The sequence below is a fragment of the Actinoplanes sp. NBC_00393 genome (assembly GCF_036053395.1).
Lineage (GTDB): Bacteria > Actinomycetota > Actinomycetes > Mycobacteriales > Micromonosporaceae > Actinoplanes.
This window is the reverse complement of sequence record NZ_CP107942.1, coordinates 9,362,016-9,416,983: the sequence shown is the minus strand read 5'-3', so window position 1 is coordinate 9,416,983 and position 54,968 is coordinate 9,362,016. Positions and strand designations below refer to the sequence as shown.

60 protein-coding genes, 1 other RNA gene and 1 pseudogene (2 of these 62 cut by a window edge) are annotated in these 54,968 nt (G+C 69.9%); 16 read left to right on the top strand and 46 right to left on the bottom strand.

Annotated elements, in window-relative coordinates; genetic code table 11:
* The 14 genes from OHA21_RS43685 to OHA21_RS43620 form a co-directional block, all read right to left on the bottom strand.
* Nucleotides 1-551, bottom strand: partial view of a crossover junction endodeoxyribonuclease RuvC gene (locus tag OHA21_RS43685; RefSeq protein WP_328465479.1) — the 5' portion only. It extends 16 nt beyond the left edge of the window; the window shows 551 of its 567 coding nt (coding positions 1-551); it begins with the start codon at nt 549-551; the stop codon falls past the left edge of the window.
* Entirely contained in the window at nt 548-874 is a 327-nt protein-coding gene (locus tag OHA21_RS43680; RefSeq protein WP_328465477.1) for an ArsR/SmtB family transcription factor, read from the bottom strand. Before OHA21_RS43680 ends, OHA21_RS43685 begins: the two co-directional genes overlap by 4 nt.
* Nucleotides 871-1,650: an ERF family protein gene (locus OHA21_RS43675; protein WP_328465475.1), complete on the bottom strand. Its 780-nt coding sequence runs from the start codon at nt 1,648-1,650 to the stop codon at nt 871-873. Before OHA21_RS43675 ends, OHA21_RS43680 begins: the two co-directional genes overlap by 4 nt.
* Nucleotides 1,647-2,657, bottom strand: a complete 1,011-nt coding sequence (locus OHA21_RS43670; RefSeq protein ID WP_328465474.1) for a YqaJ viral recombinase family nuclease — start codon at nt 2,655-2,657, stop codon at nt 1,647-1,649. The genes OHA21_RS43675 and OHA21_RS43670 overlap by 4 nt, the downstream gene beginning before the upstream one ends.
* The gene (locus OHA21_RS43665; protein WP_328465472.1) at nt 2,650-3,081 is read right to left on the bottom strand and encodes a hypothetical protein; all 432 of its coding nucleotides are present in this window, start codon (nt 3,079-3,081) and stop codon (nt 2,650-2,652) included. The genes OHA21_RS43670 and OHA21_RS43665 overlap by 8 nt, the downstream gene beginning before the upstream one ends.
* Nucleotides 3,078-3,392 (bottom strand): hypothetical protein, encoded by a 315-nt coding sequence (locus tag OHA21_RS43660; RefSeq protein WP_328465470.1) that lies wholly within the window; start codon nt 3,390-3,392, stop codon nt 3,078-3,080. The genes OHA21_RS43665 and OHA21_RS43660 overlap by 4 nt, the downstream gene beginning before the upstream one ends.
* A complete protein-coding gene (locus tag OHA21_RS43655) occupies nt 3,392-3,730 on the bottom strand; it encodes a hypothetical protein (protein WP_328465468.1) in 339 nt (112 codons plus the stop codon). The genes OHA21_RS43660 and OHA21_RS43655 overlap by 1 nt, the downstream gene beginning before the upstream one ends.
* Nucleotides 3,730-4,158 (bottom strand): hypothetical protein, encoded by a 429-nt coding sequence (locus tag OHA21_RS43650; protein WP_328465466.1) that lies wholly within the window; start codon nt 4,156-4,158, stop codon nt 3,730-3,732. The genes OHA21_RS43655 and OHA21_RS43650 overlap by 1 nt, the downstream gene beginning before the upstream one ends.
* Entirely contained in the window at nt 4,155-4,706 is a 552-nt protein-coding gene (locus OHA21_RS43645; protein WP_328465464.1) for a hypothetical protein, read from the bottom strand. Before OHA21_RS43645 ends, OHA21_RS43650 begins: the two co-directional genes overlap by 4 nt.
* On the bottom strand, nt 4,706-4,999 hold the full coding sequence (locus OHA21_RS43640) for a hypothetical protein (RefSeq protein ID WP_328465462.1): 294 nt from the start codon (nt 4,997-4,999) through the stop codon (nt 4,706-4,708). The genes OHA21_RS43645 and OHA21_RS43640 overlap by 1 nt, the downstream gene beginning before the upstream one ends.
* A 147-nt stretch (nt 5,000-5,146) precedes the next feature.
* Nucleotides 5,147-5,401, bottom strand: a complete 255-nt coding sequence (locus OHA21_RS43635) for a hypothetical protein (RefSeq protein ID WP_328465460.1) — start codon at nt 5,399-5,401, stop codon at nt 5,147-5,149.
* A complete protein-coding gene (locus OHA21_RS43630) occupies nt 5,401-6,648 on the bottom strand; it encodes a hypothetical protein (RefSeq protein ID WP_328465458.1) in 1,248 nt (415 codons plus the stop codon). The genes OHA21_RS43635 and OHA21_RS43630 overlap by 1 nt, the downstream gene beginning before the upstream one ends.
* A 224-nt stretch (nt 6,649-6,872) precedes the next feature.
* Nucleotides 6,873-7,172, bottom strand: a complete 300-nt coding sequence (locus OHA21_RS43625; RefSeq protein WP_328465456.1) for a hypothetical protein — start codon at nt 7,170-7,172, stop codon at nt 6,873-6,875.
* Nucleotides 7,169-7,378, bottom strand: coding sequence for a helix-turn-helix domain-containing protein (locus OHA21_RS43620; RefSeq protein ID WP_328465454.1), 210 nt, complete (start codon nt 7,376-7,378; stop codon nt 7,169-7,171). The genes OHA21_RS43625 and OHA21_RS43620 overlap by 4 nt, the downstream gene beginning before the upstream one ends.
* A 114-nt stretch (nt 7,379-7,492) precedes the next feature.
* On the opposite strand from OHA21_RS43620, the gene OHA21_RS43615 reads away from it, so the two are divergent.
* The gene (locus OHA21_RS43615) at nt 7,493-7,822 is read left to right on the top strand and encodes a helix-turn-helix domain-containing protein (RefSeq protein ID WP_328465452.1); all 330 of its coding nucleotides are present in this window, start codon (nt 7,493-7,495) and stop codon (nt 7,820-7,822) included.
* A gap of 32 nt (nt 7,823-7,854) precedes the next feature.
* On the top strand, nt 7,855-8,661 hold the full coding sequence (locus tag OHA21_RS43610; protein ID WP_328465450.1) for an S-methyl-5'-thioadenosine phosphorylase: 807 nt from the start codon (nt 7,855-7,857) through the stop codon (nt 8,659-8,661).
* Here OHA21_RS43610 and OHA21_RS43605 read toward each other — a convergent pair.
* From OHA21_RS43605 to OHA21_RS43595, 3 genes are read right to left on the bottom strand one after another with little or no spacing between them, the layout of a single operon-like run.
* Nucleotides 8,636-9,301 (bottom strand): tetratricopeptide repeat protein, encoded by a 666-nt coding sequence (locus tag OHA21_RS43605; protein WP_328465448.1) that lies wholly within the window; start codon nt 9,299-9,301, stop codon nt 8,636-8,638. The genes OHA21_RS43610 and OHA21_RS43605 overlap by 26 nt on opposite strands.
* A complete protein-coding gene (locus OHA21_RS43600; RefSeq protein WP_328465446.1) occupies nt 9,235-10,047 on the bottom strand; it encodes a tetratricopeptide repeat protein in 813 nt (270 codons plus the stop codon). The genes OHA21_RS43605 and OHA21_RS43600 overlap by 67 nt, the downstream gene beginning before the upstream one ends.
* Entirely contained in the window at nt 10,007-10,948 is a 942-nt protein-coding gene (locus OHA21_RS43595; RefSeq protein ID WP_328465444.1) for an NB-ARC domain-containing protein, read from the bottom strand. The genes OHA21_RS43600 and OHA21_RS43595 overlap by 41 nt, the downstream gene beginning before the upstream one ends.
* 91 nt (nt 10,949-11,039) lie before the next feature.
* Here OHA21_RS43595 and OHA21_RS43590 point away from each other — a divergent pair, with 91 nt between their 5' ends.
* A complete protein-coding gene (locus tag OHA21_RS43590; RefSeq protein WP_328465442.1) occupies nt 11,040-11,753 on the top strand; it encodes a hypothetical protein in 714 nt (237 codons plus the stop codon).
* Nucleotides 11,754-11,799: 46 nt separating this feature from the next.
* Here the strand turns inward: OHA21_RS43590 and ssrA are convergent.
* From ssrA to pruA, 9 genes are all read right to left on the bottom strand, one after another.
* Nucleotides 11,800-12,177, bottom strand: a transfer-messenger RNA (tmRNA) gene (ssrA, locus tag OHA21_RS43585).
* A 26-nt stretch (nt 12,178-12,203) separates the two neighbouring features.
* On the bottom strand, nt 12,204-12,878 hold the full coding sequence (locus OHA21_RS43580) for a cellulose binding domain-containing protein (protein ID WP_328465440.1): 675 nt from the start codon (nt 12,876-12,878) through the stop codon (nt 12,204-12,206).
* Nucleotides 12,879-12,987: 109 nt separating this feature from the next.
* Nucleotides 12,988-13,464, bottom strand: a complete 477-nt coding sequence (gene smpB / locus OHA21_RS43575) for an SsrA-binding protein SmpB (protein ID WP_328465438.1) — start codon at nt 13,462-13,464, stop codon at nt 12,988-12,990.
* Nucleotides 13,465-13,486: 22 nt separating this feature from the next.
* Nucleotides 13,487-14,728 carry a M23 family metallopeptidase gene (locus OHA21_RS43570; RefSeq protein ID WP_328465436.1) on the bottom strand — a complete coding sequence of 414 codons (1,242 nt, stop codon included), beginning with the start codon at nt 14,726-14,728 and terminating at the stop codon, nt 13,487-13,489.
* A 103-nt stretch (nt 14,729-14,831) separates the two neighbouring features.
* Complete coding sequence (ftsX, locus tag OHA21_RS43565) at nt 14,832-15,707, bottom strand: permease-like cell division protein FtsX (protein WP_328465434.1); 876 nt, start codon at nt 15,705-15,707, stop codon at nt 14,832-14,834.
* Nucleotides 15,708-15,773: 66 nt separating this feature from the next.
* Nucleotides 15,774-16,454, bottom strand: coding sequence for a cell division ATP-binding protein FtsE (gene ftsE / locus OHA21_RS43560; RefSeq protein WP_196414913.1), 681 nt, complete (start codon nt 16,452-16,454; stop codon nt 15,774-15,776).
* A 140-nt stretch (nt 16,455-16,594) separates the two neighbouring features.
* Entirely contained in the window at nt 16,595-17,707 is a 1,113-nt protein-coding gene (gene prfB / locus OHA21_RS43555) for a peptide chain release factor 2 (protein ID WP_328465431.1), read from the bottom strand.
* Between the two features lie 54 nt (nt 17,708-17,761).
* Entirely contained in the window at nt 17,762-18,277 is a 516-nt protein-coding gene (locus OHA21_RS43550) for a PadR family transcriptional regulator (RefSeq protein ID WP_328465429.1), read from the bottom strand.
* A gap of 236 nt (nt 18,278-18,513) precedes the next feature.
* Nucleotides 18,514-20,142, bottom strand: coding sequence for an L-glutamate gamma-semialdehyde dehydrogenase (pruA, locus tag OHA21_RS43545; RefSeq protein WP_328465427.1), 1,629 nt, complete (start codon nt 20,140-20,142; stop codon nt 18,514-18,516).
* A 95-nt stretch (nt 20,143-20,237) separates the two neighbouring features.
* Between pruA and OHA21_RS43540 the strand changes: the two genes are divergently transcribed.
* Complete coding sequence (locus tag OHA21_RS43540; protein WP_328465425.1) at nt 20,238-21,188, top strand: hypothetical protein; 951 nt, start codon at nt 20,238-20,240, stop codon at nt 21,186-21,188.
* Here OHA21_RS43540 and OHA21_RS43535 read toward each other — a convergent pair.
* On the bottom strand, nt 21,140-21,685 hold the full coding sequence (locus OHA21_RS43535) for a DUF6912 family protein (RefSeq protein WP_328465423.1): 546 nt from the start codon (nt 21,683-21,685) through the stop codon (nt 21,140-21,142). The genes OHA21_RS43540 and OHA21_RS43535 overlap by 49 nt on opposite strands.
* A 117-nt stretch (nt 21,686-21,802) precedes the next feature.
* Here OHA21_RS43535 and OHA21_RS43530 point away from each other — a divergent pair, with 117 nt between their 5' ends.
* Entirely contained in the window at nt 21,803-22,030 is a 228-nt protein-coding gene (locus tag OHA21_RS43530) for a helix-turn-helix transcriptional regulator (RefSeq protein WP_328465421.1), read from the top strand.
* A gap of 113 nt (nt 22,031-22,143) precedes the next feature.
* Nucleotides 22,144-22,737, top strand: a complete 594-nt coding sequence (locus tag OHA21_RS43525; RefSeq protein WP_328465419.1) for an Rv3235 family protein — start codon at nt 22,144-22,146, stop codon at nt 22,735-22,737.
* 585 nt (nt 22,738-23,322) lie between these two features.
* On the opposite strand, the gene secA is transcribed toward OHA21_RS43525, so the two are convergent.
* A complete protein-coding gene (secA, locus tag OHA21_RS43520; RefSeq protein WP_328465417.1) occupies nt 23,323-26,226 on the bottom strand; it encodes a preprotein translocase subunit SecA in 2,904 nt (967 codons plus the stop codon).
* 184 nt (nt 26,227-26,410) lie between these two features.
* Between secA and OHA21_RS43515 the strand changes: the two genes are divergently transcribed.
* Complete coding sequence (locus OHA21_RS43515) at nt 26,411-27,499, top strand: GNAT family N-acetyltransferase (protein WP_328465415.1); 1,089 nt, start codon at nt 26,411-26,413, stop codon at nt 27,497-27,499.
* Here OHA21_RS43515 and hpf read toward each other — a convergent pair.
* The 13 genes and pseudogenes from hpf to nfi form a co-directional block, all read right to left on the bottom strand.
* On the bottom strand, nt 27,482-28,099 hold the full coding sequence (hpf, locus tag OHA21_RS43510) for a ribosome hibernation-promoting factor, HPF/YfiA family (RefSeq protein ID WP_328465413.1): 618 nt from the start codon (nt 28,097-28,099) through the stop codon (nt 27,482-27,484). The genes OHA21_RS43515 and hpf overlap by 18 nt on opposite strands.
* A 281-nt stretch (nt 28,100-28,380) precedes the next feature.
* Nucleotides 28,381-29,100, bottom strand: coding sequence for a ComF family protein (locus OHA21_RS43505; RefSeq protein WP_328465411.1), 720 nt, complete (start codon nt 29,098-29,100; stop codon nt 28,381-28,383).
* 1 nt (nt 29,101) lies between these two features.
* Nucleotides 29,102-30,898 carry an LpqB family beta-propeller domain-containing protein gene (locus OHA21_RS43500; RefSeq protein WP_328465409.1) on the bottom strand — a complete coding sequence of 599 codons (1,797 nt, stop codon included), beginning with the start codon at nt 30,896-30,898 and terminating at the stop codon, nt 29,102-29,104.
* Nucleotides 30,898-32,541, bottom strand: a complete 1,644-nt coding sequence (gene mtrB, locus OHA21_RS43495) for an MtrAB system histidine kinase MtrB (RefSeq protein ID WP_328465407.1) — start codon at nt 32,539-32,541, stop codon at nt 30,898-30,900. The genes OHA21_RS43500 and mtrB overlap by 1 nt, the downstream gene beginning before the upstream one ends.
* Before the next feature lie 53 nt (nt 32,542-32,594).
* Entirely contained in the window at nt 32,595-33,284 is a 690-nt protein-coding gene (gene mtrA, locus OHA21_RS43490) for an MtrAB system response regulator MtrA (RefSeq protein WP_014688036.1), read from the bottom strand.
* Between the two features lie 143 nt (nt 33,285-33,427).
* Nucleotides 33,428-33,631, bottom strand: a complete 204-nt coding sequence (locus OHA21_RS43485; protein WP_328465399.1) for a DUF397 domain-containing protein — start codon at nt 33,629-33,631, stop codon at nt 33,428-33,430.
* A 50-nt stretch (nt 33,632-33,681) separates the two neighbouring features.
* A complete protein-coding gene (locus OHA21_RS43480) occupies nt 33,682-34,530 on the bottom strand; it encodes a helix-turn-helix domain-containing protein (RefSeq protein WP_328465397.1) in 849 nt (282 codons plus the stop codon).
* A 169-nt stretch (nt 34,531-34,699) separates the two neighbouring features.
* Nucleotides 34,700-36,151, bottom strand: coding sequence for an adenosylhomocysteinase (gene ahcY, locus OHA21_RS43475; RefSeq protein WP_328465395.1), 1,452 nt, complete (start codon nt 36,149-36,151; stop codon nt 34,700-34,702).
* Nucleotides 36,152-37,051: 900 nt separating this feature from the next.
* A complete protein-coding gene (gene manA / locus OHA21_RS43470; protein WP_442875007.1) occupies nt 37,052-38,236 on the bottom strand; it encodes a mannose-6-phosphate isomerase, class I in 1,185 nt (394 codons plus the stop codon).
* 34 nt (nt 38,237-38,270) lie between these two features.
* Nucleotides 38,271-39,494, bottom strand: coding sequence for an SIS domain-containing protein (locus OHA21_RS43465; RefSeq protein WP_328465393.1), 1,224 nt, complete (start codon nt 39,492-39,494; stop codon nt 38,271-38,273).
* Nucleotides 39,495-39,637: 143 nt separating this feature from the next.
* A pseudogene (locus OHA21_RS43460) lies at nt 39,638-39,799 on the bottom strand (Trm112 family protein); the annotation flags it as partial.
* Nucleotides 39,800-39,841: 42 nt separating this feature from the next.
* Nucleotides 39,842-41,221, bottom strand: coding sequence for a phosphomannomutase/phosphoglucomutase (locus OHA21_RS43455; protein ID WP_328465391.1), 1,380 nt, complete (start codon nt 41,219-41,221; stop codon nt 39,842-39,844).
* A gap of 48 nt (nt 41,222-41,269) precedes the next feature.
* Nucleotides 41,270-41,929 (bottom strand): deoxyribonuclease V, encoded by a 660-nt coding sequence (gene nfi / locus OHA21_RS43450; protein WP_328465389.1) that lies wholly within the window; start codon nt 41,927-41,929, stop codon nt 41,270-41,272.
* 57 nt (nt 41,930-41,986) lie between these two features.
* Here nfi and OHA21_RS43445 point away from each other — a divergent pair, with 57 nt between their 5' ends.
* The 4 genes from OHA21_RS43445 to OHA21_RS43430 all read left to right on the top strand — a co-directional run bounded on the left by OHA21_RS43445 (nt 41,987) and on the right by OHA21_RS43430 (nt 46,216).
* Nucleotides 41,987-43,231: a transcriptional regulator gene (locus tag OHA21_RS43445; RefSeq protein WP_328478908.1), complete on the top strand. Its 1,245-nt coding sequence runs from the start codon at nt 41,987-41,989 to the stop codon at nt 43,229-43,231.
* A 60-nt stretch (nt 43,232-43,291) separates the two neighbouring features.
* On the top strand, nt 43,292-44,815 hold the full coding sequence (gene exaC, locus OHA21_RS43440; RefSeq protein WP_328465387.1) for an acetaldehyde dehydrogenase ExaC: 1,524 nt from the start codon (nt 43,292-43,294) through the stop codon (nt 44,813-44,815).
* A gap of 3 nt (nt 44,816-44,818) precedes the next feature.
* Nucleotides 44,819-45,193 (top strand): DUF779 domain-containing protein, encoded by a 375-nt coding sequence (locus OHA21_RS43435; RefSeq protein ID WP_328465385.1) that lies wholly within the window; start codon nt 44,819-44,821, stop codon nt 45,191-45,193.
* 165 nt (nt 45,194-45,358) lie between these two features.
* Nucleotides 45,359-46,216 carry a polysaccharide deacetylase family protein gene (locus OHA21_RS43430; protein ID WP_328465383.1) on the top strand — a complete coding sequence of 286 codons (858 nt, stop codon included), beginning with the start codon at nt 45,359-45,361 and terminating at the stop codon, nt 46,214-46,216.
* Nucleotides 46,217-46,228: 12 nt separating this feature from the next.
* On the opposite strand, the gene OHA21_RS43425 is transcribed toward OHA21_RS43430, so the two are convergent.
* Nucleotides 46,229-46,591 carry a DUF3499 domain-containing protein gene (locus OHA21_RS43425; protein ID WP_328465381.1) on the bottom strand — a complete coding sequence of 121 codons (363 nt, stop codon included), beginning with the start codon at nt 46,589-46,591 and terminating at the stop codon, nt 46,229-46,231.
* 186 nt (nt 46,592-46,777) lie between these two features.
* Here OHA21_RS43425 and OHA21_RS43420 point away from each other — a divergent pair, with 186 nt between their 5' ends.
* Nucleotides 46,778-47,254, top strand: coding sequence for a metallopeptidase family protein (locus tag OHA21_RS43420; protein WP_442875006.1), 477 nt, complete (start codon nt 46,778-46,780; stop codon nt 47,252-47,254).
* Between the two features lie 6 nt (nt 47,255-47,260).
* On the opposite strand, the gene OHA21_RS43415 is transcribed toward OHA21_RS43420, so the two are convergent.
* The 3 genes from OHA21_RS43415 to OHA21_RS43405 all read right to left on the bottom strand — a co-directional run bounded on the left by OHA21_RS43415 (nt 47,261) and on the right by OHA21_RS43405 (nt 51,316).
* On the bottom strand, nt 47,261-47,518 hold the full coding sequence (locus OHA21_RS43415) for a WhiB family transcriptional regulator (RefSeq protein WP_083971190.1): 258 nt from the start codon (nt 47,516-47,518) through the stop codon (nt 47,261-47,263).
* 331 nt (nt 47,519-47,849) lie between these two features.
* A complete protein-coding gene (locus OHA21_RS43410; protein ID WP_328465375.1) occupies nt 47,850-50,351 on the bottom strand; it encodes a bifunctional FO biosynthesis protein CofGH in 2,502 nt (833 codons plus the stop codon).
* 101 nt (nt 50,352-50,452) lie between these two features.
* A complete protein-coding gene (locus OHA21_RS43405; protein ID WP_328465373.1) occupies nt 50,453-51,316 on the bottom strand; it encodes a hypothetical protein in 864 nt (287 codons plus the stop codon).
* A 90-nt stretch (nt 51,317-51,406) separates the two neighbouring features.
* Here OHA21_RS43405 and cofD point away from each other — a divergent pair, with 90 nt between their 5' ends.
* Genes cofD through OHA21_RS43385 form a run of 4 tightly spaced genes read left to right on the top strand, consistent with a single transcriptional unit; the run spans nt 51,407 to nt 54,484 of the window.
* Nucleotides 51,407-52,363 (top strand): 2-phospho-L-lactate transferase, encoded by a 957-nt coding sequence (gene cofD, locus OHA21_RS43400; RefSeq protein WP_328465371.1) that lies wholly within the window; start codon nt 51,407-51,409, stop codon nt 52,361-52,363.
* Entirely contained in the window at nt 52,360-53,370 is a 1,011-nt protein-coding gene (locus tag OHA21_RS43395) for a coenzyme F420-0:L-glutamate ligase (protein ID WP_328465369.1), read from the top strand. The genes cofD and OHA21_RS43395 overlap by 4 nt, the downstream gene beginning before the upstream one ends.
* Nucleotides 53,367-53,927 (top strand): NUDIX hydrolase, encoded by a 561-nt coding sequence (locus OHA21_RS43390; protein ID WP_328465367.1) that lies wholly within the window; start codon nt 53,367-53,369, stop codon nt 53,925-53,927. The genes OHA21_RS43395 and OHA21_RS43390 overlap by 4 nt, the downstream gene beginning before the upstream one ends.
* Nucleotides 53,924-54,484, top strand: a complete 561-nt coding sequence (locus OHA21_RS43385) for a DUF4232 domain-containing protein (RefSeq protein ID WP_328465365.1) — start codon at nt 53,924-53,926, stop codon at nt 54,482-54,484. Before OHA21_RS43390 ends, OHA21_RS43385 begins: the two co-directional genes overlap by 4 nt.
* 39 nt (nt 54,485-54,523) lie before the next feature.
* On the opposite strand, the gene OHA21_RS43380 is transcribed toward OHA21_RS43385, so the two are convergent.
* On the bottom strand, nt 54,524-54,968 hold the end of the coding sequence (locus OHA21_RS43380) for a mannose-1-phosphate guanylyltransferase (protein WP_442875004.1). The gene runs 677 nt beyond the window's last position; only the last 445 of its 1,122 coding nucleotides appear in the window; its start codon lies off the right edge, out of view; the stop codon is at nt 54,524-54,526.

Here is a 54,968-nt window from a genome sequence, read left to right as displayed (position 1 = left end):
AGATCCGGCCACTGGATCCCGCGCAACGCCCGTCGATGCGAATCCGGCACCTCGACCAGCGGCTGACCGAACTGATCGAGCGTCATCGCCAGCAGCGACAAGGCGTCCGCCTCGTCGTCGGTGCCGACGTGCACCATGCGGCCGTACGTCGATATGACCGAGGACAGAACCGCGTCCTTCTTCGCGCCGCCGTTCCCGGTCGCGTACGTCTTGACCTTCGAGTTGTGCACGTCGACGTACGGGATCGACCGCGACCACAGCCAGTGCTTGATCGCTCCGTGCAGCTCGGCGAGCCGGATCGATGTGTCACCCTTCGCGAGCAGCAGGGGTTCCTCGATGGCGACGATGTCCGGCCGGTGCTGGCAGGCGTGCATGACGAGGCTGATCGCTTCGTGCAGCCGGGCGTGATCGATCCTGGTCAGCGTCGGCCGTCGCCGCGGTGTGACCGTGGTGCACCACAGCCGCGGCTCGCCGGTGTGGGCGGTGTGCGTGGCCGCGAGACCGAACGCCTTCAGCGACGGGTCGAGCCCGATCACCCGGAGCGCCTTCACCGTCGGCTCCCGTACGGGCTGAGCAGTCCGGCCAGCCGCTCGATCGCAAGGGCGTTCAGCGTCCGCTCGATCTCGCTGCCGGTCTTCCGGGCCTGGATCAGGTCGGCCGTGTGGAGCGCGCGCAGGTGGTGCGAGACGGTCGCCTGAGCGAGACCCAGCAGCGGCACCAGCGCGGTGACGGTCAGCGCCCCGTGTTCGGCGAGCAGGGCGAGGATCCGCAGCCGGGCTGGGTCGGCGACGACCCTGAGCGCGGCGGCGAGTTGCTCGGCGTCGGCCGGGGTAAAGCGGTGGGCCGCAGCGAACGGCGAGTGCAGGGCGCTCACTGGCCGGCCTCCGTACGCTGCCGGCCGATCCGCTCGCACATCGCCAGCACCGCTTCGTCGTCGCCGACCTCGTTGACCACGATCGCGCCGCCCAGCTGGTGTTGCCGCAGCTCGGTCCGGATCTGCCGGAGCCGCACCATCGAGGTACGCGGGTCGGCGATCTCGTCGCGGTACTCGTTCGGTGTGGGCCCGGGCCGCTCACCCCGCTCGTGGCCGCGGTCGATGTCCGGATCCTGCGTCGGGATGTGCAGCGCCGTCAGGAACAGCACCCGCTGTGCCACCGACGTCGCTTTCGAGGTGGCCTTGTCCTGCGTGTCGGTGGCCTGCCCGGCGGACTCCAGCGGCGATGGCAGGGTGTCCCCAGCCGGGCCGACGACCAGCCACCGCACCTTCAGCGTGCAGTCCTGCATCGTGTTGCCCTTGGCGGTCCGGGCCTCGCGGTACTCGATGTCGTAGACCTGGATCGGCAGCAGTGCCACGCCGTGGCGGCGCAGCGCCGGGCCTACCGCGTTGACGACCCGGTCGACGCCGCGGAAGCTGTACCGGCCGCCGACGTCGTTGCGCTGGTCGCCCTTGCTGATCGACTGGACGTCGGCCATCACCCGGGCCCACGCGACGTGGACCGGCACCTTCTCCGCGTCGGTGATCTTGTTGCCGTCGTAGGAGATGTCCTCCAGCGGCTCGGCGATGATGGTCGGCCGGACCGGGCCGGTCGGCCCGCCTTCCTGCCACTCCTCGCCGACGGCCGCCGCCTGGGCGCGCTCACGCAGGCTCAATTGGTTCCTCCAGGGGTCTGCCGGAACTCGCTCGCGAGCCGGATCTGGTAGTGGCTTTTCTCGGAGACGACCGCCGCGTATGCCTCGGGCCAGCGCAGCTTCAGCTGGTCAAGGTCGACGTTTTTCTTGGTCACCAGGCCGTACTCGTAGGCCAGCTCGTCGGCGAACTTGACCGTCAGCGCGCCCTTCGCTAGCCGCCGCAGGGTGGCCGACGACTCCTTCAGCGCCTTCTCGGCCGCCGACTTCGCCGCGGACCGCTTGGCGTACTCGATGACCTCGCCGATCTCGGTCAGGTCGAGCTCGCCAACCCGGTCCTGATGCATCAGCGAGTCCATGTCGATCAGCGACTGCGCCTTCGACAGGTCCCAGTCAGGTTCGACGCCGGCCAGCAGATGCTCCTCACGGAACCGGCGGACCTCGCCGAGCACGTAGTCCTCCATCGCCTGCTCGCGCTCGACGACGGCCATCTTCAGCTCGTTGCCGCCGATGAGCACGGCGACGTGGATGTGGTCGTAGCCGGTGATCGCGAGCTGCCACGTGACCTGCGCCAGGACGTCGTCGGGGACATTCGCGTTGGCCCACCGCTTCGCTTTGAACGCGCTGCGGCACTTCACCTCGAGGGCGCAGCGGGTCTTGACGTCGCGGTCCATCGGGCACTCCAGGACCTGCCGGTCGAGGGTCGCCATGCGCCACGGCTCGTCGACGTGCGCGATCAGGCCGACGCGCTGCACGACTGAGCGCTGCCGGCGCGACCACTCCCGGGCGACCGGGTCTTCGAGCAGGTGGCCCCACAGCGCGGCTTCGCCGGCGTCGTCGACGAGCTCGCCGCGCTTGTCGCGGTAGACGTGGACGGCGGTGTTGCGGTCGGCGACGCCGAGGATCGCGGCGACATCTGAGGAGCCGATGCCCTGCCGTCGGGCGGTGAGCCAGGTGTCGCGGTCGGCGTCGGCCGACAGGATGCGCACGGCGGTCGGGGTGACGCGGCGGGCGGTGGTTTGCTCAGGCATTGGCCACCTCGGCGACGTGTCCGGTGCCGGCCATCCAGGCGTGCTGGTCGACGTGCACCCACCGGGCCTGCCACATGCCGTGGCCGGGCGCCCACGTGACGGTCCGGCCGCACACCGTGCAGCGTGCGTACCGTTCGTCGCGGACCTGGGCGAGGTCGGCGGGGATGAGGTCCAGGGCGGCGAGGACGCGCAGGCTCTCGGCGGCGTCGAGGTCGCTCATGTCGACCTGGCCGCCGTGCGCAAGGTTGACGATGAGGTCGAGCTGGTCGCCGCCGGTCGCGGTGAGCACGGCGAAGGCACCGCCTCGCCGCCAGCTCGTTTCCTCGAAGCGGGCGCCCTCGGTGATGAGCGTGAAGATGGCGCGTTCTCGCCGGGCCCACCGCATCGCGCGGCCAACCGCACGCCAGCCAGGGAACGTCTTCATCGGGCGTCACCGACCCGCTCGGCGTGCAGCTTGACGGCCTGGCCCACCACGTGCTGCAACCACTGCGGCGCGACCGACCCGGTCCGGTCATGCGGCTGGATCACACCGTCCGCAATCCGGTAAAAGAACGCCGTCGACGTGTTGTTCCGGACCCGCCAGCCGTGAACCCGCAGGGACCAGAACCCGCGGTCGGTGCGGTGCGAGACGATCGCGGTTTCCGGGTCGAACTGTTCGCGCGTGGTGGTGCCGAGGACGGGCTTGCCGGTGACGTCGAAGACGTACTTCGTGGTGACGTGCAGCAGCTCGGCCATCAGACGACACCGCCATCCGTGTCGTGCTCAATCTCGGCCAGCGTGCAACCGGGGAAGTGACAGGAGAGGCCGTGCTTGTTGAACTCCTGCCAGGGGTGCGGTGCAACCGGCTCGTGCAGGAAGTCCGGGCCGCCGTGCGCGGCGAGCAGCTGGAGCGCCGCCCGGCCGCCGTTGTGGTTCCGGACCTGGCGCAGCACCTTCGCGCCGAGGTCGACCTGCTCGCAGTTGCCGGACTTCAGTAGCGCCACCAGCCGGGACACGTCGTGCGTACCGGTGGCGACCAGGACCACGACCGGGTTGCCGTGCTTGTTGTCGTAGGCGCGAGTCTCGTAGCTCATCAGGCGACACCCGCCCAACGCACCGGCGCATCCGTCCGATCCAGCACCAGACGCAACGTGTGCGCCTCCTGCCGCGGCGTCAGCGCCAACGCCGGCCACAACACCACCGGCGCACCCTCCGGCCCGTCGACCCGCACCGTCACCGGCACGTCATCACGCTGCAAACGCTCGGTCAGCGCGTACGCCGCCATCCGGCCCAGCGGCCGCAGCACCGGCCGGTCGCAGCGGCACACACCAGCGACGCAGACGCAACGCTCCGCGATCCGCTCGATCGCCCGGCGCGCGCCGCGTTCGGTCAGCGTGTGCCCGGTAGCGAGGACCGGGCCGGTCATGCCGTCGCGGACGGTCCACTTCCAGCGGCCGAACCGGGTGCGGGTGTAGCTGGGGGATTCAAAGTTGGTGAGATAGATCGGCTGGCGGCGCTTCACGATGCGCTCCCGGCGTTCGGCGGGACATCATCGATGCGGCACGGCCCGTCACAGATGGCGCAGCCGATGCCGAGCCCGGCGTGCCTGCGGTCGACGCCGTGCGCCGGGCATTCGCGCTCGTGCTCGACGGCCGAGGCGTAGTCGGCGCGGTGGCCGCACTCACGCCAGGAACGGTCAGCCTCATCCGCTCGGCCCGAGGTGAGCAGCAGTTCCAGCAGCAGCGGACCGATTTTGTTGTCCGACGACGACCCGTGCTCGGCGAGCCAGCAGTCCGAGTGCTTGGTCATCGTGTAGTCGCCGCCCTTGTAACCCTCGAACGTCGCGCCCAGAGCCGACCGGGCGGCCGCGAGGACCTCGGCGATCGTGATGTCCTTGACCGGCTCGAACGCCAGATCGGCGTAGTCGCCGCGATAGGAGTGGGGGTTGGCGAAGCCAAGCGGCAGCACCCGTGCCGGGTCTTCCTGCTCCAGTCGGGCGATGATCCCGCCCAGCTCGATGTACGGCAGGACCATCGCGGGCTCATGGGTCTGCTCGTAGTAGATGCTCATCAGAGACCGCCGTCCCACGTCGCCGCGACCAGCAGCAGCCGCGACCGCGTCGCCCGATACCGGCCCCGGTAGAACACCGGCCGGCGCGGCTCCGGCACCTCGATCGGGGTCCCGTACGTCACCGGGAGCGCGATCCGCTGGGTCTTCTCCGGGTCGGTCCGCGCGAGCAGGTCGATCAGCGGCTGCTCGCCGGACGGGCCCACGGTGGCGAAGGAGGCGCGCTGCTGGGTGGACGGGTCGAGTTCGATCTCGCTGGTCGTGTTGATGAAGGTGTCCCTGAGGAGGGTGCTCATCGCTATGTCCTTCGTGCAGGTCGAATCAGGTCTGGGTGGCCCGGGGAGCGGGTCTCCGCCGCTCCCCGGGCCGAGGTGTCCGAGCCCGACCGCACAACCGGGCTCGAACTGCGGCGCGGCCGGGGGCAAACCACCGCGCCGCACGCATCACGTCGAGACGAGATCGCGCACCAGGTGCGCGCCCAGGCGCTCCCGGGCGACCAGCGAGTGCCACAGGCAGACATCCGCCTGGGTGGCCAGGCCGACCGTCACCCGCCGGATCGCCGTCACGAAGCACGGCTCGATCGGCCGGTGCTGGCGCATCCGGAGCGGGATGACCTCGACGACCAGCTCGGGGAACTGGCACCGGCTGACCGGCGGGGTGAGCGGCAGCGGCGGTTCGAGCGCCACGGTCGGCGGCATCAGCAGGACTCGCTGACCGACTCGTGGAAGGCCTTGTGCGTGGTGCACAGGCCGTCCGGGTCGAGGTAGCACCGGCCGCCGATCGGAGCGGTCGTCGACGGCGGCGACAAGTGCCCGGAGTCGCTGGCGGTCACGGTGATCCGCTCCAGCTCGGTCCACTGCGGCGAGTACTCCTGCCAGACCTCGCTGTCCGGCCCGTACTCGGCGCAGAACCCGTTGCCGAAGCGGCTGGCGAACATCGTCGACGCGCAGGCGTCGAGCGTCGGTGCGGTCACGGTGACGTAGAAGCCGTACAGGTCCTGGCCGGTCACCGGGTCGGTCTGGCCGGATCCGAAGGAGTAGTAGCGGACCACCGGCTCGGCCGGCTTCTCGGCGTTCGCGGCCTCGATGTGCCGCTCCAACTCGGCCACCGCCTCGGCGAGCGTGGAGAAGTTGTCGTAGGTGGTGCCGCACGCGCACTCCACACCGGCCGTGCCGAACTCGTCGTCCTTCCAGCCGCGCACCTGGTGGTGCTCCGGCGCGGCCAGGGCCTCGTCGACCAGCTCGGCCGCGTCGATCGCGACGCCCGGGTTGCGGCCGTCCTCCAGGTGCGGCGGCCGCCGCCGGCCAGCGACCGGCAGCTCATCCGCCGGGTCGGCCTCACGCTGGAAGTCCAGGCCCTCCGGCTCGGCCGGCTTCGCACCCGGACGACCCTCGTCGCGGTGCCACGCGATCACCTTGTACTCGACCGGGCCGAACATGCGGGACACCTGCGTACGGTCATCGAGCCGCTCGTCGGCCTTCTCGCCCAGGGCGTCAGCCACACGGTGCACCTCGGCGTATCCTTCCGGCCCCGAGTTCCACACATCGCCGGTCGGGTTCGGGCTCGTCTGCATGGCCATAGTCGGCATCGGCGCCCACGAGTTCCGGTCGAGGAAGTCGACGAACGCGCGCAGCCCAGCGATCTGCTCAGCCCGCTCGGCGATCAACTTGGCCCGTTCGGCCTGCTCCCGCACCTCGTCCAGATCGGTCTGCGTGGCCAGCTCGTACGGCGCGTGGGCGTCGGCCGGGATGCTGCGCGGCACCCCGTCCTGAGCGCGCCAGACCAGCAGGACAGCCGGGCCCTGGTCGTCGGTGTACGGGAAGGTGTTGAGCACCTCGGACGGCTGGTCGCCGTCGTCGGCGATCTGCATGGCGGCGAGCCAGTCGCCGGGCTTCAGCTCGTCGGCTCGCTTGGTCTCGCGGTCGGGTACGTTCGGTGCAGTCATCGGATGGCCTTCCTTGGTCGGTGGGTTGATCCGGTGATCCGCGCGCCGCCCGGGATGCAGACCTGGGTGGCGCGCTCTATGTCAGGAGGAGGTCGGGCCGGCCGGATTCAGGCCCGGCCACCACCACGGCCTGCGCCGCGACGGCGGACCAGTCGGGGCGGGATGCGTCGGGGCCTGCGGCTTCGGGCCAGGGCCAGGCCGCGGCGGAGGCTTCGGCGGCTTACTCACGCAGTGCTTCCGGTCCCGGCACACGGTGAGGCGGCGTGCGGAAGAACCCGGTAGAAGACCGGGCGGGGGACACGGCTAACAGGAGTGATTCGCTCAACCCAGCCGAGAGCCATGTACGAGCGCACGACCTGCTTGAACGCCCGGCCATGCCCGCGGAGTCGGGGACCGTCGATGACGTCGCAAACCGTCTGAACCGAGAACGGCTCCAGGCCGACCTCGTCCAGGTGCTCGCAGACGCGCTCGATCTCCCCCCAGGTCCTGCGCCAGGCTGTGGGGAACAGGTCGATGACGGTCACGCCGCAGCTCCGCCGGCGAGGATCGCGTCGACGACCTCGCGCCGGAAGCGGCGCTGACCGGACGGCAGTGTGATGCAGGGGATCTTGTCGGCGCGAGCCCAGGCCAGGACGGTCTCCGAACTCACTTCGAGTGCCTCGGCGACCTGGCTCGCGGTGAGCAGGCGAGGCGCTTCCTCATCTGCTCTTTGCTCGGGAACCTGTGTCATGGACAGGAACCTACGCTTGACCGAGAACCTGTGTCAAGCACAGGTTCATGGCCTCTGTGTCAGATTTCTGTGCTATCCCTTGTGATCTGCGCTGTGCCCCGTAAGCTGTCCCTCATGACAGCCCCGCACGGGCACTCCTCGCCCGCGAACGAGGAACCCACAAGCATCGGCTGGACCATGGATGACAGCGAGTTCGGAGCCAGGCTCGCCCTCGTCCGGCAGCGGATGCGGTGGAACATCAAGGAAGCCGCCAAGGAATGCGGCGTACCAGCGGCCTCGTGGGCCAGCTGGGAAGCCGGCGCAATGCCGCGCCGGTACACCGAGGTGTGCGAGAAGATCGCCCAGCGCACCGGTGCCGACTACCTCTGGCTGATGGCCGGGTCGTCGCGGCCGGCCCCCCGGAAGCCACACGGGGAGACCGGGCCGCAAGCTAACGCACATTAGCTTGCGTTTCCGGCCACGGATAAGGTCTGGACATGAACCCGCCACCTACGGCAGCAGAGATCGGCGTCATCGGCGGCTCGGGGCTGTATGCGCTTCTCGACCATGCCACGGAAGTCGAGGTAAGCACCCCCTACGGCGCCCCCTCGGACAAGATCACCGTCGCGGACGTGGGTGGCCGCCGGGTGGCGTTCCTCCCCCGGCACGGGCGCGATCACCGCTTTCCGCCGCACAGGATCCCCTACCGTGCCAACCTGTGGGCGTTGCGCTCGCTGGGAGTACGCCAGATCCTCGCCCCCTGCGCCGTCGGCGGCCTGCGCCCCGAGCTCGGCCCCGGCACGTTCGTGGTCCCCGACCAGCTGATCGACCGGACCAGCGGCCGCGAGCAGACCTATTACGACTCCGGCGCCGTCCACGTCTCGTTCGCCGACCCCTACTGCCCGGTCGGCCGGAGGACGGTGCTGAATTCCGCCGCCCAGGTGAACCCGGTGGACGGCGGCACGATGGTCGTTGTGGAGGGTCCGCGGTTCTCGACCCGGGCCGAGTCGCGCTGGTTCACCAGCATCGGCGGCGCGATCGTCAACATGACCGGCCATCCCGAGGCTGTCCTGGCCCGCGAGCTCGCTCTCTGCTACACCGCGATCGCCCTGGTGACCGACCTCGACGCCGGTGTGGAAGGCGACCACGGCGTCACCCAGGAGGAGGTCTTCAAGGTCTTCGCCGACAACACCGAACGGCTCCGGGGCGTCCTGCTGGACGCGGTGGCGAAGCTTCCCACCGACCGTTCGTGCGCCTGCAAGGACGCCCTGGCAGGCATCAAGCTCCCGCTGGACCTTCCCTGATCTCGCGGAGGATCCCGAGAGCCTGCTCCCGGCACTGCCGGGCGGTCGTCTCGTCGCCGTTGTGCGCCGCGATGCGCCCCGATCCGGTCAGCGCGGCGGCCTCGTCGCGACGGTTGCCGGTCTGCGACGCCAAAGTGTGCGCTGCGGCGTACTCCTCGGTTGCCTCCGCCCACCGGTCCAGTGCGCAGAGCGCCTGGCCGGCGGCGAGGCGGGCCATGGTCGCCAGGTCCGGCTCGCCGACCTCCTCGGCGATTGTCCGGGCCTCTTGGTACAACTGCAGCGCCTCTTCGGGCCGGTCCTGAGCCGACCGGAGTTCACCCAGGTGGTGGAGGGTCAGTCCGGCCGCGGCCCGGTTGTGGACATCGGGGTCCCGATGGATGGTCAGCGCCGCTTGGAGTTGTTCCTCCGCCGCCTCGAGGTCACCCGTCCGGACCAGTAGCGCGCCCAGCGTGTCCAGGATGTCTGCCGTGATGCCGAGGGATCCGTTGGCGTCGTTCACCTCTCGGGCGGCGAGGACGTCCCGGTGTGCTTCGTCGTACCGGCTCAGGCGCTGGAGCACGAGGCTGCGGTTGTTCAGCGCGATGGCCAGCGTCGCCGCGTTCCCGGACTGCTCGGCCATCGCGATCGCGCGATCCAGCATCGGCAGTGCCTGTTCACCGCGTTGCCGGCGCCGATCGCATCGTCCACCTCGTCGGCGATCGCCACCGCGGTCTCCAGATTCTTGACCGCCGCCGAGTAGTTGCCACGCCGCGCCTCCAGCGCGCCGAGATGGCTCCACGTGCGGCCCTCCGCCTGCCGGTCGCGCTCCGCCCGGTGCAGGTCAAGCGCCTCGGTCAGGCACCGCAGCCCACTCGGATAGTCGCCGACGAGCTGATATGCGATACCGAGATGGTCCAGCGCAACCGAACGTTCCAACCGATCATCGGTACGCCCGGCGACGTCAGCCGCGTGACGATGCACCACGGTCGCGGCCAGGAAGTGACCGCCTTCATGGAGGTAGAGCCAGAGAGCGTCAGCGAGCGCGCACGCGTGCGCCGCGTCACCGATCCGAGCGGCCTCGGCGACGGCCGCCACCAGGTTGACCCGCTCGTGGTCGAGCCAGTCGCGGGCTGCCTGCGCATCGGTGAACGCCGGCGGCCCACCCGGGTCGCCGCCCCGGCCCGGGTACCGGACCGATCGGGCCGCCCGGACCCGGTCCAGGTAGTGATCCAGCAGCCGGTTGAAGGCCTCCGTCTGCTCGTCCGGTGCGGCGATCCGCCGGGCGTACTCCCGCAACAGATCGTGCATGGCGTAGACACCGTCGCCGTCCTGAACGAGGTTGGCGTGCCGCAGATCCTCGAGCCAGTCACGACCCTGCGCGACGCTCGCGCCGGTCAGCGCGGCCACGTCGTCCGCGTCGAAGGCGCGCCCCGGATGGGCTGCGAGCAGTCGGAACGCTCGGGCGGGGCGGGCCGTCGAGGGATCGGTAACTCCATGTGAAGACGTCGCTCAGATCGGCCCGTCCGGTGCCGGCCCGCAGGATCCGCAGCGGCCCGCCGTCCTGCCCCAGGTCGCGGAGGAGGCCTTCCACCTGGCGTCGGTTGCGGCCCGCGGCCAGCCCACCGGCCAGGCGTAGCGCGAGCGGATGGCCGCCACAGCCGTCGACGAGGTCGTTGACCAGCGGTGGGGCGGTCGCGACGTCGATGCCGGCCATCTCACCGAAGAGTTCGCGGGCCGCCTCCGGGTGCAGCGGCTCGAGCGCGATCCGGCGTACGCCGTGCAGCGCGTGCAGCGCCGTGAGGTCGTCGCGGCTGGTGATCACGGTGACGCAGGAGTCCGTCGGGGGAATCAGCGACTGTACGTGCCGGGCGTCGCGAACATTGTCGAAGATCAGCAGCAGCTGCCGGCCGGTGACGAGGGTGCGGTAGCGGGCTTCCCGGTTGCGGCGCTTGCGCGGCACCTCCGCCCCGCCGCCCAGCTCGTGGATCAGGGCCAGCAGGGCATCGGTGCGCCTGACCGGCGGTTTGTGGTCGAAGCCCCGGAGGTCCATGAACACGCAGCCGTCGGGGAAACGGTCGGCGGCGGTGTCGGCCCACTGCACCACCAGCTCCGTCTTGCCGAGTCCGCCCATGCCGGTCACACAGACGATCACCGGTGCACCGCGGCGGGCGACGGCAAGCTCGTCGATGGTCGTCTTGCCGAGGTGGGCCTCGCTGGCCACCGCCCGGATGCTCTCGCGGTGCTCGGCCAGCCGCAGCACCGCAAGCCGCAGCTCGTCCTTGCCGCTGATGTCCTCGGGCTCGGCCATAGTCAAACGTAGCTGTTGTCCCGCGTGGGCCGGGACAGACAGGACAGCCGCTCCCTACCGGCCCACCCCGCGGCCGCCCGACCCTCGAGTGATGAGTGACCCGACCACCGACGCGAACGAGGAGCGTCGGGCGCCCGCCGAACCGCGGCTGATCCACCTGAGCCTGGACTCCTTGCTGGCATCGCTGCGCGGCTCCACCACCGAGCAGGACCCACAGCCGTCGCCGCCCCGGACCCGTGCGGCGCGCTTCTCCTTCGCCATCGTCAGCGGTTATGTCGTCGGGGTAGCCGGTTTCTACACCAACTTCTTCGACACGCTCCTGCAGGCCACGGCCGGCCTGGTGGACGTCCTCGGGATGATCTTCCTGGTCTGGCTCGCGGTCAACCACTGGCACCGGAACACTCCGCCGAGCCGCCGGATCCCGAATCCGATAGCCCTGTCTCTGGCCGCTGTCTGTCTCTTCGTGATGGGCGGCCTGACTGTAGCGGCTGCCCACCCGCCCGGCCGGCCGCCCCTGGGCACGAACGAGACCTGCTCCTACGACGTCTCCGCAGGCTTTCCCATACCCCTACGCCCCGAGGGTCTGATCAAGGAGACGCTGTCCCTGGACGAGGAGCCCAGCGAAGTCGTGGTCGAGGTGCTCAACAAGTCGCCCGACGACCAGATCGGCGTGTACGTCAAGGCGCCCGACGAGGCCGATGTGATCCCCGAAGCCCTCTCCGGCGTCACCATCCGGGGACATGCGGGCCAGGCGGCCTCCTACCGCCGCCCCGACTGGACCCTCTCCGGCTGCATCGCGGCCTGAAAACGAGAGCGGCGCCGCCCCATCGGGCGGCGCCGCTCTGACCCTCTCGTGGAGGTGCCGGGAATCGAACCCGGGTCCTTCGTTGCTTTGTCAGGGCTTCTCCGAGCGCAGCTCACTGTGCCTCTACTCGGCCCTACCAATCACGTGAGCGAGTTGGTATGACAGGCCCAGTCGTGTTTGATCTCGCCGCACGGTCCTCACGACTAGAACCGGTTGGCCAGCCTTCTAGCTGATGCCGACAGACCGGGTCGAAGGCGACCCCGGGTCGACAGACTTGCTACTTACCTCAGGCGGCAAGAGCGAAGTCAGCGCGGGAGTTATCCTTGGCGCTTATAAGTTTCCGACGACCGATTCTCGAGACGACGTCGGCTTCCTCGGCTCGCTTCCCCTGTCTCCACCTACGAAGTCGAAACCAGTCACCCCCTGGTTTGTTGCTACAGCCCGACAATCTTAGCTCACCGTGCAGGTGCCGCCCACCACGGTACAGCCGGAGGGGCGGGAACTGTCGTCGTCGTCCTTGGCGGCCTGGAAACCGGTGTTGATGGATGCGCCCGGTGCCAGGGAGTTGCCGCGCAGGGTGACCCGGTTGTCGTCGGCGCCGGCCGTGCCGTTCCAGTCGCCGCGGATGCGCAGGTCGGTGCCGGACGGATAGCTGATCGTGATGGTGAAGTCCCGCGCGGTCGAGCCGTTGTTGACGACGCGGACCGCGGCGATGAAACCGTCCCGCCAGGAGGCGCTGTTGGAGTAGGTGACCTCCAGACCGCCGGCCGGCGATGGGGCCGGCGACGGCGCGGCCTTGGACGGGCTGATTGAGGGCTGCGGCGACTTCTTGGGCTTGCGGGAGGCCGACGGTGAGGGCGAAGGAGACGCCGAGCGAGCCGACGGTGACGGCGAAACAGACGGTGAGGCCGCGGGCGACGGGACGGTGGTGGCTTCGACCACGGGCGGCAGTGAGGCGTCGAGGGCTTGGAGGTTCGCCGACGGTTGGACGATCAGCGGTTCGTCAGCGGCGGCCGGGCCGCCGGCGCGGAACGCGATCCAGCCGACGAGGAGAACCAGGATCGCTGCGGCGGAGCTGAGGACGAGGCGTGCCGTGGTGAACTGACGGGCGGAGTGCTTGGACAACGACCGGGTCTCCTCAAAGGCAGGACGGACCGACTCAAAGGCAGGACGGACCGACGCGACGCGAATGAAAGGACGGAGAGGCGGAGCAGACGGACGGGCAGAATACCCGTCAGTCACGTCCCTTGGCACGGCGGCCCAGCGCCCGGTTGATCTCCCGCTGCGCATCCCGGCTGGCCAGATCCTGACGCTTGTCGTACGCCTTCTTGCCCTTGGCGACGCCGAGCTCGACCTTCGCGTACCCGTTCTCGAAATAGACCGAGAGCGGCACCAGGGTGACGCCGTCGTCGCGCAGCTTGCCCACCATCTTGTGGATCTCTTCGCGGTGCAGCAGGAGCTTGCGCACCCGGCGCGGCTCGTGGTTGGTCCACGTTCCCTGCGAGTACTCCGGGATGTGCATGCCGTGGAGGTAGATCTCGCCGTTCTTCTCGTGGCCGAAGGCGTCGACCAGCGAGGCGCGACCGGCACGCAGCGATTTCACCTCGGTGCCGGTGAGCACCATCCCGGCCTCGAAGGTATCGAGGATGGTGTAGTCGTGGCGAGCCTTGCGGTTGGAGGCAACGAGCTTTCGCCCCTGTTCGCGTGGCATGGCGCCAAGACTACCTGTCGCCTCAGCAGAGACAGCCGGGGAGGTAGTGCAGCGGATTGCGGGGTGTGCCGCCGAACCGGGTCTCGAAATGCAGGTGTGCTCCGGTGGACGCGCCGGTGCTGCCGACCTTCCCGATCACCTGGCCGCGGCGTACGTAATCGCCCACGTTCACGTAGATCCGGGACTGGTGGCCGTAACAGGTGGTGAATCCCCGCCCGCCGAGCCGTCCGTGGTTGATGCAGGTGTACTGACCGTAACCACCGTTCCAGCCGGCCTGGATCACCCGGCCGGTGGCGGCGGCCCGGATCGGGGTGCCCGAGCCGGCCGCGAAGTCGGTGCCGGCATGCAGCTGCCAGACCCGGTAGTAGGGGTCGTATCGGTGCCCGTAGTCGCTGCTCTTCCAGCCGCGGACCGGCATGGTGAGCCGGCCGCCGCCGTACCGTCCGATGTTGCCGTTGCGGTTGTCCCAGCCGCGCAGGGTGGCCTGCACGCGCCGTTCGGCGACGACGGCCGCGCGGTACTGCGCGAGGACTGCGCTGCGCTGGGCCCGGGCGGAACGCAGCGCGGTGCCGCGGGCGATGACCAGATTGTCGAGGGCGCGCTGGGCACGGACGGCGGCGGCCTGGGCCGCCTGCGCGGCCTGCAGCTTGTCGGTGGCCGCACGCTCGGCTTCCTCCGCGGCACGCTTGGCAGCGGCCGCGCGGTCATGCGCGGCTCGCGCTTCCCAACGGACCCCGACGAGGGTACGCACCTCAGCCTGCTCGTGTTGCATCAGCTGATCGACGAGTCCCAGCCGGTCCATCAGGTCCTGCGGCCCGTTCGCCGAGACCAGGACGTTGAGCCGGGAGAAGCCGCTGCCCATGTAACTGGCCGTGGCGATCTCCTCGACCCGGCCGCGGGCCTCCCGGACCTGCTGGGCGACCGCCTCGTAGCGTCCGGCGACCTGGCTGTACTCGAGCCGGGCGGCGTTCGCGCGCTCGCGGGCGGTGTTGGCCTCGACCCGGCTGGCGACGACCACGCCGCGGCTGGTGGCGACCTTGTGCTGGGCGGCCGGCAGGGACGCGGTGGCGCGGGCGAGGTTGCGGGCGGCGGCCCGGGCGGTGGCACTCGCGCTCTCCAGGAGCGCTTCGGCCCGGCGGACCGCTTTGGCGGCGTCGTCGCCCCGGTCCGCCGCGGCCGGTGCCGGGACGGCCAGGGTCAGGCCCACGACGCTGAGCAGACAGAGGCAGGCGGCGAGAAACGGCTCGATTCGGCGATACCCCACGAAGAGCACCGTACTCCGACTAATCGCCCTGTAAGGCGCTAAAACGCACGACAGCCGCAAACCCACAGCGGGTTTGCGGCTGTCGTCAGCGCTGCGAGGTGCGTCAGACCTTGAGGTAGAAGCGCAGGGTGACCCACGCGGTGACCGCGCTGACCACCGCACCCACGCCGGCCAGCAGCGGGAGCATCAGCCAGACGTTGCCGTCCGGGATCGGCGTCAGGATGGTGGTCAGCGCCTGGAGCTTGTTGTCCAGCAGGACCACCTTGCCGATGAAGAGCGCGACGAAACCGAGGATCGCACCGATCAGGCCGGCGACGACCGCCTCGAGCACGAACGGCGCCTGGATGAACCAGTTCGACGCGCCGACCAGTTTCATGACCGCGACCTCACGGCGCTTGCTGTACGCCGCCACCTGGATGGTGTTACCGACCAGCAGCAACGCGGCGAAAGCCATCACCGCCGCGACCACCAGGGACATCACCTGGATCGAGTTGAAGATGTTGAAGACCTTGTCCAGCAATGTGCGCTGGTCGATGACCTGCCGGATACCGGCCAGCCCCTCGATCTTCTTGGCGAACTCGTCGTACTTCTCCGGGTCGGTGAGCCGGACCCGGAACGACTCGGGAAGGCTGTCCGCGTTGATCGCCTGGACGAAGTCCGGCGAGTCCTTCCAGAGCTCCTGGAAGCGCGCGAAGGCCTGCTCCTTCGTCTCGTGCGTCTTCTCCTCGACCAGACCGGACCCGTCGATAGCCTGCTCGATGGCCTGCTTCTCGCCGTCGGTCGCCTCGTTGGTGAGGAAGATCGAGACCTCGATCTTGTCGTAGTAGAAGTTCTTCATCTGGTCGACCTGCATGTACATCAACACGCTGGCGCCCAGCATGGTCAACGAGACCGACATGGTGATGATCATGGCGACCGTCATCGTGACGTTTCGCCACAGGCCCACCAGGACCTCGTTGAGTACGTACTTCACGCGCATCGGGGGGATCCTTCCAGGACTCCGCGTGTCTCTGCTCTAGCTGTCGATAAGGGGGCGGAGCAGGGTCTATCCGTAAACACCGCGCGCCTGGTCACGGACGATCCGTCCGCTTTCGATCTCGATGACCCGCCGGCGCATCTGGTTGACGATGTTGGAGTCGTGGGTGACCATCACGACCGTCGTGCCGGTCCGGTTGATCCGGTCCAGGAGCCGCATGATCTCGATCGACGTGTCCGGGTCGAGGTTACCGGTGGGCTCGTCGGCCAGCAGGATCAGCGGCCGGTTCACGAACGCCCGGGCGACCGCGACACGCTGCTGCTCACCACCGGAGAGCTCGTGCGGGTACCGGTGCTCCTTGCCGCCGAGGCCGACCAGCTCGAGCACCTCGGGAACGACGCGCCGGGCGACGGCCTTCGTCTTGCCGATCACCTCGAGGGCGAACGCGACGTTCTCGTACGCGGTGCGGTTGGGCAGCAGGCGGAAGTCCTGGAACACGCAGCCGATGGACCGGCGGAAGTGCGGGACCTTCCACGACCGGAGGGTGGTCACGTCCTTGGCGTTCACCACTACCTTGCCACGGGTCGGTGCGACCTCATGGAGGAGCAGCTTGATGATCGTCGACTTGCCGGAACCGGAGGGGCCGATGAAGAAGACGAACTCACCCTTCTCGATGCCGACGCTGACATTGTCCAACGACGGCCGAGACGCCTTCGGATACGTCTTCGTCACGTTCTCGAGCTGAATCACGGGACTGGAGTCTACGCGGTGTAACGAAATCGCCAAGTCCGCTGGGGCCGGGAATATTGATCACCTGCGGCAACAGCGAAACTGGGCGCTTCCCGCCTGACCGACCGTCCAGGCGGGGTTGCGCTCAGTGACGGCTTTCGTCAGGAGGCCATCTGATTCTGCTTGCGCCAACGGATTCCCGCCTCGATGAACCCGTCCAAGTCGCCGTCGAAGACCGACGAAGGGTTACCGACCTCGTGCTCGGTGCGCAAATCTTTCACCATCTGGTAGGGGTGCAGCACGTACGAACGCATCTGGTCGCCCCACGATCCGGTGGTGTCCTGCTTGAGATCGGCCATCTTGGCCGCTTCCTCCTGGCGCTTGCGCTCCAGAAGGCGGGCCTGGAGCACGCGCATCGCGGCGGCTTTGTTCTGCAGCTGCGACTTCTCGTTCTGGCAGGACGCCACGATGCCGGTCGGGATGTGGGTGAGCCGGACCGCCGAGTCGGTGGTGTTGACGCTCTGCCCACCGGGGCCGGAGGAGCGGTAGACGTCGACCCGGATCTCGTTCTCCGGAATGTCGATGTGGTCGGTCTGCTCCACCACCGGCATCACCTCGATACCGGCGAAGCTGGTCTGCCGGCGGCCCTGGTTGTCGAACGGGCTGATCCGGACGAGGCGGTGGGTGCCGGACTCGACGCTCAGGGTGCCGTAGGCGTACGGCACCTTCACGGCGAAGGTGGCGGACTTGAGGCCGGCCTCCTCCGCGTACGACGTGTCGTAGACCTCGGTGGGGTAGCCGTGCCGCTCGGCCCAGCGCAGGTACATCCGCATCAGCATCTCGGCGAAGTCGGCGGCATCGACACCGCCGGCGCCGGCCCGGATCGCCACGAGGGCCTCCCGGGAGTCGTACTCACCGGAGAGGAGGGTGCGGACCTCCATCTCCTCGATGGCCTTGGCCAGCGTGACGAGCTCGTCGCCCACCTCGGCGATCGACGAGGTGTCGCCCTCGTCCTCGGCCATCTCGAGCAGCAGGCCGGCGTCGTCCAGCCGGGTGCGCAGGCGCTCCAGCTTGGAGATCTCGCCCGACACGTACGACAAGCGGCTGTTCACCTCCTGCGCGCGGGCCTGGTCGTCCCAGAGGTCCGGTGCGGAGGCCTGCTCCTCGAGGTCCGCCTTGTCCCGGCGCAGCTTGTCGACGTCCAGGACGTTCTCGATGTTGCGCAGGGTCGCGTCGAGGGTCTTCAGTTGCTCGGGAAAGTCGGCAGCGGTCACGACACTCAAGACTACGCCGCCCGGCCGGTACGACGGCCGGGCGGTCCGCTTTTACTAGCCCGTCGGAACGGCTTTGAGCCAGGTGAGGGCCGCCTTGTGATAGGCCACCGCGAACTCCAGCGCGGCTGCGCCGTACGGATCACCGTTCTTCTTGGCCTCCTTGGCCTGCTCCTTCGCCATCGCGAGGGCTTCCGCATGGTACGTGTTGGCGGTGCTGTAGAGCTCCTGGAGCTGGTTGCCGCTGTGCTGCTGACCGAAGGCGACCCGCAGGGCCACCGGGTTGCGCAGCGCGTCCCGGCCCGGAGACTCGGTGAGCCACCGGCTGAAGGCACGCTTGCCGGAGGCGGTGATGGCGTAGGGCTGACTGGAACGGGGGCCCGGCTTGCCGAGGCGCACGTACGCCATTTCGGCCAATACGGGCAGTTCGCGGTAGACCTGGCTCCGCGTCATCGACCAGTAGGGCCCGAGGCGGCGTTCGGCAGCCGCCATCAGCTGACCGCCGGTCATCGGCCCCTCGTGGAGAAGCCCGAGAAGGGCAGCCGCCGTCGGATTGATTTGGAAGTCGGGCATGCCTTCTAAGCTGCCACTTTGTAACGCCGCCGTCCAGGATTTCGCCTGATCCGTCCAGTTTGCGCCTCCACAAACGACTGTCCCGCACAGACAGTCCGACAACGAGCGACGACAGACCGCGTTTCGCCCTCCAGATCGGATCTGACCAGGTAAAATGGGCCACTTAAACGGTCAGACGACCCGTCCGAGGCAGGATTGGTCGCATTTCAGGCATAACGCCGTGCGAAACCAGACAATCAACCCATGTGGGGATAACGCCACGACACCGGCGGGTCGAAGGTCTCCTTGAGGGTCCTCGGGGACACCCAGCGGAGCAGATTCAGGATCGAACCGGCCTTGTCGTTGGTCCCGCTCCCCCGCGATCCGCCGAACGGCTGCTGCCCGACCACGGCGCCGGTCGGCTTGTCGTTGATGTAGAAGTTGCCCGCTGTGAAACGCAGCGCCTCCTGTGCCCAGTCGACCACCGACCGGTCGGTGGCGAAGATCGAGCCGGTGAGCGCGTACGGCGTGGCCGCGTCCGCCTGCGCCACCGCAGCCCGGAAGTCGGCGTCGGGATACACGTGCACCGCCAGGATCGGCCCGAAGAACTCGGTGGTGAACACCTCGTGGCTGGGATCGGTCCCCTCGACCAGGGTGGGCGCCACGAACCAGCCCTCGGAGTCGTCGGCCACCCCGCCGGCCAGCACGGTGCAGGAGTCACTGTTCTTGATCCGGTCCAGGGCGCCGGCCAGCCGGCCGAACGACCGGTCGTCGATCACCGCGCCGCCGAAGGTGGACAGGTCGGTGACGTCCCCGTACCGGATCGAGGCGACCGACGCCGCCAGCTGATCCCGCAGGCCGCCCTCCCACAGGCTCCGGGGGACGTAGGCCCGGGACGCTGCTGAGCATTTCTGGCCCTGATACTCGTACGCCCCACGCAACAATGCGGTGTGCAGAGCGTCCGCGTCCGCACTGGGGTGTGCGAAGACGAAGTCTTTGCCACCTGTCTCCCCCACCAGCCGCGGGTAGGTGCGGTAACGATCGATGTTCTCGCCCACCGTGCGCCACAGGTGCCGGAAGGTGGCCGTCGAGCCGGTGAAGTGGATGCCGGCCAGATCCGGATCGGCGAGCGCCACGTCGGACACCGCCAGACCGTCGCCGGTCACCATGTTGATCACGCCGGGTGGCAGGCCGGCCGCCTCGAACAGCCGCATCGTGAAGTGCGCGGCGAACTGCTGGGTCGGCGACGGCTTCCAGACCACGGTGTTGCCGAGCAGCGCGGGCGCCGACGGCAGGTTGCCGGCGATCGCGGTGAAGTTGAACGGGGTGATCGCGTAGACGAAGCCCTCGAGCGGCCGGTGGTCGAACCGGTTCCAGACCCCCGGCGACGACTCCGGCTGCTCGGCCAGCAGACGCTCCCCGAAGTACACGTTGAACCGCAGGAAGTCGATCAACTCGCAGGCGGCATCGATCTCCGCCTGGTAGCAGGACTTCGACTGGCCCAGGATGGTCGCCGCGTTCAAGGTGTCCCGCCAGGGCCCGGCGAGCAGCTCGGCGGCGCGCAGGAAGACGGCGGCCCGCTCGCTGTACGGCAGCGCCCGCCACATCGGCGCGGCCTCCTTCGCCGCCGTCACCGCAGCCGCGGCATCGGCCCGCGACGCGTTGCCGGTGACGCCCAGCACCTCCCGGCGGCGGTGCGGCTGGACCACCTCGATCGGTGGGCCGTCGGCCATCCGGCGCCGGCCACCGATCGTCATCGTCAGATCGGGCCGCTCACCGCGCAACGCCGTCAACCGCTCCTGAAGCGACTCGCGTTCCGGGCTGCCCGGCGCGTAGCCACGAACCGGTTCGTTCCGGGGCGCCGGAACGGAGAACAGGGCATCCATGCCGACTCCTCCACGTCGAGGGGCTGTTCGTCCATCCTCGCACCTGGCGGACGGCCGGTCAGGTAGCCGCAGGTTCGCCGGTTACCCTGACCTCCATGACAGACCGCCAGACCGCCCTGGAGACCGTCGAGGAATCCCGGCTCACCGCGGCGCTGCTCGCGGCGGCGTCCCTCATCTGGACGGCCGCGATGCTCTGGTCCGCCCGGGTCACCATCACCGGCCGCGAGAGCGCCGAGATGGAGGTGACCTCCACGGCGTACGCGCTGCCCGGCGCGGTCACCGCCGACCTGGTCGCCGGCGCTTCGGTCGCGCTCCTGGTGCTCACGCTGATCGGCCGGCGCCGGGTGCTCGGCCCCAGCGCCCGGTTCGCCGTGGCCACCGGGACGGGTCTGCTGGTCGGTCTCCTCAGCGCACTGCCGGTCGTCACCATCAACACCGCGGGGTCGCTCTACGCGATCGTCGGCGGCACCGTGGCCGCTGCTGCGACCATCGGCGGCGCGATCGCCGGCCTGCGGATCCCCTCGGTGGTCGCCGCGGCCGCAGCCGCCTCGGTCGGCGTCTTCGTGATCGGGTTCGTGCTCAACCTCTTCCAGGAGCCGGTGCTCGAACTGCTCGGCGCCGGCGACGCCGAGGCGTCAGCGAACGCGGCGCAGTGGTTCTCCTACGGGCAGGCCGCCCTCAGCGGCCTCGCCGCCGGCGTGATCGCCTACGCGATGCTGCGCCGGTCACGCAAGCACGGCGACGAGGTCAAATGGCCGATGTACGCGCTGGCGGGCGCCGGACCCGGACTGATCGTGGTGATCGGCGAGGTGCTGTCGCGGACCGCGGGCGCCGAGGTCCTCGAGCTGGCCGGGAAGGTCAGCCCGATGGACCAGCTGGCTCAGCAGATCCTCAGCACCGCGCGGCTCAACAGCGGTCTGGTGGTGCTCTTCGTCGGCGCGATCACGGCGACCATCGCCGTCGGGCGAACGATAAAGCCGGCGCCGGAGGACGAGCCTCAGACCAACTCGTCCAGCTCGGAGACTGCGTACCACTCCAGCTCGTGATCCTCGGCGCTGTCGACGGTGAACTGCGCATCCGGGTCGCCGGCCAGCGCCTCCTCCACGACGTCGGCGGCAGCGGCGACGGCCTCCGCGGCGTCAGCGCCGTCGACGTGGATGCTCGCGATCTCCTTGAGCTGCACGGGCTGCGGTAGGCGTACCGTGCTGGATCCGAGCTCGGTGTCCTCCCGGACCAGACTCGCGGCCGGCACGTCCGCCGAGACCACCACCCGCCGGCGCGGCGCCGCGGCGTCGTGGCGCAGCAGCTGCAGGGCGCCCTGGGCGGCCCGGGTGAAGGCGACGTACTCGAGTTCCTCCTCGTCGCCCTCCGCATACCACTCCCGCAGGGCCGGCGTCACCGCATGCGCGACCGTCGCACCCTCGCCGAGCTGCCCGGCGCTCCGCAAGGCGGCCAGCATCGGCAGCGTGGCCGGCAGGTAGACCCGGACCAGCTCGGTGATCGGCACTTCGTCCTCCTGCGCTTCGTGTCCGTCCCGGGCCATACAACCGCCACCGCGGGCCGGGCAGGGCCCATTTCACCAGGCGTCTCCGGATCGTGGCGACCCGGGCGGTGACATCGAGGGGAAGCCAGCGAAGGCAAACGATGGCAAACTGAGGATGTGGAGCCCCGATTCCTCTTGCTGTCCGACGTCGCGGCCGAGCTGAACGTCTCGGACTCGCAGGTCTATCACATGGTGCGCAGCGGCGAGCTGCCCGCGATCAAGATCGGTGGGCGCGGTCAGTGGCGCGTGGAGCGCGCCAAGCTGGAGGAATACATCCAGCAGAAGTACGCGGAGACCGCCACTTGGGTACGCGATAACCCGCTGGCCGAGCGCGAGCCGGAATGAGCCTTTTGCGCCTCTTCCCGCATTGATGCGACTCGCTTGACCCGGCTCTCGCGGACCGAGCAGACTTTGGCTATCGAAAGCAAACGGAGGCAAACGTAAGGATTGGCGGTGAGATGCGGTCCGTCGAGATGGCATCCACCGGGCACCGGCCGGCGATCCGCCTGCGACCGGTTCCCCGGTACGAACCCCCGTTCGACGACGAGCTGGCTCCCCAGGTCTGGGCCTCGGCCCGGCAGCTCCCCCTGGACTGGTCGGCTCAGGAAGTCCCGCCGGTCCCCTCGGACGGCCCACGGGCGTTGCCCGGCCCGCGAACGGACCCGGCGCCACCCGTGGTGGCCGGCGCGTCGAGCGACGCGAAGCTGGCCGTCCGGCGCTTCGTGCACCTCTGCGTGGAGGTCCTCAACGGATACCGGCCGCCGGCCCACCTGCGCCGGCTCGCGCTGCCCGCCGAGGCCGCCTCGGTGGTGGCCGAGGGGCTCGCCGGGGCCCGGCGGGTGGCCGCGCTGCGCGCCGCCAAGAAGGTGGGCGCCCGGCCGCCGCGACGTCCGGTGCCAGTCGCCGTGCTGCGGTTGCGCCTCTGCGAGCCACGGCCGGGCGCGGTGGAGGCTGCGGTCGCCCTGGTGACCGGCGAGCGCACCTGGGCGATGGCGCTGCGGATGGAGCTGCACCAGAAGAGCTGGGCGGCCACCGCGCTGCGCCTGATCTGAGCGGCCTCGCTCCCGACCCCGACGGGCCCCGGGGCGCCCGGTGCGCAGTAGAGGCGGCGGGCGTTCCGGGTTCCACCCGGGAGGACTGGGAGGGCTGGGCTGGGAGGGGCTGGGCTGGGAGGGCTGGCCTGGGAGGGCTGGCCTGGGAGGGCTGGCCTGGGAGGGATGGCCTGGGCTGGGAGGGCTGGCGGTCGGCTGGGCTGGCCGAGCTGGCTGGCGGTCGGCTGGACTGGCCGAGCTGGCTGGCGGCGGGCCAGGCCAGCTATTGGCTGGGCCAGCGGTTGGCTGGGCCAGCGGTTGGCTGGGCCAGCGGTTGGCTGGGCCAGCGGTTGGCTGGGCCAGCGGTTGGCTGGGCCAGCGGTTGGCTGGGCCAGCGGTTGGCTGGGCCAGCGGTTGGCTGGGCCAGCGGTTGGCTGGGCCAGCGGTTGGCTGGGCCAGCGGTTGGCTGGGCCGGCGGGACCAGCGGCTGGCTAGGCCGACGGTTGGTTGGGCCGGGCGCCTTTGAAGGCGGCACCGGCGGAAACGGCGGCGGCCCGCCGCCCGGCTTGGGACCGGGGGCGGGCCGCTCTGCGTGGAGCTGGTGGATCAGGCTGCGCCGGGGGCTCCGTGGCAGCGCTTGTACTTCTTGCCCGAGCCGCAGTAGCAGGGCGCGTTCCGGGACGGCCCGTTGGACTCCGACTGGTTGCCCCGGGCCGCGTGCCGGGCGCCGGTGTGGGCCGGGCTGGCCGGGACCGGCGAGCCACCGGGGCCGATGCCACCGGACGGCGCAGGCGGCTGCTGCTGCTGGATCGCCGGGCGGCCGGCGCCGGCCTCGCCGTCGATGGTCGGCGCGGTGTACTGCAGGTTCTGCGGCCGGCCCGGACCGCCGAGGCCCTTGGCGTGCACCTCGACCCGCTCCGGCTCATCCGGCTCGTCCCCGCCGCCGACCTTGGGCAGCTCGTAGGCTTGGCTCGGGTCGACGGTGACGGTGGGCTGCTCCTCGACCTGGACCTCGAGGTTGAAGACGAAGCCGACCGCCTCCTCCTTGATGCCCTCCATCATCTGGTTGAACATGTCGAAGCCCTCGCGCTGGTACTCGACCACCGGGTCGCGCTGCGCGTACGCCCGCAGGCTGATGCCCTCCTGCAGGTAGTCCATCTCGTAGAGGTGCTCACGCCACTTCCGGTCGATGACCGCGAGCAGCACCTGCCGCTCCAGCTCGCGCAGCGCCTCCGCGCCGAGTTCCTCTTCACGAGTCTTGTACGCCGCCTGGGCGTCCTGCCGGAGCTGCTCGATCAGGAAGTCCCGGTCGATCGTGTTCCGCTCGCCGCCGGACTCCTCGATGATGTCGTCGAGGGTGAGGGTCAGCGGGTAGAGCCGCTTCAGGTCGGTCCAGAGCTGCTCGAGGTCCCAGTCCTCCGCGTACCCCTCGCCGGTGGCCACCGAGACGATGTCGGTGATGACGTCGTCGATCATGTGGGTGACCTGGTCGTGCATGTCCTCGCCGTCGAGGACCCGCTTGCGCTCGGCGTAGACGACCTGGCGCTGCTTGTTCATCACCTCGTCGTACTTGAGGACGTTCTTCCGGATCTCCGCGTTCTGCGCCTCGATCTGGGTCTGCGCGCTGCGGATCTGCCGGGTCACCATCTTCGACTCGATGGGCACGTCCTCGGGGATGTTGAAGCGCTCCATGACCGCTTCGACCGCACCGGCCCGGAACCGCTTCATCAGGTCGTCCTGCAGCGACAGGTAGAACCGGGACTCGCCCGGGTCGCCCTGCCGGCCGGAACGACCGCGGAGCTGGTTGTCGATGCGGCGGGAGTCGTGCCGCTCGGTGCCGAGCACGTACAGACCGCCGGCGGCCTGGACCTCGGCGGCCTCCTCGTCGCACGCTTCCTTCCACGTCGGCAGGACCTCTTCGAGCGCCTTCGCGTACTCCTCCGGGTTCTCCACCGGGTCGAGGCCGCGCTGGGCGAGCTCGCTCGCGGCGAGGAACTCCGGGTTGCCGCCGAGCAGGATGTCCGTACCCCGGCCGGCCATGTTGGTGGCGACCGTGACCGCACCCTTGCGGCCGGCCTGGGCGATGATCGTGGCTTCCTGAGCGTGGAACTTCGCGTTCAGCACGCTGTGCGGGATGCCGCGCTTGCGCAGCAGGGTGGAGAGGATCTCGGAGTTCTCCACCGAGACGGTGCCGACGAGCACCGGCTGGCCGGTGGCGTGCCGCTCGGCGATGTCCTCGATGACCGCGTTGAACTTGGCCCGCTCGGTCTTGTAGATGACGTCCGGGTGGTCGATGCGGATCATCGGGCGGTGCGTCGGGATGCTCACGACGCCGACCTTGTAGACGCTGTTGAACTCGCCGGCCTCGGTCTGCGCCGTACCGGTCATGCCGCCGAGCTTCTCGTAGAGGCGGAAGTAGTTCTGCAGGGTGACGGTCGCCAGGGTCTGGTTCTCCTGCTTGACCTCCACCCCCTCCTTCGCCTCGATCGCCTGGTGCATGCCCTCGTTGTAGCGGCGGCCGTGCAGGATGCGGCCGGTGAACTCATCGACGATCAGGACCTCGCCGTCGGGGCTGACGATGTAGTCCTTGTCGCGCTTGTACAGCTCCTTGGCCTTGATGGCGTTGTTCAGGTAGCCGACCAGCGGGGTGTTCACCGACTCGTACAGGTTGTCGATGCCGAGGCGGTCCTCGACCTTGGCGACACCGCGCTCGGTGATCGCCACGGTGCGCTTGGCCACGTCGACCTCGTAGTCGCCCTCGCCGTCCTTGCCGGCCTGAAGGCGGTTCACGATCTGCGAGAACTCCCCGTACCACCGGGCCGAGTGCTCGGCCGGGCCGGAGATGATCAGCGGGGTCCGGGCCTCGTCGATGAGGATCGAGTCCACCTCGTCGACGATCGCGAAGTTGTGCCCGCGCTGCACCAGCTCGGTCTTCGCCCACGCCATGTTGTCGCGCAGGTAGTCGAAGCCGAACTCGTTGTTCGTCCCGTACGTGATGTCGCACTCGTACGCCGCGCGGTGCTCGGCGGCCGGACGGTTCGGCAGGATGACGCCGACGGTCAGGCCGAGGAACACGTGCACCCGGCCGACCCACTCGGCGTCACGCTGGGCGAGGTAGTCGTTCACCGTGATGATGTGCACGCCCTTGCCGCTCAACGCGTTGAGGTAGGCCGGGAACACGCCGGTCAGGGTCTTGCCCTCACCGGTCTTCATCTCCGGGATGTTGCCGAAGTGCAGCGCGGCGCCGCCCATCAGCTGAACGTCGTACGCCCGCTGGCCGAGCACTCGCTTCGCACCCTCACGAGCCACCGCGAAGGCCTCCGGGAGCAGCGAGTCGAGGGACTCGCCCTCCTCGTAGCGCTCCTTGAACTGCTGGGTGCACTCGCGCAGCTCGTCGTCGGTCAGATCGACGTAGTCGTTCTCGATCGAGTTGACCGCGTCCGCGATCGCCTTGAGACGGCGCACCATGCGGCCTTCGCCGGCACGAAGGATCTTTTCCAAAATCGACACGGGTCAACGCTCCCCTAGACAGTCTGCCGAACCATCGTAGGCACCTTCCCCCTTGACCTGTGACCCGAGCCTCCGGTGAAACGCACAAAAAGCATGAAACGTCGCGGTGAGTTCGCTGATAGCGCAGCCGCCGACTGTTTCAAATCGGTTTGGTGCCCGGGCGCGTCCCAGCGAGGATGAGGCTGTGGATCAGGACCAGTGGGACCAGGACGGTGGCATCCGGCTGCGCGAGCACCGGCCGGAGGATGCGGCGGCACTCGCCGAGGCGTACGAAGATCCGGTTTTCCGCCGGTTCGCCCGCTCCGACACCGGCCCGTCCGCAGGTCACGTCATCGCCGACGAGCAGACCGACCGGATGCTCGGCGGGATCGGGCTGAGCGCGGCGGCGCCCGGGCGGGGTCAGGCCGAGGTGACCTTCTGGGTCGCGCCGTGGGCACGCCGGCGCGGGGTGGCCACGGCGGCGCTGCGAGCCTTCGACCGGTACGCGTTCGGCAGCGGCCTGGAACGGCTGGAGCTGCTGATCCACTGGGACAACCCGGCGGCTCAGCGGGTCGCGATGGCGGCCGGATACACCCGCGAGGGCGTACGCCGGGGTGCGCTCCCGGCCACCGACGGCGGCCGCCAGGACATGCTGGTGTTCACCCGCCTGGCCGGCGACCCGCGCGAGCCGGCCGCCCGTCTGCTGCCGGATCTGCCCGGCGACGAGCTGACCGACGGGGTGGTGACCCTGCGCCGGCTGGGCGAGCAGGACATCGACTTCTACACCGAGTTGCACAACGTGCCGGACGTGATCGACACCAGTGTGCCGCCGGAACCGAAGCCGGCCGACGAGATACACCGCCGGTGCGTGCGTACGGAATCGCACTGGCTCGCCGGCGACCGTGCTGACCTGGTCATTCTCGACGCGGCGACCGGCACCAGGGCAGGCGAGATCGGCCTCTATTACCAGGAGCCGCCGCTGGCCCAGGCCATGATCGGGTACAGCATGCTGCCCGCGTTCCGCGGTCGCGGTTTCGCCACCCGGGCCGCGCAGCTGCTCGCCCTCTGGACCTTCGCGGAGACCTCCATCGTCCGGCTGATCGCCGGCGCGCTGCCGACGAACATCGGCTCGCAGCGCGTGCTGGAGAAGGCGGGCTTCCGCAAGGAGGCATACCAGCGCTTGCGCCTGCCCGGTAAGGACGGCGCCCGCGTCGACGACGTTCAGTTCGTGCTGCTGGCTGGAGACCTGCTGGCGCAGGCCTCCAGCCAGGACGGGTCACACCGCGAGACTTAGGATCCCGTAGTCGTAGCCCCGGCGGCGGTAGACGACGCTGGGGCGGCCACTGTCCTTGTCGAGGAACAGATAGAAGTCGTGACCGACCAGCTCCATCTGGAAGAGCGCATCGTCGACGGTCATCGGCTCAGCCGGATGCTCCTTCTCCCGAACGATGCGCCACGGCTGGTTCTCGTCGTGCTCGGCCAGGTCGGCGTCGACGGACGGCTCCGCGGTCAGCGTGGCGACGGCACCGGTCAGATCGGTGGGGAGATTGGCGGTAGCGGCTGCCACGGACACCGGGGCGTGCCGGCCGCGGTGGACGCGGCGCCGGTCGGCCGAGCGGCGCAACCGGGCATCCAGCTTGTTGATGGCGCAGTCCAGGGCTGCATAGAAGTCTTGTGCCTGTGCCTCAGCGCGGATCACAGGTCCCTTGGTCATGACGGTGATCTCGACACGCTGGCAGGTGTCGGACTGTCGCGGGTTGCGTTCGTGGAAAAGCTCCACGTCCGCCCTCATCAGCTTCTGGTCGTAACGTTCGACCTTGCTCAGCTTGTCTGCGACATGCTCTCGATAGTGGTCGGGAACCTCTACGTTGCGGCCCTTGACGACAATGTCCACTCGTGACCTCCCCCAACGTGATTACATGCTGGCGCCGTACCGCGGCGCGTCGTGTTGCTCAGGGAAAACGCCGCGTGACTTGCCACCGACGCGGCCTACGTGGGTGAGACGACTCCTTTCCGGTGCGGGGAACCCAGGCTCTCGGCGCTCCGGTGGCGGGTGAGCCGGTCCGCTCACCCTCGTCACCTAGACGCTAACCCGCCTATGCCCGCCCGTCACCACACGTTTGGTATAACCGGGGGCTGACTTTCGCCTCTATCGGGAAACCGGAGACCGTGCCCTCAATTACCGGGGGCAGTTCGGCGCAGTTGCGTGGCTGCCAACACTGCGGCACCTGTGACCTGCATGTCCGCCTCCTCAAGACGGCGAGCCACCGCTGCCAATGTGGCGCCGGTGGTGACGATGTCATCCGTCACCACAAGCGTGCCCCTGATCCGGCCGCCGCGTTGCAGAACGCTGATTCGGGGACTGATTCGCAGCGAATTGACAGCGGAGATCAACCGTCCGGCAGCGTCCAGCGACGTGGAGTCAGGCTTCGGCAGCGCCCGCAAAGGCTGCACGGTAGTAGCGGTGTATCCGGCCGTGCGCAGCCGCCGCACGGCGTGATCGGTCAGCCGCGCCATGTGGTCACCGTGCCGCTCCCGCCGGGCTGCCGCGGTCGAGGGCACCGGAAGCAGCACCACCGGGCGGTCACGCGGCGCGACCGCAGCGACCGCGCCGGCCAGCAGGGCGCCGAGAGGCCGAGCGAGTCGATGCCGGCCCTTTTCCTTGTACGCCAGAAGCGCGCCCCGCAACGACCCGGCGTAGGACCCCACCGTCACACAGGGTGGAAAACCGGCCGGCGACGGACTCGGTGCGGTGGCATACGGCCGGAGCGCCTCCAGAGCCGTCACGCACGCGGCACACGTGCCGTAGCTCAGCCGGACCCGTTCCGCCCCGCACCCCGCACAGGCGCCCGGCAGAACCAGGTCGGCCAGTTCGCCGAGGAGCGCCGCGACCATGTCAGTTCAAGAAGAACGGCGCGGTCGGGATCTTGCCGGCCGGCGGCTGCGCGGGCGGATCGGCCAGGTCGTTGACACCGATCGATTCGGCCTTGGCCAACACGTCGTAGGCCACCGCGCCGATGGTGAACGACACCGAGTTGGAGTGGTACTCGTTCGTCTGCGGGTTGCTCGGGTACGCGGTCAGGTAGTTGATCACGCCACTGCCGATCTCCACCGGGTTCGGGCCCTCCCGCGCCCCGTCCACAGACACCTGGATGATCGAGCCCCGGCCTCGCCGCGACCCCGCCACGTTGAGCCAGCTCTCGCTGCTGAAGGCCACCGCGGTGACGGCCTCCAGCGGCGGGCGGAGCTGCTCAGGAACACTGAGCTCGACGCCGTCGCCGGTAACGGTCAGGGTGGCCCGGTAGAGCCGGCCGTCGACCACGAGCGCCAGCCGGTGCCCGTCCGGTGCGACCGAGAACGCGCTGATCTTCCCGGTCACCCCGGGCAGCGGGACCGCCTGTGCCGCACCGCCCTGCGCGCCGAAGCTGTGCAGCCGCCCGTTCGCGAGGATCAGCCCGACCGCGCCCTCGGTCGTCTTGTCCGGAGTGATCGCCCAGACCGGCTGGCCCCGGCCGGCCGGCAGCCCGGTGACGGTCTGCAGGGTGGCGTCCTGGTCGAACTGCGCGGCGCCGACCCGCAATGCGTCGTCCCGTCCGCTGACCACGGCCGCGAAGATGTGGGTCGCCGAGGAGTGCAGAGCCCCGAACCGCACGTCCTTGTTGGCCGCGGCCGGGATCGCCGGAATGCGCTCGGTCTCGTTCGTCGACTTGGCGACGCGGACGATCTTGCCGTCGTATACCACGAACCGCTCCGGGGAGAGGGCCAGCCGGTGGGCCACGTTGCTGGTGTAGTAGTTCGTCGCGGTGTACTCGTGTTCCTGCTGGTGGCCGATCTTCACGTTGAGGAACTCGTACTGCGCCGGGCGCAGCGACCACTGCAGCTGGTTGCGCAGCCGTTCCATCGCCTCCGCGGCGCCCTTGGCGGGGACGGCCTGAGCGGTCAGCTCGATCTGCAGCCGTCCGTCGGCGATCGCGGGGACCTTGCCGATGGTCGCCGTGCCCTCCGGCAGCGCCTCCACGGCGTCCCGCAGCCACGGCGACGGGCCGGCGACGAGCCAGCTGAGAACCGTGTTCGGTTCCTGCTCCTCCGGCAGGTTGCGCGACATGTACCGGACGTCGGGCACCAGCGTGGTGCGCTCGGTGTTCCAGAAGTAGATGGTCCGCTCGACGTACTTCTCGCTCAGCGCGTCCTCGCTGAGCAGCAGGACGTCCGGCGCCTCGGCGACGAACAGACCCGCTTCCCCGGCCACCTCGCTGACGTGGAACGTGTATGTGCCCTTGCTCGGCTCCACCGGCTCCAGCACACCGTTCTTCGCCAGCGTGCCGATCACTTCGTAGGACACGGCGACGGTGCCCTCGTCGAGGTCCTCCAGCGGCGTGTCGGTCAGCCGGATCACCTTCGGCGCGGACGGCGGCTTGAACTGGTTGGCCAGCGACTGCGTCATGAAACCCTTGACCCGCTCCAGCGCGGTGTCGTAGTCGCCGGCCGCGGCCTCCAGATAGTTCCGGATGAACTGCGTGCGGTCCTTGGTCGTACCGCGGGTGGCCTCGGCCACCGGCGTGTCGTTGTCGCCGGCGGAGATGCCGGTCGAGGGGCCGGTGCCGATCTCGGTGACCCCGGTCTCGTCCGGAATCCCGCAGCCGCTGAGCACCAGCACCGCCACCACGGTGACTGCCGGCAGGGAACGGCGCATCAGCTCACCTCCGCCGGTTCACCGGTGATGGCCGGGCGATCCCGCGGGATCAGCGGCAGCGGAGCGGCGACCAGCCGGTCCCCGGCCCGCACCGGCAGAGTCAGGCGGAACTGGGCACCCTCACCCGGGGCGCCCCAGGCCTCCAGCCAGCCACCGTGCAGCCGGGCGTCCTCGACGCTGATCGAGAGGCCGAGGCCGGTGCCGCCGGTCTGCCGGGCCCGGGACGGGTCGGCCCGCCAGAACCGGTTGAAGACCAGCCGCTCCTCGCCGGGCTTCAGACCGATCCCGTGATCCCGAACGGTGATCGCGACGGCCGCCTCGTCGGTCACCATGGTGACCACCACCGGCTTGTGCTCGGCGTGCTCGATGGCGTTGCCGACCAGGTTGCGCAGCACCCGCTCGACCCGGCGCGGATCGACCTCGGCGATCACCGGGGTCTCCGGCAGGCGCAGGTCCAGCTCGACACCGGCCCGCTCGGCGAGACCACCGAGGCGCTCGGTCACCCGCTGCACGATCGGGACCAGGTCGGTGTGCTCGGCGTCCAGGGCGGCGAAGCCGGCGTCGAACCGGCTGATCTCCAGCAGGTCGGTGAGCAGGTCCTCGAAGCGGTCCAGCTCGGCCTGCAGCAGCTCGGCGCTGCGGGCCACCGCGGGCTCGAACGACTCCCGCTCCGAGAAGATCAGATCAGCGGCCATCCGTACGGTCGTCAGCGGTGTCCGCAGCTCGTGCGAGACGTCCGAGGTGAACCGGCGTTGCAGTCGCGACATCTCCTCCAGCCGGACGATCTGCCGCTGCAGGTTCGCCGCCATCTGGTTGAACGCCGCCGCGAGCAACGCCAGATCGTCCTCGCCGTCGACCTTCATCCGCTGGTCCAGCAGGCCCGCGGAGAGCCGCTGAGCGGTCCGGGCGGCGACCCGCACCGGGTTCACCACCAGGCGGGTGACCAGGCCGGCCACCACGCCGAGCAGGAAGACCAGCGCGATCCCGGTGGCCAGCACGGTGGTCCGGATCTGATTGGCGGTCCGGTCCTCGGTGGTGAGGGGCACCATGTAGTACAGCTCGAGATGCCCGAATTTGGTGCGCACCGGTGACCCGTACACCAAGAATTTGATGGTCTGGCCCTTGATCTCCGCGGTCCGGATCTGCTGTGCCACCGAACCGGAACCGGCCACGGCCTGGACCATCTCCGGAGTGATCAGCTGCTGGGTGTCGACATCGAGGGGCAGCGTCACGGCACCCAGGTCGGGGTAGTCGGCCGCCCGGATGGAGATCACCGAGCCGCCGTCATCGGCCGGATCGCCGTCGAACAGCTCGTTGACGGTGCCCGCGATCGTGTTCGGAAGCTCCGGGTCACGCGCGGCGGGATGCACGCTGAGCTGCTTGTACGCATACTCCACCTTGCCGCTCATGGACGAGGAGACCTCGTCCTTGGTGCGGCTCAGCAGGATGTCGGCGCTGCGGTCCGCGATGAACCAGCCGAACGTGCCGACCAGCAGGCTGGAGGCGACCAGGGTGAGAGCGACCACCCGCAGCTGCAGCGAACGGCGCCAGGCCCGCCGGGCCGGCGCCGAATACTGCCGGAACCAGCGCACGACCACGCGCCAGTAGCGCCGCACCACCCGGAGGGTGCGGCGCACAGGCATCGGAAGCCAAGCCGGAGCACGCATCTCGCGGCAAGGTTAACCGCTGCCGGCGATCAGCCGGTGCCCGCCTTGTAGCCGACACCACGGACCGTCAGGATGATCTCCGGCCGCTCGGGGTCCGGCTCGATCTTCGCCCGCAGTCGCTGGACGTGCACGTTGACCAGGCGCGTGTCGGCCGCGTGCCGGTATCCCCAGACCTGCTCCAGCAGCACCTCGCGGGTGAAGACCTGGCGCGGCTTGCGGGCCAGCGCCACCAGCAGATCGAACTCCAGCGGGGTGAGCTTCACCTCCTCGCCGTCGCGGGACACGGTGTGTGCCGGCACGTCGATGGTGATCTGGTTTCCCGGCGGGCCGATGGTGAGCATCTCCGGCGCGGCGTCCTCACCCCGGCGCAACCGGGCGCGCATCCGCGCCACCAGCTCCTTGGGCTTGAACGGCTTGACCACGTAGTCGTCGGCGCCGGACTCCAGGCCCAGCACGACGTCGACGGTGTCGCTCTTGGCGGTCAGCATGACGATCGGGATGCCTGACTCGGCGCGGATCGCGCGCGCCACGTCGATGCCGCTCATCCCGGGCAACATCAGGTCCAGCAGGACGATATCCGGACGATTTTCCCGGAAGGCGGCCAGGGCGCGCTCTCCGTCGGCCACGAACGAGGGCAGGAAACCCTCACTGCGCAGGACGATGCCGAGCATCTCGGCCAACGCGGGATCGTCATCGACGACCAGTACCCGGGCTCTCATGCGGTCCAATATTGCACTGTCCTCCCGGTCCTCGCGCTACCTGGGGGCCGATCTTGCCCGGGAGCCTACCCGCAGACATAGAAAAACGGGCGGTCCCGGTCCGGGACCGCCCGTGGCGCGCAGTGTTACTGAGAACCTGCGAATTACGCGCCGGGCCGGTCGAACTCCCCTGCTCGGACCCCGGCGATGAAGCCGGACCAGTCCCCGGTGCCGAAACTGAGCACCGGGCCCGTGACGTCCTTGGAGTCACGGACCAGAACCGCGGCCGGAATGTTGGCTACTTCGACGCAGTGGCCGGCAGCGCCACTACGGCTGCTCTTGCGCCAGGTGAGCGTGGCGTCCTGCATGATCATCCCCTTCCGTGGAATGCTTCTCCATTGGACCCCACGGCGGGCGCTCATCGCCCCAGGTGATCCCTCATCTCAGCGATGGCCGTTCGGCTCTCTTCTGGCGACAATGCGCGTTCCTGCAGGTCATCGAAGGCATCCTGGTACACGTCGATCTCCTCCGGCTTCACTCGGAAGAGGCCTCCGGTCAACCCTTCGATGTGCACCACCGGGTTACGGGAGCCGTCCGGGAACTCCAGCACCAGGAAGGACTCGATGAGTCCGGCATGCGCTCCGGCCTGGAACGGCAGGATCGACAACTCCACACCGGGACGGTTGCTCGCCTCGTACAGCCGGCTCAGCTGACGGCGCTGCACCTCCCGGCCGCCCACCTCGCGCAGCAGCACGCCCTCGTCCAGGACGATGCGCAGATCCGGCGGCGGATCGCGGGTCAGCACGGCCTGCCGGGCCATCCGCAGCGCGAGCCGGCGCTGGATGGTGGCGGTGTCCTCGATGTCCGCGCCGGTTTCGATCACGGCACGCGCGTACTCGTCGGTCTGCAGCAGGCCCGGCACCACCTGGGCCTCCCACTCGGAGATCCGCACGGCCTCGGCCTCCAGGGCCAGATACTCGTCGTACGGGTCCGGGACCGACGACCGGTACGGCGTCCACCACGCCCGGGCCCGGCCACGACGAGCCAGGTCACGCAGTCGGCCGCGGTCCTCCAGAGCCACCCCGTACAGGGTGAGCAGCCGGTCCAGGTCGGACTCGCTGATCCCGGTGTGCGCCGTCTCGATCCGGCTCAGCTTCGACTCGGACCAGCCGAGGGCGGTCGCCACGTCGACAGCGCGGCGCTCACCGCGGAGCCGGCGCAGTTCTCCCCCGAGCTCGCGGCGCGCTGTCGAAGTCGGCCTCGCCACGGAGCCACCATAACGGCGGATCGATGGCCCGTTGCAACTTGCAAGGGACGCAATGCACTTGCAGTGCCCGCAGGTGGCGTGCCGTAATGAGGAGGCGAAGACCGAACCCGGTGGCGGCAACCGCCGGGGATGAGCCCCCGCTCGGCGGGCGAGTGGGGGCTCCGGCACGTCAGTATCGGTAATGCTCCGGCTTGAACGGCCCCTCGACGGCGATGCCCAGGTAGGCGGCCTGTTCCTTGGTCAACTCGGTCAGCTTCACGCCGAGCGCGTCCAGGTGCAGCCGGGCCACCTTCTCGTCCAGGTGCTTGGGCAGCACATACACCCCGACGGGGTACTCCTCGGTCTTCGTGAAGAGCTCGATCTGCGCGATCGTCTGGTTCGAGAAGCTGTTGCTCATCACGAACGACGGGTGACCGGTCGCGTTGCCCAGGTTCAGCAGCCGGCCCTCGGAGAGCACGATGATCGAGTGCCCGTCGGCGAAGCGCCACTCGTCGACCTGCGGCTTGATGGTGATGCGCGTGACGTCGGCGCGTTTCTGCAGGCCGGCCATGTCGATCTCGTTGTCGAAGTGGCCGATGTTCCCGACGATCGCCTGGTGTTTCATCCTGGCCATGTGCTCGTGGGTGATCACGTCGAAGCAGCCGGTCGCCGTCACGAAGATGTCCGCATATTCCACGACATCGTCGATCGTGGCGACCTGGTAGCCGTCCATCGCGGCCTGCAGCGCGCAGATCGGGTCGACCTCGGTGACGATCACCCGGGCGCCCTGGCCGCGCAGTGACTCGGCGCAACCCTTGCCGACGTCACCGTACCCGAAGACCACCGCCACCTTGCCGCCGATCAGCACGTCGGTGGCCCGGTTGATGCCGTCGATCAGCGAGTGCCGGCAGCCGTACTTGTTGTCGAACTTCGACTTGGTCACCGAGTCGTTCACGTTGATCGCCGGGAACAGCAGGGTGCCGGCCTGCTGCATCTCGTACAGCCGGTGCACGCCGGTCGTGGTCTCCTCGGTGACACCCTTGATGCCGGCCGCCACCCGGGTCCAGCGCTTGTCGTCCTCGGTCAGGCTGCGGGCCAGCAGCTTCAGGATGACCGCGTACTCCTCCGAGTCGGCCGTCTCCGGCGACGGCACCGCGCCGGCCCGCTCGAACTCGGCGCCCTTGTGCACCAGCAGCGTGGCGTCACCACCGTCGTCGAGGATCATGTTGGGCGCGTCGCCGTCCGGCCAGAGCAGCACCCGCTCGGTGCACCACCAGTACTCCTCGAGGGATTCGCCCTTCCATGCGTACACCGGGACGCCCTGCGGCTTCTCCGGCGTACCGTCCCGGCCGACGACGATGGCCGCGGCAGCGTGATCCTGGGTCGAGAAGATGTTGCAGGAGGCCCACCGGACCTGGGCGCCGAGCGCGGTCAGCGTCTCGATCAGGACCGCGGTCTGGATCGTCATGTGCAGCGAGCCGGTGATCCGGGCGCCGCGCAGCGGCCGGCTCGCCCCGAACTCCTTCCGCAACGCCATCAAGCCGGGCATCTCATGCTCGGCCAGCTCGATCTCCTTACGGCCGAACGCGGCGAGCGACAGGTCCGCGACCTTGAAGTCGCCCTCGGCGAGCGTGCTGGTCATCCAAAACTCCCGGGTGTGCGGGGCCGGCGAACAAAACCCCATTTACGGTACGGCTTGGACACGCCCTGACTCGTGCTGACGGGAATCCTCGGCCACCCGGCTCGCGAGACTGCCCCCGCATAGCGAACGGGGCGACAGGTCGAAACCCGCCGCCCCGTTCATCCCCCCGGTTTGGTACCGCGCGCGTCCGTGGGACCCCCCGATCACCAATGACGCTGCGTGCTTATAGATTCACACTCCGCAACCACTATGTCAAGGAATTTCAGCAAATTTCGGACGCACTCCTTGACGCACCGCATTCCCACCCCCACACCCAACCATCGGTACGACTCCCACCGCCCCACCAGATCCCCCACTACGACGCGCGACCCAGGCACAACGTCCAGCCCTCACGCGCCCGCCGGACCCACGCAGTCCACCAGCACGCCACCAGCTCCCCATGCCTCCAGCTGACCCCCAGCGCTGCCTCAAGCAGCTCAATACAGCTGTGACCGTCAGCCACCAATCCCAGCTGACCCCCAGCGCTGCCTCCCGCCGCCCGACACGACACTGACCGTCAGCCACCAGGGCCGGCTGACCGCCAGCGCTGCCTCCCGCGGGCTGATACGACACTGGCCGTCAGCCACCAGGGCCGGCTGACCGTCAGCGCTGCTTCCCGCGGGCTGATACGACGCTGACGGTCAGCCATCAAGAGCGGCTGACCGTCAGCGCTGCTTCCCGGGGAGGGAGGCGACATTGGGCGACAGCTGACGGGGGCGGCTTGGCCCCGTGGGCGGTGGGGTGAGCGGGACCCGTGGGTGAGCCCGGCGGGGGCGCTGGGGGCCTGGAGTCATGCTCAGGTCGCTTCGTGGGGCGGGAGCCACGTAGCTGCGGTTGGGGGCGCGAAAACGCGTACCGAAATCAGGTTGGCACTGCGGCGATGAAAAGCGTGCCGGCGCCGGCTGCGGTCAGCGTGCCTGCGGTGGCCGGCGCGTAAGCGGCTGTGCCGGGGCTGAGGGTGACCGGGATGCCGTGGTCCTCGCCCACGTGGATGTCGCCGGCGGCGCCCAGCAGGATGCGCGGGCCGCTGCCGGGCAGGCGGAGTGGCGGCCGGTTGGCGGCCAGCTCGATGCGGTAGAGCTCGAAGTCGGGGACCGGAACGCGCCACGAGGTCACGCCGGGTTCGAGTTCGGTGCCGTGCAGCAGCGGGTCGTCGAGGACCTCGAAACGCAGGACCGCGAGCAGCTCGTCCACGTCGACGCGTTTCGGGGTGAGGCCGCCGCGCAGGACGTTGTCGCTGGCGGCCATCAGTTCGACGCCGAGGCCGTTCAGGTAGGCGTGCAGGTTGCCGGCGGGCATCCAGATGGCCTCGCCGGGGGCGAGGCGGACCAGATTCAACAGCAGGGCGACCAGTACGCCGGGATCGCCCGGATAGTGCTCGGCGAGCTTGCGGGCGAGCCGGAAGGAGTCGCCGTGCTCATGGTCGTCGGCGAACCCGGAGGCGGCGGTCACGACGTCGTCGATAAGCGCCTTGCGGTCGTCGGACGGCCAGGTGAGCAGCAGGCGGACCGCCTCGGAGAGGTCACCGGCCCGCAGGGTCGTGACGACCGGGTCGAGTCGGGGCACGCCGAAGGCGGCGATCACGGCGGCGGCCACGGCCGGCGGGCGGAAACCGCAGAGCGCCTCGAACGGGGTGAGCGCCACCAGCATCTCGGGCTTGTGGTGGGCGTCCGTGTAGTTCTTCGGGGCGTCCGGGTCGGCTTCCTGCCGGGCGAAGGCGATCTTCGCATAGTCGGCGTCGGGGTGTGCCTGCAGCGACAGCGGGGCGGCGGCGGCCAGCACCTTCATCAGATAGGGCAGCCGCTCCCCGAACCGCGCGGTGACCGGGTCGCCGAGTTGGCCGTGCGGGTCGCCGGCGATCAGGTCGGTGAGCTGGACCGGCCCGTCCGGCCCCGGCACGGTGGACGGGTCGCCGGGATGGGCGCCGAGCCACAGCTCCGCCTCGGGCCCCTCGGTGGGGGCGGGACGGCCCTGCAGCTCGGCGATCGCGGTGCGGGATCCCCAGGCGTACGGCCGGATCACACCATTCAACGGATACACGGTCATACCCGGCAAAGTAGCAGTGTCGACGGACTGTCGATCACTGGATTCCCTCGGGCAACGGGTTCGACAGTTCCTTCATCTCGCTGATCGCCGGCACCGCCATCGGGTCGAGCCCGTGTGCCAGAGCCAAGTAGAGCGAGGCGAAGTCGGGCACCGCGACGAGCGACGCCAGCCGCTCCAGCGTCGACCCGCCCTCGGCGGTGAGCACGTCGCAGCGCACACCCCGCCGGTCGGCGAGGGTCTGGATGGCGTCGGCACGCCGTTCCTCGACGGCCACCGGCTCGTCCGCGTCGTCCTCCGGGTTGAGGCCGCCGTCGCGGAGCACCACGAGGCGCAGACGGGTCACGCTCTCGTCGATCTCGTCCGGGTCGGCGAAGATGTCCCGGGAGCCCTCGGCCAGGCCGCCGAAGACGCCGTCGAGCAGGCCCACCCGGCCCCGGCCGGCCTCACCGAGCGCGCCGGCCATCACCGGATACCGCGCGTTCGCGGCCAGGGTGTCGGCGAACCGCCGGGCCGCGACCGTGGCCAGCGGCGACGAGCCCCACACGATCGGGACCGAGCCGGCCAGGCCGAGCGCGAGCTCCTTGGCCGGGTTGACGAAGGAGTCGGCGGCCGGACGGCACCGCTCGGCGTCGGCGTCGAGCCGGATGGCCGTCTCCGCGATGTCCGCCTCGGCCAGCTTGGCCAGGCCGAGCGCCCGGCCGGCGAAGAGCACCGGGATGGTCAGGCCCCAGAGCGTGGCCCGCGCCGGAGCACGGCGGGGCACGCCGATGAACGGGGCGCGGGCCCGCTCGGCCAGCGCCTCCAGGTCGGAGCCGGGGTTGCCGATCGCCACCAGCCGGGCGCCACGCCGGGCAGCGGCCTCGGCGGCCGCGAGCGCCTCCGGGCTGCGGCCGGAGGCGGAGACCGCGATCACCACGTCGGCCGCACCGACCCAGCCGGGCACGCCCGCGCTGCGGTGGCCGATGATCGGCACCGGGCAGCGCGGGCCCGCGACGGTGGACAGGATGCTGCCGGTGAGACCGGCGGTGCCGATGCCGGCCACCACGACAGCGCGCGGGCGACCCTCGTCGGCCAGCATGGACAGGTCGACCTCGGCAGCGAGCGCGGCCGACTCCCGGACCTGGGCGCCGGCCGACGCGGTGGCCCGCAGCATGCCGCCGGGGTCGTTGCCGAGCATCGACTTCTCATCGTTCAGCAGCGACTCGTCGGCGACGCGGTGACCGTTGACGCCGGCCGAGCCGTCCAATGGGTTGACCATCAGTTCTCGCTCCCCCCGGCCGGCTTCTCCACCGAGGTGTCGGCGAGCGGCCCGGCGGAGGTCCGCTTCTCCACCACCGGTTCTTCGGCCGTCGGCTCTTCGACTGCTGCTTCTTCAGCCGCCGGCTCCTCGACGGCCGGCAGCTGCGCCTCGTCCAGCAGCAGGATCGGGATGTCGTCGCGGATCGGGAAGATCCGCCCGCACTCGGTGCAGGTCAGCGTCTGCGCGTCCGCGTCGTAGCCGAGAGGCGCGTGATGGGTGTCCGGGCAGGCCAGAATCTCCAGCAACTGCTGATCGAGCGCCACCGAGCTACTCCTTCATCCTGGTGAGGAACGGTCGAGGCGATCCTATCCACGAACGATGGCCAGAACCTTGTCACGCAGTGCCGCCATCCGCTCGGCGTCCGGCGCCTCGACGTTCAGCCGCAGCAGCGGCTCGGTGTTGGAGGCCCGCAGGTTGAACCAGGCGCCGTCGCCGACCTCGAAGGTCATGCCGTCGAGCTCGTCCACGGTGGCGTCGGGGAACGCGGCCCGGACCTCGGCGATCTTCGCGGTCGAGTCCGCCACCGTGGAGTTGATCTCACCGGAGGCGGAGTACCGCTCGAACTCCGCGGCGAACTCGGAGAGCGGCAGCGGCTGCCCACCGAAGGCGGCGAGCACGTGCATGGCGGCCAGCATGCCGGTGTCGGCGAACCAGAAGTCGCGGAAGTAGTAGTGCGCCGAGTGCTCACCGCCGAAGACGGCGTTGGTCTGCGCCATCTCCGCCTTGATGAACGAGTGGCCGACGCGGCTGCGGACCGGCTTGCCACCGTTCTCGACGATGATCTCCGGCACCGCGGCCGAGGTGATCAGGTTGTGGATGATCGTGCTGCCCGGGAACTTCGCCAGCTCCCGGGTCGCGACCAGCGCGGTGATCGCGGACGGGGAGACCGGGTCGCCGTTCTCGTCCACCACGAAGCAGCGGTCGGCGTCGCCGTCGAACGCCAGGCCGATGTCGGCGCCCTGCTCGCGGACCGCCTTCTGCAGGTCCACCAGGTTCTTCGGGTCCAGCGGGTTCGCCTCGTGGTTGGGGAACGAACCGTCCAACTCGAAGTAGAGCGGCTCGATCTCCAGCGGCAGGGCCGGCAGCACCTGGTCGCCCAGCACCGCCGGGACGGTGTAACCGCCCATGCCGTTGCCCGCGTCCACGATGACCTTGAGCGGGCGGATGCCGGACAGGTCGACCAGGGAGCGCAGGTGCGCGGCGTAGTCCTTCAGAACGTCACGCTGCTCCACCCGGGACGGCCCGTCGGCCTCCGCGTTCAGGTCGGCGAGCAGCTGCTGGGCACGCTGCCGGACGACGGCGAGCCCGCTGTCCTGGCCGACCGGGCGGGCGCCGGCCCGGCACAGCTTGATCCCGTTGTACTGGGCCGGGTTGTGGCTGGCGGTGAACATCGCGCCGGGCAGGTTCAGCGCACCGGAGGCGTAGTAGAGCTGGTCGGTCGAGGCGAGTCCGATGTTGACGACCGCGGCGCCGGCCGCGTTTACCCCGCGCGCGAAAGCAGCGGCCAGGCCCGGCCCGGAATCCCGCATGTCATGGGCGATCACGATCTGGTCCGGCTCGTTGCCGGACTCGCGCAACATCTCGACGAACGCCGTACCCAGTGCCCGGGCCACCGGCTCGTTGAGCTGATCCGGAACGATCCCCCGCACGTCGTACGCCTTGATGATCTGCGACAGATCAACCACTTGCTCACTCCTCAGCCGATTACCTTTGCGCCGAGGGTATCGGAGCGATCACATGCGAATGGTTGCAACTGCGAGACGGCAGGCGCGGTCAGCCGCCCGTGTCGTCTCCGGCAGCCGGTAACGAGTCGCCAACCGCAGCGTGAGCTGGCAAGACGCATCCAGGTCGATGCGATGCCCGGCGGAGACGAAGACCGGCTTGACTCCGGTCTGCGTCCGCAGCACCGCGCCCACCGTCTCGCCCGCGTCGATCAGCGGGGACCGGGCGCCGCGCTCGTCCCCCACCGGTTCGTACTCACCGACGAGCAGCGTCTTGCCGACCCCGAAGGCCGGCAGGCCGGTGAGGACGCCGAGGTGCGAGGCCAGCCCGAACCGGCGCGGATGCGCCAGCCCCTGCCCGTCACAGACCAGCACCTCCGGACGGACGGTCAACTTCTCCAGGGCCGCCAGCAGGGCGGGAATCTCCCGGAACGCGAACAACCCCGGGATGTACGGGAAAGCGGGCCGCCCGCTGACCACGGCGGTGTCGCGTACCGAGAGGTCGGCGAGGTCCAGGACGACCACAGCGGCGGCGAGCCGGTCGCCGTCGTAGGCCACGTCGAGACCGGCCACGGTGGCCGGGGCATCCGGCCCCGAAGTAAGAACCACGCGTGAACGCAAGGTGTCCTGGACAGCAAGAGCTTCTTCTTCGGTACGCGGCCACGGCTGCACTGCTGGAACCCTAGTTGTTAATCACCGTGACGCGGGTCACGATGGGGTCTGGAGGTGCTGCCGGTGAACCCGTGGCTCGCGCTGACACCCGGAGACGACCCGGCGGAACGCATCCGTCAGGTCGGCCGCGCCCATGAGAGCTTCGTGTCGGGCGGTGGGCGTCCGGACCGGATGCGGACCGTGGTCGCCGACTCCTGGGCGCGCTCCGCCGCATGGATCGGTGCCGACAGCACCGCGCCGATCGATCTGGCCGACGACGATCTGGAGGCCTACCGGTCGGCGCATCCGCTGGCAACGGTCATGCCGATCTTCCGGGATCTGCTGGGTGGGCTGGCCGAGGACGGCGACCACATCCTCGCGGTCTGCGACGCGCACGGCCGGATGCTCTGGGTCGAGGGTCACGCCGCCACGCTGCGCGGCGCGGCCTCGATGAATTTCGTGCCGGGCGCCCGCTGGGACGAGGCGCACGCCGGCACGAACGCGCCGGGCACCGCGCTCGCCGTCGACCACGCGATCCAGATCTTCGCGACCGAGCATTTCAGCCGGCCGGTGCAGCAGTGGACCTGCGCGGCGGCCCCGGTGCACGACCCGGCGACCGGGCTCCTGCTCGGCGCGATCGACGTGACCGGCGGCGATCACCTGGCCAACCCGCACAGCCTGGCGCTGGTCCGGGCCACCGCGCTGGCCGCGGAGGCCTATCTCGCCGCGGACCGGCCGGTGCGGGACCGCCCGGCGGTGGCCGCGCTGGGCCGGGACGAGGCACTGCTCACCGTGCGTGGCAAGCGGCTGCGCCTGGGACGGCGCCACTCCGAGCTGTTGGTCCTGCTCACCATGCATCCGGAAGGCCGCACGGGGGACCAACTGGGCTTTGATCTGTACGGCGACGACGTCAACCCGGTCACGGTCCGCGCCGAACTGTCCCGGCTGCGCCGCATCCTCGGTCCGGAACTGCTCGACTCCCGGCCGTACCGGCTGCGCGCCGAGATCGACGTGGACTTCGGGGCGGTGGGGCGGCTGCTGGACTCCGGTCGGGTGGGTGAGGCGCTTTCGGCGTACCCCGGAATGTTGTTGCCGGCCTCGGACGCTCCCGGCGTGGTCCGCCTGCGCCGCCGCCTGGATGATCGGCTGCGGGCCGCCGTGCTCGCCGCAGGCGACCGGCGGCTCCTGCAGAGCTGGCTCAACGGACCGCTCGGCGCCGACGACCTGGAGATGTGGGAGGCCTACGCCGCGCTGGCCCCGGCCGACCCGTTCGCCGCCCGCCGCGTCGCCGAACTGACCCGGGAGTACTCACTGCAACGTTGATGCAACGTGTGCGTAACTAACGTCCGGCCCTGACCCCCTAAGAGGTACGGAGGCAGGACCGTGACCATCTACACCCCGCCCGGTTCCGAGGGCGCCATCGTCGGCTACCAGTCCCGTTACGACCACTACATCGGCGGCGAGTACGTCCCGCCGGCCAAGGGCCAATACTTCGAGAACCCCTCCCCGGTCACCGGCCGGGCCTTCTGCGAGATCGCCCGGGGCACCGCGGACGACGTGGAACGGGCCCTGGACGCGGCGCACGGCGCGGCCCCGGCGTGGGGTCGGACCTCGCCCACCGAGCGCTCGATCATCCTCAACAAGATCGCTGACCGGATGGAGCAGAACCTCGAGAAGCTCGCGGTCGCCGAGGCCTGGGAGAACGGCAAGGCGGTCCGCGAGACCCTGGCCGCCGACATCCCGCTGGCGATCGACCACTTCCGCTACTTCGCAAGTGTGATCCGGGCCCAGGAGGGCACCGCCGGTGAGCTCGACGAGGACACCGTCGCCTACCACTTCCACGAGCCGCTCGGCGTGGTCGCGCAGATCATCCCGTGGAACTTCCCGATCCTGATGGCGGTCTGGAAGCTGGCACCGGCCCTGGCCGCCGGCAACGCGGTCGTGCTCAAGCCGGCCGAGCAGACCCCGGCCTCGATCCACTACCTGTTCTCGCTGATCGGTGACCTGATCCCGCCGGGCGTGGTGAACATCGTGAACGGCTTCGGCGTGGAGGCCGGCAAGCCGCTCGCTTCGTCCAACCGCGTCGCGAAGGTGGCCTTCACCGGTGAGACCACCACCGGCCGCCTGATCATGCAGTACGCCTCCGAGAACCTGATCCCGGTCACCCTGGAGCTGGGCGGCAAGAGCCCGAACATCTTCTTCGACGACGTCAGCCGCGCCGACGACGACTTCTACGACAAGGCCCTCGAGGGCTTCACGATGTTCGCGCTGAACCAGGGCGAGGTCTGCACCTGCCCGTCGCGCGCGCTGATCCAGCAGAGCCACTACTCCGACTTCCTGGCCGCCGCGGTGAAGCGGACCGAGAACCTGAAGCAGGGCAACCCGCTGGACACCGACACCCAGGTCGGCGCGCAGGCCTCCAACGACCAGCTGGAGAAGATCCTGTCGTACCTGGACATCGGCCGGCAGGAGGGCGCCCGCGCGCTGACCGGCGGCGGCCGCGCCGAGCTGTCCGGTGATCTGGCCGGCGGCTACTACGTGCAGCCGACGATCTTCGAGGGCCGCAACAACATGCGGATCTTCCAGGAGGAAATCTTCGGGCCGGTGGTCTCGGTGACCCCGTTCGCCGACTTCGACGACGCGATCAAGGTCGCCAACGACACCCTGTACGGCCTCGGCGCCGGCGTGTGGACCCGGGACATCAACCAGGCGTACCGGGCCGGACGGGCGATCAAGGCCGGCCGGGTGTGGACGAACTGCTACCACCTCTACCCGGCGCACGCCGCGTTCGGTGGCTACAAGCAGTCCGGCATCGGCCGGGAGAACCACCGGATGATGCTCGATCACTACCAGCAGACCAAGAACCTGCTGGTCAGCTACTCACCCAAGGCCATGGGCTTCTTCTAGGCCATGGCTACCCGAGTAGACGTGACTCCCGCGGCTGCCGACATGATGCGGCAGCTGCGGGGGCAGCACGGCCCACTGATGTTCCACCAGTCCGGCGGCTGCTGCGACGGCAGTTCGCCGATGTGCTACCTGGAGGGTGAGTTCCGTACCGGCAACTCCGACGTCCTGCTGGAGTCTCTGGCGATCGAGGGGGTGCCGGAGCCGATCACGTTCTGGATGTCGGCCTCGCAGTTCGAACTCTGGAAGCACACGCATCTGACGGTGGACGTGGTCCCCGGGCGTGGCGCCGGCTTCTCGCTGGAGGCACCCGAGGGCGTGCGGTTCCTGATCCGGTCCCGCCTGCTCACCGAGGAGGAGCTCACGGAACTGGCCGGCTAAACGGGCCGGGTCGGCACGAGGAAGGGGGGCGTGCCGGCCCGGCAGGGTAGTCCGTTCACCCCGAATTCGTGCCGGATTTCGTATGAAAGATACGTACGGGACTGGCGGTTCGCGAGATTCCCAGGCATCGTCGTCAGTTCGCCGGCGAACCTGGGGAGGATCTTGATGCGGCTGTCCCATACCCGAAAGGCATTCACGATCAGCGCTCTGCTGATCATGACCGGCCTTCTCGGCCAGGCGGCCGCGGCGCAGACGACATCGCCACGGGCTTCGGGACCATCAGCGGCGGCGCCCCCGGCGGTGGAGATTCCGTCTGCCGAGCCGGCCGAGCCGGCCACCACCACCAAGCCGAAGCCCAAGCCGACCAGCAGGCGCACCGAACGGGCCATCGTCAACAAGCGTAAGAAGGTGCGTACCGGGCCGGCCGGCAGCCATCTCACCACCGGGACCGACGGTGTCGCGCTGACCTTCGACGACGGACCGGACCCGGACTACACGCCGGTGCTGCTGCGGATGCTCGCGAAATACCAGATCAAGGCGACCTTCTGCGTGGTCGGCACGCAGGCCAAACGGCACCCTGAGCTGATCCGGGCGATCGTCAAGGCCGGGCACACGCTCTGCAACCACACGTGGAACCACGACCTCAAGCTGGGCAAGAAGCCGGCCGCCAAGATCAGGGCGGATCTGGAGCGCACCAACGCCGCGATCCGGGCTGCCGTGCCGAAGGCGAAGATCCGGTACTTCCGGGCGCCGGGCGGCCACTTCAACCGGCCGGTGGTCGCCACCGCGAAGCAGATGGGGATGGCCTCCATCTACTGGAAGGTCGACCCCCGCGACTGGGAGCACCCGAAGGGCGAGTCGCCCGGTGACCATCGCAAGAAGATCGTCAAGATCGTGCAGAAGCACACCCGGCCCGGGTCGATCGTGCTCTCCCACGACTATGCGCAGCCGGACACCATCGCGGCGTACCGCACGCTGCTGCCGTGGTTGAAGAAGCGCTTCAAGCTGGTCGCGCTGCCCTGAAGGGCGTTGCGGTCAGTGTGACGGCGGAATGACCCGCAGGTGGCCGCGGCGGCCGGTCTGGTGGCCGGGGCCGGGATCGGTCTCGTCCGGGCGCGGCGGGATCGGACGGGCGGCTTCGCGGACGGCCTCGGCGAGCGCGACGAGGTCGTCGGTGGTGGGGGGTGGCGGCGCGAAGTCGCCGTCGTGCCGGACCAGTTCCCAGCCTCGGGGGGCGGTGAGGCTGCGAGCGTGGGGTTCACACAGGTCGTACGTGTGGGGTTCGGCGAAAGCCGCGAGGGGACCGACGACAGCCGTGGAATCGCTGTAGACGTAGGTCAGGGTGGCGACCGCCTGTCGGGGACAGCCGTTCCGGGAGCAGCGCCGTGGTGACCTCACGGCGGCACGTTATCTCCCCGCCGGTCGTTCTGGGGAGCGTTGCCCCGCGACACGCCGGGCAACGATGCATCACGATTCGGCCATGACAGCCCGACACGCCGCCCCGTTGGGGCGAATTAGCGGCTCGGACACACGATGCGAACGGCCTGACCACGTATGTCGCCCCGGTGGGGATACGCTGGCCGCGTGACCACCAGCCCCGAACGCCGCCGGACGGATCCGAAGGCGGCGCGCACCTCCGGCCCGGGCCGTCCCGCCCGACGTGACCGGCACGGGCGTGGCCTCCGCGGCCGCCTGGTGCCGGCGACCGTCCCGCTGGCCCGCACCAAGGCGGAGATCTTCGACGACCTGGTGCTGGACACCGTCGAGAGCCTGGAGCGGCGCTACGCGAAGGAGTTGGCCGGCGTCGAGTTCGCGGTCGAGGACGTGCCGCCCGAGCTGAACGTCTACGACTCGGACGTGCTGGAGGACGGCGAGGTGCCCCTGGCCCGGCTGCTGCCCGGCCGTCCGGGACGGCACGAGTTGCCGCCGCGGATCGTGCTCTACCGCCGCCCGCTGGAATTCCGGGCGATGGATCGGGAGGACCTCGCCGACCTCGTCCACGACGTGATCATCGAGCAGGTGGCCAATCTGCTCGGTGTGGATCCGGACGAGCTGGCCTGAGCCGGCTCAGGCCACCCGGCGCTTCAACTTGCGACGTTCACGTTCGGACAGTCCACCCCAGATCCCGAACCGTTCGTCGTGGCCCAGCGCGTATTCCAGGCAGTCGGCCTTGACCTCACAGCGGCCACAGATGCGCTTCGCCTCGCGCGTCGAGCCGCCCTTCTCCGGGAAAAAGGCTTCCGGATCGGTCTGCGAACACAATGCCCGCTCCTGCCACTCGGGCGCATCCCCGAGCAGGTCAACCCCTTCAACCTGCGCTTCCATCGGCGTGCCTCCAATTCCGCGTCGGCAATGAAGCCGACGCTGACCCCCCACGCACGCGGCGTGTTTCTGTGGGTTCGACGCGAATGTGCCACATCGTCCCCACAACCCCACCAAAATTACACGCGTGTAAGACGTGCGTCGTCAAGCCGAACCTGCTAAATAGGCCCGTTTCCCCGAAGCGCCGCGGACGCTTCACGGTCCCGTTCCAGCCCTATCTCCCGGAGCCACCGGAAGGTAACGCTAGACCGGCCCCTCGCGTCCAATTTAACCCGTTTTGTGACCTTGCGGCATCGGGTCCCCCGACCCGGGTCCGCCGAATGGATCACTCCCCCTATCTGCGTCCGTACACGGTGGTGCGTTCCACCGCCGGACGACCGGCCGCGGCGGCCAGTTCCTTGAGCTCGGCGACCGTCCGAGCCGAACCGTGCTCGGATCCCGCCATCCGGGAGATGGTCTCCTCCATCAGGGTGCCGCCGAGGTCGTTGCAGCCACTGTTGAGCATCACCCGGGTGCCCTCGTCGCCGAGCTTCACCCAGGAGCACTGGATGTTGTCGATCCGGCCGTGCAGCAGGACCCGGGCCATCGCGTGCACCACCCGGTTCTCCCGCCACGTCGGACCGGGGCGGGCGATCCCGGCCAGGTAGATCGGTGCGTTCGTGTGGATGAACGGCAACGCCACGAACTCGGTGAAGCCGCCGGTCACGTCCTGGATGCCGGCCAGCACCCGGAAGTGGCCGAGCCACTGGCGGGGGTGGTCGACGTGGCCGTACATCATGGTCGAACTGGACCGGATGCCGACCTGGTGCGCGGTGGTGACCACGTCCACCCAGGTGGCGGTCGGCAACTTACCCTTGGTCAGCACCCAGCGCACGTCGTCGTCGAGGATCTCGGCAGCGGTCCCCGGAATGGTGCCGAGGCCGGCCGCCTTCAGATCGGTGAGCCACTCGCGGATCGAGACGCCGGCCTTCGCGGAGGCGGTGACGATCTCCATCGGCGAGTACGCGTGGACATGCATCCCGGGCACCCGCTGCTTCACCGCACGAACCAGATCGGCGTACGCGGTGACCGGCATCTTCGGGTCGATGCCACCCTGCATGCACACTTCGGACGCGCCGTCGCGCCACGCCTCCTCGGCCCGGTCCGCCACCTGCTCCACGGACAGCCGGTACGCGTCGGCGTCCTTCTCCCGCTGGGCGAAGGCACAGAACCGGCAGCCGACGTAACAGACGTTCGAGAAGTTGATGTTGCGGTTCACCACGTACGTGATGTCGTCGCCGTTGACCGACCGGCGCAGGTCGTCGGCGATCTTCGCGAGCTCGTCGAGGGCCGGGCCGTCGGCGTTGAACAACGCCATCGCCTTGTCCTCGTTCTTCTCCAGCAGGAGCGCGCCCGGATCGTCGGCGGCCAGCTTCAGGGCCGCCACGACGTCGGTGGGCATGGTCTGCGGCGCGGCCTTGACGTGCGCGGCCACCTCGGCCCAGTCGCCGTAGACGTCGTCGAAGTCGGAGCGGCGGTCGGCGGTGCGGCCCTCGGTGTCCACTGCCGCGAACAGGTCGGTCCGGCCGGTCGCGAACGTCTCCTCCGGCTCCTGCCACGGCCGTCCCACCGGGTTGACCGTGCGAGCCAGACCGTCCGGGCCGGCCAGCGCAGCGACGTGCGCGGCCAGGCGCGGGTCGAGCCAGCCCTCGTCGGCGCGGCGGACATACTCGGGGTAGATCGTGAGCCGCTCTCGCAGTTCGAATCCCGATTTAGACGACATTTCAGAGAGAAGGTCGATCTGCGGCCAAGGACGCTCGGGGTTGACGTGATCCGGGGTGACCGGCGAGACGCCGCCCCAGTCGTCGATGCCGGCCCGCAGCAGCAGCGAGAACTCGTCGTCGATCAGGTTCGGCGGGGCCTGGATCCGGGCCCGCGGCCCCATGATGATCCGGGCCACGGCCACCGTCGCGGCCAGCTCGCGCAGCTCGGCGTCCGGCATCCCGCGCATCGCCGTGTCCGGCTTGGCGCGGAAGTTCTGAATGATGACCTCTTGGATGTGCCCGTACTCGCGGGCCGCCCGGCGGATCGCGAACAACGAGTCCACCCGCTCGGGAACGGTCTCGCCGATGCCGATCAGGATGCCGGTGGTGAACGGGACGCCGACCCGGCCGGCGTCGTCGAGCACCCGCAGCCGGACCGCGGGCTCCTTGTCCGGCGAGCCGTAGTGCGGCCCGCTCTTCTCCGACCACAGCCGGGTGGCGGTGGTCTCCAGCATCATCCCCATGCTCGGCGCGACCGGCTTGAGCCGCTGCAGCTCGGCCCAGCTCAGCACCCCGGGGTTGAGGTGCGGCAGCAGGCCGGTCTCCTCGAGCACGGCGATCGCGCAGGCCCGCACGTAGTCCAGGGTCGAGTCGTAGCCACGCTCGTCGAGCCACTGCCGGGCCGCCGGCCAGCGCTCCTCCGGCCGGTCGCCGAGGGTGAACAGCGCCTCCTTGCAACCCTGCGCGGCGCCCTGCCGGGCGATCTCCAGCACCTCGTCGCGTTCCAGGAAGGCGGCCGGCAGGCGATGCGGCACGGTGGCGAAGGTGCAGTAATGACACCGGTCCCGGCAGAGCCGGGTCAGCGGGATGAAGACCTTGCGGGAGTACGTCACCACGCCGGGACGGCCGGCTTCGCGCAGACCCGCGTCCCGGACACCGCCGGCGATGGCCAGCAGCTCGTCGAACTGGTCCCCGGAGGCCGCGAGCAACGCGGTCGCCTCGTCGACGTCGATCGCTTTGCCGTCGGCGGCCCGGCGCAGTGCGCGGCGGATGCTCGCCAGGGTCGGTACGGGTTCCACGTTGACCTCTACCACGAACAGCAGCCTAGGCCGGAATCGTGTCCGGCGCGCCCGTCGTATCCGGGCACGGGCAGTGTCGTGAAACACGGTGCCGCGTGCCCGGAGCCGGTTTCAGGTCACTGCCGGGGCGGGTCCTGGTCGGCCGGGCCGAAGCCGGGACGGTCCTCGGGGAGCTTCTCGGTGCGGTCCTCGGCCCTCGGGACCACCTGGGTCGGCTCGGGCGCGCCGGGAGCCGGAGCGCCCGAGGAGGGCGGCGGATTGCCCACCGGCGGGGTCGGGACCGGCGGCTGGTTCCAGGCCGGCTGTGCGCCCGGCTGCGGCTGGCCGTACACCGGGGGCGGCGGCTGCTGACCGTAGCCGGGCGGCGGAGCGCCGTAGGGCGGCGGCTGGGGCTGGCCGTACTGCGGCTGGGGTTGGCCGTAGGGCTGGCCGTACTGCGGTTGGCCGTACGGCGGCTGCCCGTACTGCGGCTGGGGCTGGCCGTAGACGCCGGGCTGCGGCGGGGGCTTGGGCACGTGGTACAGGCCGCGCCAGATCTGCACGACCGCGTACGCTGCCACGGCGAACACGCCGAGCCACGCCACCCGGGTCAGGAGCTGGGTGAACGCGCCACCGGGATCCTCGGTGGCGATGCCGCTGATCCCGAACAGCACCCCGAAGAGCAGCCCGAAGAAGGCCACCACGGCGTACTCGACCAGGGCGGTCAGCACGACCAGCCGGGCCTTCGGGTGGATCGGCTTCACCGCGAGCGCGAGGAGCACGGCGGCGAGCGGGAAGAAGATCGTCACCAGGTTGACGAAGCTGCCGAAGCTGTAGCGGGTCCGCCCGAAGAAGTCGGTGCCGAACAGGTCGATGACGCCGACGAAGAGCAGCACGGCCGGAAGTCCGGCCAGGGCGTACACGGCCAGGTCGCGCAACGGCCGCAGGAACTGCCCGATGGGCTTCTCGCCGGCCGGTGTGGGCTGCGATGGAGTGGTCACGGTTACTCCCGGTGCGGGGATCGAGGTGCGCCCAGAGTAAACCGATACCCGGAAACGGGTGACGCGACGCCGGTGCGGGAGGATGAGGGAATGCGGATCGTGGTCCTGACCGGAGGCATCGGCGGTGCCCGGTTCCTCCTCGGCGTGCGCGCGCACGCCCGCGCCATCGGCGCCGAAGTCACAGCGGTGGTCAACGTCGGCGACGACGTCCGGATGCACGGCTTGCAGATCTGCCCTGACCTGGACAGCGTCATGTACACGCTGGGCGGCGCCGCCGACCCCGAGCGGGGCTGGGGCCGGGTCGGCGAGAGCTGGGTGGTCAAGGAGGAGCTGGCGAGGTACGGGGTGGAGCCGTCCTGGTTCGGCCTCGGTGACAAGGACACCGCCACCCACCTGGTTCGGACCACGATGTTGAACGCTGGGTATCCGCTCTCCGCGGTCACCGCTGCGCTCTGTGAGCGTTGGGAGCCCGGAATCACCATGTTGCCGGCCACCGACGACCGGCTGGAGACCCACGTGGTCGCCGACGTCGAGGGCGACCGCAAGGCGATCCACTTCCAGGAGTGGTGGGTGCGCTACCGCGGTGCGGTGCCCACGCACCGGTTCGTCTTCGTCGGCGCGGAGTCCGCCAAACCGGCGGCGGGAGTCCTCGACGCGATCGCGGGCGCGGATGTCGTACTGGTCGCCCCCAGCAACCCGGTGGTCAGCATCGCGCCGATTCTCGCCGTACCCGCGCTCAAGGAGGCCGTGGCGAACGGCCCGGCGCCGGTCGTGGGGGTCTCGCCGATCATCGGTGGCGCGCCGGTCCGGGGAATGGCCGACAAATGCCTGGCCACGCTGGAGGTCGAGGTGAGCGCGGCGGCCGTCGGGCGGATGTACGGCCCACGCGCCGAGGGCGGCCTGCTGAACGGCTGGCTGGTCGACGAGTCGGACGCCGGCGCCGAGGTGCCCGGGGTGACCACCCGCGCCGTGCCGCTCTGGATGCGGGACGAGCAGGCCACCGCGGCGATGGTCGCCGCGGCGCTGGAGCTGGGAGGCGTCGCGTGATCGACGGGCTGGAGATCCTTCCGGTACGCGGCATCGGCGACGTCACGGCCGGCGACGACCTGGCCGAACTGATCATGAACGCGGCGCCGTGGCTCGCCGACGGTGACGTCCTCGTCGTCACCAGCAAGATCGTGTCGAAGGCGGAGGGCCGCCTGGTCGAGGTGCCGGCCGACGGTCCGGAGCGTGAGGAGGCCCGGCAGCGGGCGCTCGCCGGCGAGACCGCCCGGGTGGTCGCCCGCCGCGGACCGACCACCATCGTGCAGACCCACCACGGCTTCGTGATGGCCGCCGCCGGCATCGACGCCTCCAACGTCGACAAGACCCACCTGGTGCTGCTCCCGGCCGATCCGGACGGCTCGGCCCAGGCGCTGCGCGCCGACTTCCTGCGCCGGGGACTCGACGTCGCCGTCATCGTCTCCGACACGATGGGCCGGGCGTGGCGCAACGGCCTCACCGACGTCGCCCTGGGCGCGGCCGGCATCGAGGCGTTCCGCGACCATCGGGGAGAAATCGATCCGTACGGCAACGAGCTCAGCCTCACCCAGATGGCCGTGATCGACGAGCTGTCCGCCGCCGCCGAACTGGTCAAGGGCAAGCGTGACCGGGTCCCGGTCGCCGTGGTCCGCGGCTATCCGCGCACCGGGCCGGGCTCCGGCGCGGCCGTGCTGGTCCGCGACACCGAGAGCGACATGTTCAGCCTCGGCACCGCGGAAGCACGTGCGCTCGGCCTCCGCGAAGCCGCCCGGCTGGCGGACGGCCGGTCGGGGATTGCCGATCCGGCGGCCGTGCGACGCGCGCTTCGTACCCTTGATGGTCTTCTGACCGCAGCGGTCTCCGTGCAGGCTGACGGCGTCCGGCTGAGCCCCGACCGGGCCGGCGCCGCCGCGCTGATCCGGCTCGGCGCCGACGCCCAGCGGCTGCGCGCGGCCCTGGCAGCCGAGGGGGTATCCACCGTTGCGCTGATCGACGACGATGGCATCACCCTGACCATCGGAGATCCGTCGTGAGCGACGCCCTTTACCACGACGCCGTACGCGTCCTGACCGGCTGGACCGCGACCTCGGACGAGGCGGACCTGGCCCGTAAGCGCACCCTGGAGCTGCTGGCCGACGGTCCGGTCGCGATGACCCGGGCGCACCGCGCCGGCCACGTCACCGCCAGCGCGCTGGTCGTCGACGCGGCCGGCCGTGTCCTGCTCTGCCTGCACGGCCGCCTCGGCATGTGGATGCAGCTCGGCGGGCACTGCGAGGCCGGCGACGGCACGCTGGCTCTGGCGGCGCTGCGCGAGGCCACCGAGGAGTCCGGGATTCCCGGGCTGATCGTCGACCCGGAGCCGATCGACGTGGACGTCCACGAGGTTCGCTGCGGCGCCGCGGACGGCGCGCCCGCCGAGCCGTCGGTCCATTTCGACGTGCGTTTCCTGGTCCGCAGCCCGGCCGGCGCCACCGAGCAGATCAGCGAGGAGTCGTCCGACCTGGGCTGGTTCACCCCGGACGCCCTGCCCAGTCCGCTGGCCTCCGGCACCGTACGGCAGATCGCCCCGGCCCTGGCCCGCGTCCTGTGAGCCGCCGGGCCCTGATCCCGGCCGCGGCGGTGCTGATCGCGCTGGGCGGCTGCGCGGAACCCACCGGATCGACGGCCGGCACACCGGCCAACGCCGCCGCCGCGCGGCTCGAACTCTGCCGGACCGGCAGTCTGAAGGCCACGATCGCCGCGGAACCGGCCGAGGGCACGGAGCAGACCGGCGTGGTGACGCTCATCAACGACAGCACCGAGCCGTGTGCGATCAACGGCTGGCTCACCATCACCCTGGTGAACGGGGCACACCAACCGGTCAAGGTCCCGACGGTACGGGTGGACGAGCCCGGGCCGGCGACCGAGTTTCCGCTGGCTGCGGACGCGGTGGCGTACGCCGGCCTGAAGTGGACCACCTGCACCCGGGGTGAGGAGGGCTGCGGGGCCGGGAACTTCCTGCGTTACGACGTCGGGCTCTCCACCGCCGGACCGGCTGCCGTGCTGGAGGGCTTCCCCAAGAACAAGAGGCGCAACAACGTCGTCACCATGAGTTCCCTGGAGGTCGGGTCGTTGCAGCCGTCCCGCACCGGAGTGACCGACTGGTGAGCCGCCGGCGGGCGCTGAGCCCGCCGGCAGCCAAGCCGATCAGATGTAACCGTGGTGGCCGAGCTCCTTGAGCTCGTCGACCAGGTGCTTGACCTCCTGCGCCCGCTCCCGGGGGCAGACCAGGACGGCGTCCGGGGTGTCCACGATGATCAGGTCACGCACGCCCATGGCGGCCACCAGGCGACCCGACTGCGGCAGCACGACCAGGCTCTCGGCGTCCCGCAGCAGCACGGTCGGCCGCTGCACGTCGCCGTCCGAGCTGACCACCACGTTGCCGGACGGGTCGGCGGTGAGCACCTCGCCGAGGGTGTGGAAGTCACCGACGTCGTTCCACCCGAAGTCACCCGGGATGGTGCCGACCCGGCCGACCGCGGCTGCGCCCTCCATCACCGCGTAGTCCACCGAGATCCGCGGCAGCGTCGGCCAGACCTCGCCGAACACCTCCTCGCGGCCGGCCGTGTCCCACGCCTGCGCGATCCGGCTG

Bases quoted from the DNA above. Each gene is read 5' to 3' on its own strand.
- OHA21_RS43620 (WP_328465454.1), bottom strand. From the start codon at position 7,378: ATGACACAGGTTCCCGAGCAAAGAGCAGATGAGGAAGCGCCTCGCCTG.
- manA (WP_442875007.1), bottom strand. From the start codon at position 38,236: ATGACCGTGTATCCGTTGAATGGTGTGATCCGGCCGTACGCCTGGGGA.
- OHA21_RS43505 (WP_328465411.1), bottom strand. From the start codon at position 29,100: ATGGTCGCGGCGCTCCTCGGCGAACTGGCCGACCTGGTTCTGCCGGGC.
- OHA21_RS43540 (WP_328465425.1), top strand. From the start codon at position 20,238: ATGACAGACCGCCAGACCGCCCTGGAGACCGTCGAGGAATCCCGGCTC.
- OHA21_RS43630 (WP_328465458.1), bottom strand. From the start codon at position 6,648: ATGACTGCACCGAACGTACCCGACCGCGAGACCAAGCGAGCCGACGAG.
- OHA21_RS43665 (WP_328465472.1), bottom strand. From the start codon at position 3,081: ATGAAGACGTTCCCTGGCTGGCGTGCGGTTGGCCGCGCGATGCGGTGG.
- OHA21_RS43590 (WP_328465442.1), top strand. From the start codon at position 11,040: ATGAGTGACCCGACCACCGACGCGAACGAGGAGCGTCGGGCGCCCGCC.
- OHA21_RS43500 (WP_328465409.1), bottom strand. From the start codon at position 30,898: ATGCGCCGTTCCCTGCCGGCAGTCACCGTGGTGGCGGTGCTGGTGCTC.
- pruA (WP_328465427.1), bottom strand. From the start codon at position 20,142: ATGGATGCCCTGTTCTCCGTTCCGGCGCCCCGGAACGAACCGGTTCGT.
- OHA21_RS43465 (WP_328465393.1), bottom strand. From the start codon at position 39,494: ATGGTCAACCCATTGGACGGCTCGGCCGGCGTCAACGGTCACCGCGTC.
- OHA21_RS43640 (WP_328465462.1), bottom strand. From the start codon at position 4,999: ATGAGCACCCTCCTCAGGGACACCTTCATCAACACGACCAGCGAGATC.
- OHA21_RS43605 (WP_328465448.1), bottom strand. From the start codon at position 9,301: ATGCTGGATCGCGCGATCGCGATGGCCGAGCAGTCCGGGAACGCGGCG.
- mtrB (WP_328465407.1), bottom strand. From the start codon at position 32,541: ATGCCTGTGCGCCGCACCCTCCGGGTGGTGCGGCGCTACTGGCGCGTG.
- OHA21_RS43415 (WP_083971190.1), bottom strand. From the start codon at position 47,518: ATGGAAGCGCAGGTTGAAGGGGTTGACCTGCTCGGGGATGCGCCCGAG.
- OHA21_RS43610 (WP_328465450.1), top strand. From the start codon at position 7,855: ATGAACCCGCCACCTACGGCAGCAGAGATCGGCGTCATCGGCGGCTCG.
- OHA21_RS43645 (WP_328465464.1), bottom strand. From the start codon at position 4,706: ATGAGCATCTACTACGAGCAGACCCATGAGCCCGCGATGGTCCTGCCG.
- OHA21_RS43430 (WP_328465383.1), top strand. From the start codon at position 45,359: ATGCGGCTGTCCCATACCCGAAAGGCATTCACGATCAGCGCTCTGCTG.
- OHA21_RS43550 (WP_328465429.1), bottom strand. From the start codon at position 18,277: ATGCCCGACTTCCAAATCAATCCGACGGCGGCTGCCCTTCTCGGGCTT.
- mtrA (WP_014688036.1), bottom strand. From the start codon at position 33,284: ATGAGAGCCCGGGTACTGGTCGTCGATGACGATCCCGCGTTGGCCGAG.
- OHA21_RS43435 (WP_328465385.1), top strand. From the start codon at position 44,819: ATGGCTACCCGAGTAGACGTGACTCCCGCGGCTGCCGACATGATGCGG.
- OHA21_RS43670 (WP_328465474.1), bottom strand. From the start codon at position 2,657: ATGCCTGAGCAAACCACCGCCCGCCGCGTCACCCCGACCGCCGTGCGC.
- OHA21_RS43615 (WP_328465452.1), top strand. From the start codon at position 7,493: ATGACAGCCCCGCACGGGCACTCCTCGCCCGCGAACGAGGAACCCACA.
- OHA21_RS43485 (WP_328465399.1), bottom strand. From the start codon at position 33,631: ATGCAGGACGCCACGCTCACCTGGCGCAAGAGCAGCCGTAGTGGCGCT.
- OHA21_RS43535 (WP_328465423.1), bottom strand. From the start codon at position 21,685: ATGGCCCGGGACGGACACGAAGCGCAGGAGGACGAAGTGCCGATCACC.
- OHA21_RS43655 (WP_328465468.1), bottom strand. From the start codon at position 3,730: ATGAGCTACGAGACTCGCGCCTACGACAACAAGCACGGCAACCCGGTC.
- OHA21_RS43595 (WP_328465444.1), bottom strand. From the start codon at position 10,948: ATGGCCGAGCCCGAGGACATCAGCGGCAAGGACGAGCTGCGGCTTGCG.
- OHA21_RS43635 (WP_328465460.1), bottom strand. From the start codon at position 5,401: ATGCCGCCGACCGTGGCGCTCGAACCGCCGCTGCCGCTCACCCCGCCG.
- smpB (WP_328465438.1), bottom strand. From the start codon at position 13,464: ATGCCACGCGAACAGGGGCGAAAGCTCGTTGCCTCCAACCGCAAGGCT.
- OHA21_RS43525 (WP_328465419.1), top strand. From the start codon at position 22,144: ATGCGGTCCGTCGAGATGGCATCCACCGGGCACCGGCCGGCGATCCGC.
- cofD (WP_328465371.1), top strand. From the start codon at position 51,407: ATGCGGATCGTGGTCCTGACCGGAGGCATCGGCGGTGCCCGGTTCCTC.
- ftsX (WP_328465434.1), bottom strand. From the start codon at position 15,707: ATGCGCGTGAAGTACGTACTCAACGAGGTCCTGGTGGGCCTGTGGCGA.
- ahcY (WP_328465395.1), bottom strand. From the start codon at position 36,151: ATGACCAGCACGCTCGCCGAGGGCGACTTCAAGGTCGCGGACCTGTCG.
- OHA21_RS43660 (WP_328465470.1), bottom strand. From the start codon at position 3,392: ATGGCCGAGCTGCTGCACGTCACCACGAAGTACGTCTTCGACGTCACC.